Origin of the sequence: Escherichia sp. E1130 (assembly GCF_005781065.1) — a bacterium.
Taxonomy (GTDB): Bacteria; Pseudomonadota; Gammaproteobacteria; order Enterobacterales; family Enterobacteriaceae; genus Escherichia.
The window spans coordinates 1-56,102 of sequence record NZ_VATL01000013.1 but is presented as its reverse complement, the minus strand read 5'-3'; the positions used below and the strand labels follow the sequence as shown (position 1 = coordinate 56,102).

Sequence of the window (56,102 nt, the reverse complement as noted above, 5' to 3'; positions counted from 1 at the left end):
GGGATCGTGGGGAATGCAGGCTCTCGAAAGTGACGAAGGACTGGATTTGATTAATTGGGTTGAGGAACAACTGTCAGATGATTCGACCTTTGATGCTGAGTCAATTGTTCAACGCTTAAGCCAGAATGAAGATTTGTTCGGATTTCAGGGAGATGAAGAATTTCTCTACGATAATAATGTTATCGGTCTCGTCGAACTTATCATTCAAAAAGCAGCCGGGGAAAAAATCACATCGAGTGAACAAATTGATCAACTTGACGGCTATCGGCTCACGTCGATTTTCAGCAAAAAACTCCAGGATCGTTTACAAACAATCGACGACACACATGAGTGGATAATGCTTTTTGAGGGGCCTGCACGCGAAAAAGCAAAAGCATATCTGGTTGAACTTAGTGAGAAATTAAGAGCAGTAAAGACAACAACCTGAATGACAAACAAGGGCGCACAAAATCAATAAACTGCGTCCTTTCAAGGCCCGATAAGCGCAGCGCATCGGGCAATTTAGCATTTGGCATCAGTCAAAAATCAAAGAAACCATTCCGGCTTAACGCCAAATCGGGCTGAAAGTGCCTTAATGTGGGATATCGTCAGGGATCGTTGTCCAGACAAAATCTGACTGACCAGGGATTTAGAGCCGATTTCGTTCTTCAAATCCGCATAGGTCAGATTATGTTGATCAATCAGCGTGCGAAGTAACGCCACGCCAACAGGCATTGCCGCAACGGCTTTGTCGAACTCTGCAAACTCTTGGTTGTTGTTTTCATATTCTGCAATGCGGCTCGCCAGAAAGTCGATAAGTGGATTGGTGTCATCTTCTTCAATCAAATATTCGACCAGTTCCAGTGCTTCACGATAATCATCTTCTGAGTTACTGCCTCCCAGAAAGGGGACTGCATTGACCAGTTCTCTTGTTGCTTTAACAGCGCGTGCAGCATTAGCAGTCATTCTTTGTTCTCTCTGTAGTAACGTGTCAGTTTGTCATACTCGGCGTGATTAGTTATGTGCTTCACAAAGAACCGCTTATTAACAAAGTTTATGTAGGCAATCACCCTTAGGTTGTTCCCTCCTACATCCAGAACGTACCATTTGTTGCGATATTTAAAATTGTCGAGGTTGGGAAACGCCGTTCGCATCTCTTCTGGCGTAGAAAAATCCGTTTCCTTAATAACCCGATACAATGCCTGAAGAGCCAGAGCGTCGTTAGGATATTTACGCGCAGACTCTTCAAATGGCGCTTTAGAAATGATGTGCATTTTTAAGTTTTAACTTCCTTATAGTAAGTAAACAGCCACATCTGCGAGTTCTATCCTTATGTGTTCGGAAACTATAGCTCATCAAACCAAAGTTCACAATATGTAAACACTTGTGCGCAATATAATTACCCCCAAAATCCTCATAGCCACTCTGCAAAAAGTCAGTTCTGGTTCACCCCTCAAGCACCCCCCCTTTATCAAGCAACGCTGCGTCAGCGCCAAATCTTCCGTTTGTGGGTCGCGCCCGACGATGGGTTTGAGGACGAGTTTACGGTTGGGGGTATAAGTAAAACGCGTGAGCGCGGGATAGCTTAACTTGCCAAACCAGCCGTGAACACGCTGCCATTTGGCGTCTTTTACCTGATACAGACTGGTTATCCAGTAACCGGAATCAAACTGCATATCCAGCAATTGCGTGTGGTCATTCCTTTGTAAATCCAGCAAATCATCAATGCCAGTTTCACTTGCGGTATAAAAACCATCGGATTGAAAAACACACGGGCGACCTTGCTGATTAAAGGTCATCAGAATCAAAAACGCGTTAGGTGCCAGACCATTTCCTGAAATACCCCGCCAGATAACCAGATCCTGAATGCCGTTACGATCAAGATCGGCACGGTAAAGTTGCGCATTCCCCGCCATATTTTGCAGCACCCCCACAGGCACCGACCAGGATTTACCGGCGCGATCTTTACCGTTCAATTGCCATTCACTATTATCATTTGGCATCTTCTCAAGCGTCACGCCAGCAACGCCCACTTTCCTAAAATGCCAGTTTTGATCGGTAAAATAAGGCATGGTCAGGAGAGGTTTCAGCACCCGCTTTTTCGCGTATTCGCTGTCACTCATCGGCAGATATTCGGTAAAGCTGGTGGCCTGTGCAGGCAGCACTAAGCTCAATAAAAAAGCGCACATCCCTGTCCTGATGTTCAATTCCCTGAATTCCTTATTGAAAAACTACTCTTCTTCCACCGCTAACTGCGTAAATCCGCCGTTCCCTTCCCAGCCTTCCAGTCGTTGATAAACGGTTTCAACCGCATCTTTAATCGGCTGGGTCATCGGGTAGTAAAAGCCGACGATATCCGGCTGGATGCCGAGGAAAATCACTTCGCCAATGTCTTCTTTCAACTGGTCGATAAGATAGTTCAGCGGCATATTATGGGTCGTCATCATAAACATCTCGGCGATATCATCCGGGTCGATGATGCGGATTTCGCCGGGGTTTAGCCCCATATCAGTAGCGTCAACAATCAGCAGTCGTGTCGGGCGCAGTTCGCGGATGGCGACAATGTCGTTTTCCGGTGCGCTACCGCCATCAATCACCACCCAGTTACCTTTCGGCGCGGCGGCGCACTTTTCCGCCAGCAGCGGACCTGCGCCATCATCGCCCATCATGCTATTGCCAACACAGAGTAAAACGTCAGTCACGCAATCTCCTCACCATCAAATAGATGGCGTTTTCCTGATGAATATCGTGCAGCATACTTAACAGCATTGTACTCCATTCCTTCTGCTGCGAAGTTTGCGCTGCCCGGGCTTTATCGAATGCGTTGGCCAGCATCGGCACATGGTTAATGTCGATGACGATCTCACCATATTTCGGCACGCCTTCCATTTTGCGGCGGGCTTCGCTGCCCGCCTCCAGAGTGGCAATCCATGCCAGATATTCATCCCACGGGCAGGTGAGCGCCGCTTCCAGGCAATCGATAACCCCAAGGTGGTGACCAATCGCCAGGCTGTAATAGACCACCTGCTGCGCCTCTGCGGGCGTGGCATCGTTCTCATCAATAAATTTACGGCTCAGTTGACTGAACACCACCTTTTCACTCATCGGATACGCGCCTCTTCAACAACATGATTCAGATGGCTGACAATCTCGTTCAGACGCGGATCGTTTTCCGCTTCCAGCCAGCGTGCAACCTGTTCTTCGCCCTGCCCTAACTGTGTCAGGAAGTCATCGGCAATCTGGCGACCGTAACGGTAACCTGCCAGGCGGCGTGCTTCGCGATCCACTTTCACGCGCAGCGGCTGCACCATATCGCCATGCAGGATCTCCGCCGGTTGTTCATCCTGCTCACCCGGGCCACGGGCGTGAATTTTCTGCTCCAGCAGGCCGAGTGCCATTGCAAAGCCGTACAGCGTGGCGGCTGGTGTTGGCGGGCAGCCAGGGATATAAACATCCACCGGGACGATTTTATCCGTACCGCCCCACACGCAGTAAAGATCGTGGAAAATGCCGCCGCTGTTGCCGCAGGCACCGTAGGAGATACAGATTTTCGGGTCCGGCGCGGACTGCCACGCACGTAGCGCAGGGGATCGCATTGCACGGGTGACCGCGCCGGTAAACAGTAAAATATCCGCATGACGCGGTGACGGAACGACTTTAATGCCGAAGCGTTCTGCATCGAAAAGTGGCGAAAGCGTGGCGAAAATTTCGATTTCGCAGCCGTTGCAGCCGCCGCAGTCCACGCGGTAAACGTAGGCAGAACGTTTGATTTTTTTCAGTAACGACGCCTTCATGCTGGCGATGGACTCATCCACCGTCATCGGGACCGGAATGCCGTTGGCGTCACGGGGGCCTAATAAATTGCTCATCAGATGGCCTCTTTCATATGGCGAGTCAGTTCAATACGGTCGGACGGCACCAGGCATTTCTGGCGCTTACATTCCGGGCAAGTCTCAAAGCTTTCGCGGTGGTTTTCCGCGCGGCTGTCGCCGTTGTGCTTAAGCAGCGCAATGGCGTAGTCGATCTCTTTCTGGACGGCGAAAGGACGATTGCAGACGCGGCAGTTGCACAGCGCGAAGCGGGACTGTTGCAGGAAATCTTCTTTCTTCCACACCGCCAGTTCGTACTCTTGCGACAGTTTGATCGCCGCCGTCGGGCAGACTTCTTCGCAGCGTCCACAGAAGATGCAGCGGCCAAGATTGAACTCCCAGGCCAGCTCACCGGTGGCGAGGTCAGTTTCAACCGTTAAGGCGTTTGACGGGCAGGCATTGACGCAGGCCGCGCAGCCGATGCACTGCTGCGGGTTCTGCTCTGGCTTACCACGGAAGTTTTTATCAACCGCAATCGGCTCCAGCGGATAAGACGAGGTCGCCGTGCCGGTTTTGATAACTTTTTTGATAAAGGTAAACATGGCGATTCCTTATTTCAGCGGCGAGTTTTTACGCTCAATGCTGTAGCGCTCGAGTTCTTTATACGGCACCACTTTGCTCTTCTTCTTACGCACATCGACCACGGTCATGCGGTCGGTACAGGAGTAGCAAGGGTCCAGGCTACCGATAATCAGCGGCGCATCGGAAACAGTGTTGCCACGCAGCATGTAGCGCAGGGTCGGCCAGTTCGCGTAGGTCGCGGCACGGCAGCGCCAGCGGTACAGCTTCTGGTTGTCACCGGTCATGCTCCAGTGGATATCATCGCCGCGCGGCGCTTCGGCAAAGCCCAGCGCGAAACGGTGCGGAATGTAGGTAAAGCCTTCCACCATCAGCGGGCCGCCCGGTAGGTTATCCAGACCGTAGTCGATCATGTTCAGCGCGGTATAGACTTCGTTGATACGCACCTTCAGACGGGAAATAACGTCGCAGCCCTGCTCGCTGTGGACTTCCATTGGCAGCAGGCCATAACCAACAAACGGGTGATCGGCACGGGTATCGCGGGCGTGACCGCTGGCGCGGACCATCGGGCCAACGTTACTGAAATCGCGGGCAATTTCCGGGTCCAGACGACCAATGCCAACGGTGCGCTGTTCCATGTTCGGAGTGCTCAGCAGCACATCCACCAGCTCCTGCACTTCACGACGCATCTGCTGTGCCAGTTGACGGGTCTGGATCATGTCATCTTTCAGCAGATCGCGACGAATCCCGCCGATCAGGTTCAGGCCGTAAGTTTTACGCGCACCGGTAAGGATCTCCGCCATTTTCATTGAGGTTTCACGCACGCGGAAGAACTGCATAAAACCGGAGTCAAAGCCAGTGAAGTGGCAGGCCAGGCCGAGGTTCAGCAGGTGCGAGTGCAGGCGTTCCACCTCCAGCAGAATGGCGCGGATCATCTGCGCGCGTTCTGGCACCTGAATACCCATCGCGTTTTCCACTGACGTGGTGTAGGCGGTGCTGTGGGCGAAGCCGCAGATCCCGCACACACGGTCAGAGAGGAAGGTCACTTCGTTGTAACCCATGCGGGTTTCCGCCAGTTTTTCCATGCCGCGATGGACATAGAACAGGCGGTAGTCGGCGTCGATAATGTTTTCGCCATCGACGAACAGACGGAAGTGACCCGGTTCGTCAGAAGTGACGTGCAGCGGACCAATCGGCACGACATTGTTTTTCTTGTCGCCCAGTTCGTTGATGAACTCGTAGGTTTCAGCATCAGTAGTCGGTGCCGGACGCTGACGATAATCCATGCTGTCTTTACGCAGCGGATAAAGTTCATCCGGCCAGTCATCCGGCAGCACCAGACGACGTTCATCCGGCAAACCAACCGGAATCAAACCGTACATATCGCGCACTTCGCGCTCGCCCCACACCGCCGCCGGAACGCGTGGCGTCACGGACGGATACTCCGGTTTGTTGGCGTCAACTTCGACGCGAACCGTAATCCAACATTTGGTGCCTTTCTCCATCGACAGCACGTAGTAAACGGCGTAATGACCGTTCAGTTTGCGTTCGTCGTTACCAAACAGCACCGACAGCCAGCCGCCCTGTTTGTAGTAGAGGAACTCCACCACTTCCGGCAGATAGTTCACCTTCACGGTGATAGTCAGCTGATCTTTGGTCTGCCAGGCGTGGTCCAGCACGACGCCCGGAAATGCCTCATTCAGCGCGGCGAGATAATGTTGACCTAATTTTTCTTCAGACATGCTCAAACTCTCTTTAATCACGCCGCCAGCAAGGAGACGAACGCTAAAAATGCAAAACCAAAACCAGCCCAGGTAATGCGCGGAGTAATATCAAGACGCAGACGGGCCATGCTGTTTTCGAATAGCGCGATAACCAGTACGCCGACCACCAGTTTGACGATGGCAATCACCAGCGCCAGCAGCAGCCCACCAGCGGTGAAGGTTTCCATTTGTCCCCACGGAATAAACACCCCGACGAACATCTGCAACACCACCAGCTGTTTCAGGCTGATACCCCATTTCATTACGCCAAAACCGCTACCGCTGTATTCAGAGAGCGGGCCTTCCTGCAACTCCTGCTCGGCTTCCGCCAGGTCGAACGGCAGTTTGCCCATTTCGATAAAAGTGGCGAATGCACAGGCACAAAGCGCCAGCACCAGCGGGATGCTCTGGCTCAGCGGCCAGTGATAAACGGTGTCGGTGATGTTGCTGATATTGGTAGAACCAGCAACCTGCGCGGCGACCCACAGACCAAGCAGCAGCATCGGTTCGACCAGCACGCCAAGCATCGCTTCACGGCTCGCGCCGATAGCGGTAAACGGGCTACCGGTATCCAGACCGGAAATGGCAAAGAAGAAACGCGCGATGGCGAAGAGATACAGTAAGGTGATCAAATCAGCCAGTTGCGGCAGCGGAGAACCAACGGTTACTACCGGCAGCGCAGTAGCGATAGTCAGCATGACACCCACCATCACATACGGCGTCAGGCGGAACACCCAGCCGGAGGCATCCGGGCCAACGCTCTGGCGGCCCAGCAGTTTGATAATGTCGCGATACTCCTGCAACACGCCCGGCCCGCGACGGTTATGCAGACGGGCGCGCGCCACGCGGGTTATACCGGAGAGCAGCGGCGCAACGGCAAATAACACCAGCGCCTGAATTAACGGATATAAAACACTCATTCTCAGGCTCCTCGTGAAACAATAATCACCACCAGTACCGCCAGTTCAACCAGCGCCATCCGGCGGAACAGCAACGCACTACCTTCGCACTGCCAGCCCGGCACCAGCGACACCGGATTCAGCCATTTGCGCAGTTTCAGCACTGGCGCAAACGCCTGTTTAACCGGCATGGCAAAACCGTGAGCGGTAATCACCATTGATTTTTCGTGGTCGTAGCCGCACACCCAGGCCGCGCCACGGGAACGTGACGGCAAACGGTCGCCTTTGCAAATCGCCATGATGATGAATGGCAGCAGCGGGCAGGCAATCAGCAGCAGTGTGATCATCGGTTGAGAAACGGTGGTGTTGGCGGGTTCCAGCGGCAGAGGTACAGCAGCCGACAGCATCGGCAGCAGCCACGGCGCAGCAACACCGCCAATTACGCAGCAAATCGCCAGTGCCACCACGCTGACGCTCATCAGGAGCGGCGCACAGGTGGCGTTTTCGGCTTCTTTGGTACGCGGCGCACCGAGGAACGTGACGCCATAGACTTTCGCCATACACATCACCGCCAGCGCACCGGTAATTGCCAGACCCACAGCGAGCAGCGGCCCCAGCAGACGGGCAACAAACGCGCCGCTATTGCTCAATTTGAAGAAGGATTGATAGATAACCCATTCCCCGGCAAAACCGTTCAGCGGCGGCAGCGCAGCCATTGCCATCAGCCCGACTAACATAGCGATGGAGATAACCGGCATTTTCTTGCCAATACCACCGAGTTTTTCGATATCGCGATGACCGGTACGGAACCAGACGCTCCCCGCCCCGAGGAACAGTACGCTTTTGAACAGGCTGTGGTTAAGCAGATGGTACAGACCACCGACCAGGCCAAGAGCAATCAGCGCCGGTTGTTCAAGCGCGATACCCGTTACGCCAGCGCCCAGCCCCAGCAGGATAATGCCGATATTTTCCAGGGTGTGGTAAGCCAGCAGACGCTGGATGTTGTGCTCCATCAACGCATACAGACCGCCGACGAACGCGGTGATCATGCCGAGCACCAGCAGCGCGATCCCCCACCACAGCGGCGCGTTACCACCCAGCAGCGACAGGGTTAAAATGCCCAGCAGGCCAATTTTCATCACCACCGTAGAAAACAGCGCGGCAGCTGGCGCAGAGGCGTTAGCATGTGCCTGCGGCACCCATCCGTGCAGAGGAATAATCCCGGCCAACAGGCCAAAGCCAATCACACCGAGCAGCCAGATATCGGAACCGAGCGGCAGTTGCTGCACGCGCAGATCCAGCAGGCGCAGATCCAGCGTGCCGTAACGCTGCCAGACCAGCCAGCAGGCAATCGCCAGCAGCAAAGTACCAAGACGCCCCAGCGCAAACCACAGTTTGCCCTCTTTACTGTTGCTGGTGAGGAACACCGCGCACAGGGCCATGATTTCTGCCATCACGACTAACATGCCCAGGTTGCTGGCGATGACGGCACAGACGGCCGCAGCCATCAACATATTGATCTGCAAGCCGTTGCACTTCACCTGCGCGTGGCGATGCCAGTCAATGTTGTAGAGGCTGACAAACAGACCGCACAGGCCGAGCGTAATCAGCCAAATCGCGTTAAGCGGAGAGATTTGCACATCGTAGCTTATCAGTGACAGCGCACCGCTCACGCCAACCGCGCCAGTCAGCACGGTGAAACCTGCCGCTGCGGTGTACAGGCTACCAACCGCGCCGCCAATTCCGGCAATCCAGCCGCTTAGTGCCTTATGAAAAGAAAAGAGAAATGCCAGAACAGCGGCGGCGGCAAACCACGCCACGCCGCTATTGATCAGGGAAATTGCGCTCATTTAGCCTCTCCACTTTGAGCCTGCTGAAACAAGGTGAGATCGCCAAAGTCCGTGTTAAAGGTCAGCTCACGCTTACGTTTGCTAACGCGGGCGATATCGGTGTTATCCACCAGGTGCAGGGCTTTGGTCGGGCACATCCGCACGCAGGCCGGACCTTGTTCATCAAAGCTACAAAGGTCACATTTGACGGCGATCGCGCGAATACCTGGCACCCAGTCAAGCAGCGTGCTGACACGCGCCGGAGCAGGCGGTGCCGGTGGCGCTTTCGGGGTATTGGCATTTGCAGGAATATCCAGCGGACGGCTGCCGGAAAATTCGATTGCGCCGAACGGACAGGCAATGCCGCACAGTTTGCAGCTTACGCACAGGCTTTCATTCAGCTGCACGGCCCCATCAACACGAGTGATAGCATTAACCGGGCAGACCACCGCACAGGGCGCATCTTCACAGTGGTGACAGAGCTGCGGCGCAGATTCTTTTTCATTTAGCATCACTCTCAGGCGCGGCATTGATTGCAGGCCGTGCTGGCGATGCGTCTCTGAACAGGCGGCCTCACAGGTGTGGCAGCCGATACAGAGCGTGGAGTCAGCAATTACAAAACGATTCACCGGGCATTCCTCAGGTGATTGTCATTTTTGACGAAAACATGCCGATGAAATGTCATTTTCGACACTCATCGACACGCCCATCCCCAAACAGGCATGATGCCTGCAAACCGGACAAAGCCTCAGCTCATGCTGCTGAGCTTTGTCCCTTTACCAGTTGGCTTAAATTCACCGGCGTATTGTTCTCAATGGCGGTGTATAAGTTGTCGTAAACACCAGCGATTTTTTCGAGATAGTGTTCCAGAACCTGTTCGCGATTGCGGATGTTGACCTTGCCATCAATCATGCCGTCAATGCTTAACTGAGCCTGTGCAATCAGCTGCTTGTCTTCGCCGTCTTTCGTTTCGACGTAGTACTCGATGGTGTGGCTGTTAAAACCATCCGCCAGGGTGACGTAAATGCGAAAATGTTCAAAAAGTACGAAACAGAGTTCTTTATCTGGCGCGCAACTCATGGCGTGGTGCAGACGCGCTTTTGATAACGTGATCCCCTGAACCAGCGAATTGCAGTAGATATGCCACTGGTCCTGTAGGCGACGATGCCGCTGTGCGATGTAATCGGCTTTCTCGCTTATTTCCCAAATAGTCATTGTCAGGTTACCCGTTTAACAGAGATGCCAGCCTTAAGCATTTTTTGTGCCAATTTTTAATTCATTGTTATTTATATACTTTTCATAAGGCAGCCGACTTTCGACGCCATGACGACGTGTCATTTCGACATCATCGACATTGTTCACATCAGGGATAATCAACACTGGCATAATTATTGCTTGTCACGGGCAACAGTTAATGGGAGGCGATATGCACGAAATAACCCTCTGCCAGCGGGCACTGGAATTGATCGAACAGCAGGCCATACAACACGGCGCAAAACGCGTAACTGCGGTCTGGCTCAAAATTGGCGCATTTTCTTGTGTCGAAACCAGCTCTCTTGCCTTTTGTTTTGATCTGGTTTGCCGCGGCAGCGTGGCAGAAGGTTGTAAACTGCACCTCGAAGAACAAGAGGCCGAGTGCTGGTGTGAAACATGCCAGCAGTATGTAACGCTACTGACCCAGCGCGTCCGCCGCTGCCCACAGTGTCATGGCGACATGCTGCGCATTGTGGCAGACGACGGTTTACAGATTCGGCGGATAGAAATAGACCAGGAGTGAGCGATGTGTACAACATGCGGTTGCGGTGAAGGCAACCTGTATATCGAGGGTGATGAACATAACCCTCATTCCGCGTTTCGTAGCGCGCCATTTGCCCCGGCGGCACGGCCGAAGATGAAAATCACCGGCATTAAAGCGCCTGAATTTACCCCGAGCCAGACCGAAGAAGGCGACCTGCATTATGGTCACGGCGAAGCTGGCACTCATGCACCGGGTATGAGCCAGCGTCGGATGCTGGAAGTCGAAATTGACGTGCTGGACAAAAACAACCGTCTGGCTGAACGCAACCGCGCGCGCTTTGCTGCCCGCAATCAGTTGGTACTCAACCTGGTTTCCAGCCCTGGTTCCGGTAAAACCACCCTGCTGACGGAAACTTTAATGCGCCTGAAAGATAGCGTTCCGTGTGCGGTGATTGAAGGCGACCAGCAAACCGTGAACGATGCAGCCCGCATTCGCGCTACCGGCACACCAGCTATTCAGGTGAATACCGGTAAAGGCTGCCATCTCGATGCACAGATGATCGCTGATGCCGCACCGCGCCTGCCACTGGACGATAACGGTATTCTGTTTATCGAAAACGTCGGTAACCTCGTATGCCCGGCGAGCTTCGATCTCGGAGAAAAACACAAAGTCGCGGTACTTTCCGTCACTGAAGGCGAAGACAAACCGCTGAAATATCCACATATGTTTGCCGCCGCCTCACTGATGCTGCTCAACAAAGTTGACTTGCTGCCGTATCTCAACTTTGACGTTGAGAAGTGCATCGCCTGCGCCCGCGAAGTCAATCCAGAAATTGAAATCATCCTTATTTCCGCCACCAGCGGCGAAGGGATGGGCCAGTGGCTGAACTGGCTGGAGGCACAGCGATGTGCATAGGCGTTCCTGGCCAGATTCGCACCATTGACGGCAACCTGGCGAAAGTCGACGTCTGCGGCATTCAGCGCGATGTTGATTTAACGCTAGTCGGCAGCTGCGATGAAAACGGTCAGCCACGCGTGGGCCAGTGGGTACTGGTTCACGTTGGCTTTGCCATGAGCGTAATTAATGAAGCCGAAGCGCGTGACACTCTCGACGCCTTACAAAATATGTTTGATGTTGAGCCGGATGTCGGTGCGCTGTTGTATGGCGAGGAAAAATAATGCGTTTTGTTGATGAATATCGCGCGCCGGAACAGGTGATGCAGTTAATTGAGCATCTGCGCGAACGTGCTTCACATCTTTCATACACCGCCGAACGCCCTCTGCGGATTATGGAAGTGTGCGGCGGTCATACCCACGCCATCTTTAAATTCGGCCTCGACCAGTTACTGCCGGAAAACGTTGAGTTTATCCACGGACCTGGTTGCCCGGTGTGCGTTCTGCCGATGGGCAGAATCGACACCTGCGTGGAGATTGCCAGCCATCCGGAAGTCATCTTCTGTACCTTTGGCGACGCCATGCGCGTACCGGGGAAACAGGGGTCGTTGTTGCAGGCAAAAGCACGCGGTGCTGATGTGCGCATCGTCTACTCGCCAATGGATGCGTTGAAACTGGCGCAGGAGAACCCAACTCGTAAAGTGGTGTTCTTCGGCTTAGGGTTTGAAACCACCATGCCGACCACTGCCATCACTCTGCAACAGGCAAAAGCCCGCGATGTGCAGAATTTTTACTTCTTCTGCCAGCACATTACGCTGATCCCCACGCTGCGCAGTTTGCTGGAACAGCCGGACAATGGCATCGACGCGTTCCTCGCGCCGGGCCACGTCAGTATGGTAATTGGCACCGACGCCTATAATTTTATCGCCAGCGATTTTCATCGTCCTCTGGTGGTCGCTGGTTTCGAACCTCTTGATCTACTGCAAGGCGTGGTGATGCTGGTAGAGCAGAAAATAGCGGCCCACAGCAAGGTAGAGAATCAGTACCGGCGAGTGGTGCCAGATGCGGGTAATTTGCTGGCACAACAGGCGATTGCTGACGTCTTCTGCGTCAATGGCGACAGCGAATGGCGCGGCTTAGGCGTGATTGAATCGTCTGGTGTGCACCTGACGCCGGATTATCAACGATTCGATGCCGAAGCACATTTCCGCCCAGCACCGCAGCAGGTTTGCGATGACCCGCGCGCACGTTGTGGTGAAGTATTGACCGGCAAATGTAAGCCGCATCAATGCCCGCTGTTTGGTAACACCTGTAATCCTCAAACCGCGTTCGGCGCACTTATGGTTTCCTCCGAAGGAGCATGTGCCGCATGGTATCAGTATCGTCAGCAGGAGAGTGAAGTGTGAACAATATCCAACTCGCCCACGGCAGCGGCGGCCAGGCGATGCAGCAATTAATCAACAGCCTGTTTATGGAAGCCTTTGCCAATCCGTGGCTGGCAGAACAGGAAGATCAGGCACGTCTTGACCTGGCGCAATTAATGGCAGAAGGCGATCGTCTTGCCTTCTCCACTGACAGCTACGTCATCGACCCGCTGTTCTTCCCTGGCGGTAATATCGGCAAGCTGGCGATTTGCGGCACGGCCAATGACGTTGCGGTCAGCGGCGCTATTCCGCGCTATCTCTCCTGTGGATTTATCCTCGAAGAAGGATTGCCGATGGAGACGCTGAAAGCCGTGGTTACCAGCATGGCAGAAACCGCCCGCGCGGCAGGCATCGCCATCGTCACTGGCGATACTAAAGTGGTACAGCGTGGGGCGGCAGATAAACTGTTTATCAACACCGCAGGCATGGGCGCAATTCCGGCGAATATTCACTGGGGAGCACAGACGCTAACCGCAGGCGATGTGTTGCTGGTTAGCGGTACGCTCGGCGACCACGGGGCGACTATCCTTAACCTGCGCGAGCAGCTGGGGCTGGACGGCGAACTGGTCAGCGACTGCGCGGTACTGACGCCACTGATTCAGACGCTGCGCGACATTCCCGGCGTGAAAGCGCTGCGCGATGCTACCCGTGGTGGAGTGAACGCGGTAGTTCATGAGTTCGCGGCAGCCTGCGGTTGCGGTATTGAACTTTCAGAAGCAGCGCTGCCGGTTAAACCTGCCGTGCGTGGCGTTTGCGAGCTGCTGGGTCTTGATGCCCTTAACTTTGCCAACGAAGGTAAGCTGGTGATTGCTGTAGAGCGTAACGCGGCAGAGCAAGTGCTGGCGGCGCTGCGTTCCCACCCACTGGGACAAGATGCAGCATTAATTGGCGAAGTGGTTGAGCGTAAAGGTGTTCGTCTCGCTGGACTTTATGGCGTGAAACGAACTCTCGACCTACCACACGCCGAACCGCTACCTCGTATATGCTAATAAAAATCTAGCCCCTGGAATTTGTCATTTACCTTTTGCACCGCTTAGCGGTGCTTTCCTGGAAGAACAACATGTCGTATACACCGATGAGTGATCTCGGGCAACAAGGGTTGTTCGACATCACTCGGACACTATTGCAGCAGCCCGATCTGGCCTCGCTGTGTGAGGCTCTTTCGCAACTGGTAAAGCGTTCTGCGCTCGCCGACAACGCAGCTATTGTGTTGTGGCAAGCGCAGACTCAACGTGCGACTTATTACGCGTCGCGTGACAAAGACAATCCCATTAAATACGAAGACGAAACCATTCTGGCACATGGTCCGGTGCGCAGCATTTTATCGCGCCCTGACACACTGCACTGCAGCTACGAAGAATTTTGTGACACCTGGCCGCAACTGGCTACGAGTGGGCTATACCCCAAATTTGGTCACTATTGCCTGATGCCGCAGGCCGCGGAAGGACATATTTTTGGCGGTTGTGAATTTATTCGTTATGACGATCGCCCGTGGAGCGAAAAAGAGTTCAATCGACTGCAAACATTTACGCAGATTGTTTCTGTTGTCAGCGAGCAAATTCAGAGCCGCGTCATCAACAATGTCGACTACGAACTGTTATGCCGGGAACGGGATAACTTCCGCATCCTGGTTGCCATCACCAACGCGGTACTGTCTCGCCTGGACATGGACGAGCTGGTCAGCGAAGTGGCTAAAGAAATCCACTACTACTTCGATATCGACGATATCAGCATCGTCTTACGTAGCCACCGCAAAAACAAACTCAACGTTTACTCTACTCACTATCTCGATAAACAGCATCCCACTCACGAACAGAGTGAAGTTGATGAGGCCGGAACCCTCACCGAGCGCGTATTTAAAAGCAAAGAGATGCTGCTGCTTAATCTCCACGAGCGAGACAATTTAGCCCCCTACGAACGCATGTTGTTCGACACCTGGGGCAACCAGATCCAGACGCTGTGCCTGCTACCGTTGATGTCTGGCAACACCATGCTGGGCGTGCTGAAACTGGCGCAGTGCGAAGAGAAAACCTTTACCACCACTAACCTGAGTTTGCTGCGCCAGATTGCTGAACGTGTGGCGATTGCCGTGGATAACGCCCTCGCCTATCAGGAAATCCACCGACTGAAAGAGCGCCTGGTTGACGAAAACCTTGCTCTGACCGAACAGCTCAATAATGTGGATAGCGAATTTGGCGAGATTATTGGTCGCAGCGAAGCCATGTATAGCGTGCTCAAGCAGGTTGAGATGGTAGCGCAAAGCGACAGTACCGTACTCATTCTCGGTGAAACGGGGACGGGTAAGGAACTGATTGCCCGCGCGATCCACAATCTTAGCAACCGCAATGGTCGGCGAATGGTGAAGATGAACTGCGCCGCCATGCCTGCGGGATTACTGGAAAGTGACCTGTTTGGTCATGAGCGTGGTGCCTTTACTGGTGCCAGCGCTCAGCGCATTGGTCGTTTTGAACTGGCGGATAAAAGCTCGCTGTTCCTCGATGAAGTGGGCGATATGCCGCTGGAGTTACAGCCGAAGTTGCTGCGCGTATTGCAGGAACAGGAGTTTGAACGCCTCGGCAGCAATAAAATCATTCAGACGGACGTGCGTTTAATCGCCGCGACTAACCGCGATCTGAAAAAAATGGTCGCCGACCGCGAGTTCCGTAGCGATCTCTACTACCGCCTGAACGTCTTCCCGATTCATCTGCCGCCGCTGCGCGAGCGCCCGGAAGATATTCCGCTGCTGGCTAAAGCCTTTACATTTAAAATTGCCCGCCGCCTGGGTCGTAACATTGACAGCATTCCTGCCGAGACTCTACGCGCATTGAGCAATATGGAATGGCCAGGTAACGTGCGCGAACTGGAAAACGTCATTGAGCGCGCGGTGTTGCTGACTCGCGGTAACGTTCTACAACTCTCTTTACCCGATATCCCTCTGTCAGAACCTGAAACACCACCGGCCGCGACGGTCGTCGCCCAGGAAGGCGAAGATGAATATCAACTGATTGTCCGCGTATTAAAAGAGACTAATGGCGTGGTTGCCGGGCCAAAAGGCGCTGCACAACGTCTGGGATTAAAACGCACCACTCTGCTGTCACGGATGAAGCGGCTGGGGATAGATAAAGCGGCATTGGTTTAACAGATGTGGTTATACTCGATCAACATTCAATGAAAGGAGGCAGTATGGCAGTTTCAGCAAGAAATCAATTAACCGGAACAGTTAGCGCAGTCGCAATGGGCGCGGTGAATGATGAAGTAGAACTGACGCTGGCAGGTGGCGCAAAGCTGGTAGCGGTTGTTACCCACAGTAGCCAGCAAGCCCTGGGGCTGGCAAAAGGGAAAGAAGCGATTGCCCTGATTAAAGCCCCGTGGGTAACACTGGCAACGGAAGACTGTGGACTGAAATTCTCTGCTCGCAACCAGTTTGCTGGCAGCGTTTCGAAAATCACCGAAGGCGCAGTGAATGCCACTGTCCATATCAAAACAGATGCGGGTTTTGAAGTTGTGGCAGTGGTAACCAATGAAAGCCAGGATGAAATGAAACTCACCACAGGATCGCGCGTTATTGCATTGATCAAGGCATCAGCAATCCTGATTGCGACCAAAACGTAAGCGCCGTATTTGCCGGAGAGAATAAATTCCTCCGGCAAATTTATTTCTTCCGGCGATATTTTTCCGGCAGTTCTGGTACTGGACGTTTATCATCAATCAGATGACGCACGGTTAAGATCGGATGACGCCACAGCATTCTCGGCCCCGCCCACCGCATAATCTGCTTCATCTCTTCACGCTTCGCAGGCTGGTAACAGTGCACCGGACACTGTTTACAGGCCGGTTTCTCTTCGCCAAACACACATTTATCCAGTCGTTTTTGCGCGTAAGCAAACAGCGCATCGTAATGCTCCGGCTCCGCTGACGCCTGCGGGCATTTCGCTTGATAAAGATCGATCATTTTTTTAATCGTCAGTTTTTCACGAGAGATACGCTTGCCGGACATGCTGCCTCCATACTCTTAAGGTGCATTTATATTACAACTTAATTTTAAAGGGGACTATGGCTCTGAAGGAGGAGGTTTCTTCAACCGATGTAATTTTGCGATCTTGTTTCATAGTCATCACGCAAAAGCTGCAAAGCAGCATTTTTCGCGGAACCGGCATCAAGAACTCACCTTTCGCGTCTTCCCCTGAAATGATTAACTCCGGTATCATGTGCGCCTTATGTGATTACAACGAAAATAAAAACCATCACACTACATTTAACATCAGGGAACCGGATCTAATTCCATGAGTGTAATAGAAAATTTCGATGCCCATACGCCTATGATGCAGCAGTATCTCAAGCTGAAAGCCCAGCATCCTGAGATCCTGCTGTTCTACCGGATGGGTGACTTTTACGAGCTATTTTATGACGACGCAAAACGGGCGTCGCAGCTGCTGGATATTTCGCTGACCAAACGCGGCGCGTCTGCGGGCGAGCCGATCCCGATGGCGGGTATCCCCTACCATGCAGTGGAAAACTATCTCGCCAAACTGGTGAATCAGGGCGAGTCCGTCGCTATATGCGAACAGATTGGCGATCCTGCAACCAGCAAAGGGCCGGTTGAGCGCAAGGTTGTCCGTATCGTCACGCCGGGGACTATCAGTGATGAAGCCCTGTTGCAAGAGCGCCAGGATAACCTGCTGGCGGCTATCTGGCAGGACAGCAAAGGTTTTGGCTATGCGACGCTGGATATCAGCTCCGGGCGTTTTCGTCTGAGCGAACCGGCTGACCGCGAAACGATGGCGGCAGAGCTGCAACGCACCAATCCGGCAGAGCTGCTGTATGCAGAAGATTTCGCCGAGATGTCGCTGATTGAAGGTCGTCGCGGCCTGCGTCGTCGCCCGCTGTGGGAGTTTGAAATCGACACCGCGCGCCAGCAGTTGAACCTGCAATTTGGCACTCGTGATCTGATTGGTTTCGGTGTAGAGAATGCACCACGCGGGCTTTGTGCTGCCGGTTGCCTGTTGCAGTATGCGAAAGATACCCAACGTACGACTCTGCCGCATATTCGTTCTATCACCATGGAACGTGAGCAGGACAGCATCATTATGGATGCCGCGACACGCCGTAATCTGGAAATCACCCAGAATCTGGCGGGCGGTGCGGAAAATACTCTGGCTTCTGTGCTTGATTGCACCGTCACGCCGATGGGTAGCCGTATGCTGAAACGCTGGCTGCATATGCCAGTGCGCGATACCCGCGTGTTACTTGAGCGCCAGCAAACTATTGGCGCATTGCAGGATTTTACCGCCGAGCTGCAGCCTGTGCTGCGTCAGGTGGGCGACCTGGAACGTATTCTGGCACGCCTGGCGTTGCGTACTGCTCGCCCGCGCGATCTGGCTCGTATGCGCCACGCCTTCCAGCAACTGCCGGAACTGCGCGCGCAGTTAGAAACTGTCGATAGTGCACCGGTGCAGGCGCTACGTGAGAAGATGGGCGAGTTTGCCGAGCTGCGCGATCTGCTGGAGCGCGCAATCATCGACACGCCGCCGGTCTTGGTACGCGACGGTGGTGTTATCGCACCAGGCTATAACGAAGAACTGGATGAGTGGCGGGCGCTGGCTGACGGCGCGACCGATTATCTGGAGCGTCTGGAAATCCGCGAGCGTGAACGTACCGGCCTGGACACGCTGAAAGTCGGCTTTAACGCGGTTCATGGTTATTACATTCAGATCAGCCGTGGGCAAAGCCATCTGGCGCCAATCAACTATATGCGCCGCCAGACGCTGAAAAACGCTGAACGTTACATTATTCCAGAGCTGAAAGAGTACGAAGACAAAGTCCTCACTTCAAAAGGCAAAGCACTAGCACTGGAAAAACAGCTTTATGAAGAGTTGTTCGACCTGCTGTTGCCGCATCTGGAAGCGCTGCAACAGAGCGCGAGCGCGCTGGCAGAACTCGACGTGCTGGTGAACCTGGCAGAACGGGCCTATACCCTGAACTACACCTGCCCGACCTTTATTGATAAACCTGGCATTCGCATTACCGAAGGCCGCCATCCGGTGGTTGAACAGGTACTGAATGAGCCGTTTATCGCTAACCCGCTGAATCTGTCGCCACAGCGTCGCATGTTAATCATTACCGGTCCGAACATGGGCGGTAAAAGTACCTATATGCGCCAGACCGCACTGATTGCGCTGATGGCCTATATCGGCAGCTATGTACCGGCACAAAAAGTCGAGATTGGCCCGATTGACCGTATCTTTACCCGTGTGGGCGCGGCGGACGATCTGGCATCCGGGCGTTCAACCTTTATGGTGGAGATGACCGAAACCGCTAATATTCTGCATAACGCCACCGAGTACAGTCTGGTGTTGATGGATGAGATTGGACGCGGGACGTCCACTTACGATGGTCTGTCACTGGCATGGGCGTGCGCGGAAAATCTGGCGAATAAGATTAAGGCATTGACGCTGTTTGCCACCCACTACTTCGAGCTGACTCAACTACCGGAGAAAATGGAAGGCGTCGCTAACGTGCACCTCGATGCGCTGGAGCACGGCGACACCATCGCCTTTATGCACAGCGTGCAGGACGGCGCGGCGAGCAAAAGCTACGGCCTGGCGGTTGCTGCGCTAGCAGGCGTGCCGAAAGATGTGATCAAACGCGCGCGGCAAAAACTGCGTGAGCTGGAGAGCATTTCGCCGAATGCCGCCGCTACGCAGGTGGATGGTACGCAAATGTCTTTGCTGTCAGTACCAGAAGAAACTTCGCCAGCGGTCGAAGCGCTGGAAAATCTCGACCCGGATTCACTGACCCCACGTCAGGCGCTGGAGTGGATTTATCGGTTGAAGAGTTTGGTGTAAAAATAATTCCCGATAGTAAAAGACTATCGGGAATATTAACAACAACTAAAGAATCAAATAAACATACCTTGTATAATAGTAGTTCTTATTTTACAGGGTATAACCATGCCATCTACACGCTATCAAAAAATCAATGCCCATCACTATCGCCATATATGGGCCGTTGGTGATATTCATGGGGATTATCAATTATTACAATCCCGTTTACATCAATTATCTTTTTGTCCCGAAACTGACTTGCTTATTTCCGTCGGCGATAACATTGATCGTGGGCCGGAGAGTCTTAATATGCTGCGCCTGTTAAACCAGCCCTGGTTTACCACCGTAAAAGGCAACCACGAAGCGATGGCGCTTGATGCGTTCGCTACAGGTGATGGTAATATGTGGTTAGCCAGCGGCGGTGACTGGTTTTTCGATTTAAATGATACGGAACAACAAGAGGCAATAGACCTGTTACTGAAATTCCATCACCTTCCGCATATTATTGAAATTACCAACGACATAATAAAATATGTCATCGCACATGCAGATTATCCGGGGAATGAATATCTCTTTGACAAAGAAATAGCGAAAAGCGAATTACTCTGGCCTGTTGATCGTGTGCAGAAATCGCTTAATGGCGAGTTAGAAGAAATAAACGGCGCTGACTATTTTATATTTGGACATGTGATGTTTGATAACATTCAGACGTTCGCTAACCAGATTTACATTGATACCGGATCGCCGAAAAGCGGACGCCTGTCGTTTTATAAAATTAAATAACGTAGCCGGGTAAAGTAAATCCTCTACCCGGCATTTTTTATTAACGCTTATCTGTCGCCAGCAGCGGCGGAATGCTCGGCACCATCGGCGCGTCATCAATATCTTTTTGCGTCATACGAAACGCTTCCGGGTAATGTTCGCGGCTGGTGCGACGTAGCGGTTCGGTATCGCGCCAGGTATAAAGGCAATGCTGGCACTGGTAGACCGTCCAGACATCTTTCACCGGCGATTTCGCCATCACTTCAATCTGTTCATCGGCACAACGTGGACAAATCATCTTGTTCTCCTTATTTACGTGCGGCCAGCATAGCGGTCAGTTTTTCAGCCCAGGCTTTAGTTTCCGGCAAATCCACCACCGGCTGGCTGTAGTGACCACGGTTGTCCGGGGCGACAGGCGTGGTGGCGTCGATAATCAGCTTGTCGGTGATCCCCGCCGGACTTGAGCCTGGGTCGAGTTCCAGCACTGACATATTTGGCAACTGCACCAGGTCGCCCGCCGGGTTCACTTTCGACGAGAGCGCCCACATCACCTGCGGCAGGTTGAACGGATCAACGTCTTCATCGACCATAATCACCATCTTCACATAGCCCAGACCGTGCGGCGTGGTCATCGCACGCAGGCCCACCGCGCGGGCAAAGCCGCCGTAGCGTTTTTTGGTGGAGATTATCGCCAGCAGGCCGTGGGTGTACATGGCGTTCACCGCCTGCACTTCCGGGAACTCGGCTTTCAGTTGCTGATACAGCGGCACACAGGTGGCTGGCCCCATCAGGTAGTCGATTTCGGTCCACGGCATACCGAGATAGAGCGATTCGAAAATCGGTTTCGTGCGGTAAGAGACTTTATCGATGCGCACCACGGACATGTTGCGCCCGCCGGAGTAGTGGCCGGTAAACTCACCGAACGGCCCTTCAATCTCGCGTTTGCGGCTTTCGATAACCCCTTCGAGGATTACTTCCGAGCCCCACGGCACATCAAAACCGGTCAGCGGGGCGGTAGCGATCGGGTATGGGCTTTCGCGCAGTGCGCCCGCCATTTCGTACTCAGACTGATCGTATTTCAGCGGTGTAGCGCCCATCAGCGTGATGATCGGATCGTTACCAAGGGTGATGGCTATCGGCAAATCTTCGCCACGCTCTTCCGCTTTATGCAGATGCAGGGCGATATCGTGCATTGGCACCGGTTGCAGGCCGAGCTTACGCTTGCCCTTCACTTCCATACGGTAGATGCCGACATTCTGCTTGCCGAAGTTATCCGGGTCGAGCGGATCGCGGGAAACCACGCAGGCTTTATCGAGATAGAAACCGCCATCGCCATCGTTCAGGCGAAACAGCGGCAGAATATCGAACAGGTTAATCTCTTCGCCATCGACAGTGTTCTGCGCCCAGGCTGGATTGGCGCGGCGCTCCGGGGCAATCGGGAAGTTATCCCAGCGGCGGATAAACTCATCAATCTGTTTTTTAACCGGCGTGTTCGGCGGCAGGCCGAGGGAAATCGCGTGGTTCTGCCAGGACCCAATGGTGTTCATCGCCACGCGGGCATCGGTAAAGCCGCGAATATTATCAAACCACAGCGCGGGTGCGCCGTCGCCGATACGCCCGGTGGCGTTGGCAGCAGCGGCCAGATCTGGCTCGGCGTTAACCTCTTCACTGATTTTCAGCAATTGCCCCTGGTCGTCAAGTGCCTGTAAAAAGCTGCGTAAATCATCAAAAGCCATTATTCATTCTCCAGAGAAAAACTCCCGGACTGCGGCAATCCTTGCCAGCGCCTGGCTTGAGGATGTTCGAGGCCAAACTGATCCATCACGCGGGCAACCACGTGGTGGACAATGTCATCTACCGTTTCGGGATGGTTATAGAAGGCAGGCATGGGCGGTATCATCGCCACGCCCATACGGGAAAGCGCGAGCATATTTTCAAGGTGGATAGTACTGAGCGGCATTTCACGCGGCACCAGCACCAGCTTGCGCCCTTCTTTGAGAACAACATCAGCTGCGCGCCCCACCAGCCCATCGGCATAGCCAGCACGAATACCAGCCAGCGTCTTCATGCTGCACGGAATAACGATCATGCCATCGGTACGAAAGGAACCTGAGGAGATAGTCGCCGCCTGATCCGCCGGGTTATGGCAATAGTCTGCCAGGGCCGCGACATCGTGGACGCTGTAGGGCGTTTCCAGTTCAATGGTGGTTTTCGCCCACTTCGACATCACAAGATGTGTTTCAACACCGGGCATCTTCTTTAGTGCTTGCAGTAATGCCACACCAAGAGGCGCACCTGTAGCCCCAGTCATCCCGACGATCAGTCTCATTTTTTACTCCCTTAATTGTTCGTACACGAACGTTATTATTAACATACCCTTCTATTCACGTAGCGGCAAGTGCGGAAAAGTAACAACATCTTCTTCGTCACTAAAAAACCGCTATGATAACGGCAGAGAATTAGCCCGGAGTTTACATGGCGTTACGAAATAAAGCGTTCCATCAGTTACGACAGCTTTTTCAGCAGCACACGTCTCGCTGGCAGCATGAGTTACCTGATCTGACCAAACCGCAGTATGCGGTGATGCGCGCTATTGCTGAACACCCCGGTATAGAGCAGGTTGCGCTGATAGAAGCAGCTGTCAGCACGAAGGCAACGCTGGCGGAAATGTTGGCAAGAATGGAAAATCGTGGCCTGGTCAGACGAGAGCATGACACCGTCGATAAGCGACGGCGCTTTGTCTGGCTGACTGCGGAAGGAGAAAAGGTACTTGCAGCGGCGATCCCCATTGGTGACGGCGTGGATGAAGAATTTTTGGGGCGTTTGAGTGGAGAAGAGCAGGAGCTGTTTATGCAGCTGGTGCGAAAAATGATGAACACATAACGCTGTCGCATCTTATCCAGGCGACAAAACACACCAACTCCCTATACAAAAGAAAAAGGCCAGCCTCATATGAGACTGGCCTTTCTGACAGATGCTTGCTTATTCGCGGAACAGCGCTTCGATATTCAGCCCCTGAGTCTGCAAAATCTCACGCAGACGGCGCAGGCCTTCAACCTGAATCTGGCGAACACGTTCACGGGTGAGGCCAATTTCACGACCTACATCTTCCAGTGTTGCCGCTTCGTACCCCAGCAAACCGAATCGACGTGCCAGCACTTCACGCTGCTTGGCGTTCAGTTCGAACAGCCATTTGACGATACTTTGTTTCATATCGTCATCTTGCGTGGTGTCTTCCGGACCGTTCTCTTTTTCATCGGCCAGGATATCCAGCAACGCTTTTTCGGAATCACCACCCAATGGGGTGTCTACCGAGGTAATGCGCTCGTTAAGACGAAGCATACGGCTGACGTCATCAACTGGCTTATCCAGTTGCTCTGCGATCTCTTCCGCACTCGGTTCGTGGTCCAGCTTATGGGACAACTCACGTGCGGTTCGCAGGTAAACGTTCAGCTCCTTTACGATGTGAATCGGCAAACGAATAGTACGGGTTTGGTTCATGATGGCCCGTTCGATCGTCTGGCGAATCCACCAGGTTGCGTAAGTTGAGAAGCGGAAACCACGTTCCGGGTCAAACTTCTCAACCGCGCGGATCAGCCCCAGGTTGCCCTCTTCGATAAGGTCCAGCAGCGCCAGACCACGATTGCCATAACGGCGGGCAATTTTTACCACCAGACGCAAGTTACTCTCGATCATCCGGCGGCGAGAGGCGACATCACCACGCAGTGCGCGACGCGCAAAATAAACTTCTTCTTCGGCCGTTAACAGTGGCGAATAACCAATCTCACCAAGATAAAGCTGAGTCGCGTCCAGCACACGCTGTGTTGCGCCCTGCGATAACAGCTCCTCTTCGGCCAAATCGTTATCACTGGGTTCCTCTTCAACTAAGGCCTTTTCGTCAAAAACCTCAACTCCATTCTCATCAAATTCCGCGTCTTCATTTAAATCATGAACTTTCAGCGTATTCTGACTCATAAGGTGGCTCCTACCCGTGATCCCTTGACGGAACATTCAAGCAAAAGCCTGGTTCCGCCGATTTATCGCTGCGGCAAATAACGCAGCGGGTTTACGGATTTCCCCTTGTAACGAATTTCAAAATGCAAGCGTGTTGAACTGGTTCCGGTGCTACCCATGGTCGCTATTTTTTGCCCCGCCTTAACTTCTTGTTGTTCCCGGACCAGCATTGTGTCGTTATGGGCGTAGGCACTCAGGTAATCATCATTATGTTTGATGATAATCAGATTACCGTAGCCGCGCAGCGCATTACCGGCATAAACAACGCGGCCATCTGCGGTCGCGATAATTGCCTGTCCTTTGCTACCTGCGATATCAATCCCCTTGTTGCCTCCCTCAGAAGCGCCAAAGGTTTCAATCACTTTGCCCTCAGTCGGCCAGCGCCAGGTGGAGATCGGCGTACTGGTTGTTGTACTGCTGACAGTTGGCTCGGTTGTGCTTGCTGTTGGTACCGTTACAGGCGCTGTGACCGTGGTCGCAGTTGGCTTGTTGTTCGGCAACATTTTGTTAGCACTCTGTTCACCCGAAGATTCAGAATACGTAATTGTCGGTTGCGACGCAACAGCAACGGTGGAATTTTGTGCAGGCTTGATCACAACTCCTTGCTCTGCTGCGTCGGCCTGGGTAATGGCATTTCCGCCAGTGATTGGCGTACCGGAAGCATTCCCCACCTGTAAGGTCTGACCTACGTTCAGAGCGTAAGGCGCCTGAATATTGTTGCGTTGGGCAAGGTCACGGAAGTCGTTACCGGTAATCCAGGCGATATAGAAAAGCGTGTCGCCTTTTTTCACGGTGTAAGTACTGCCGCTATAACTGCCTTTCGGAATATTTCCGTACTGACGGTTATAGACGATGCGTCCGTTTTCCATTTGCACCGGTTGCTGGGCAACAGGCTGTACCGGTTGGATTTGCGGCTGTTGAGCCGATTGAATTTGTGGCTGTTGTACCGGCTGAATTTGCGGTTGCTGCGTTGTAGACGTCGTCCCCATCTTCGGTGGCGGCGTAATCAACATACCAGAATTGGTATTTGCAGGTGCATTGCCATTGACGGAGCTGACAGGTGCCGGTGGATTTGAAGTGTCAGAACAGCCAGCCAACCATAGCGAAACCAGTGACAAAGCCGCAATACGGCGAACGGTGAATTTTGGGCTTCCCGCGCTCATTTATCCCCCAGGAAAAAAATTGGTTAATAACCAGTGACATAATTACCGTGCAAGGCACTCTACTGAACACTGGAAAAGATGTTCACGATACGCTGACCTGCTGCAAAATAACCAGGAAAATTCCAGGTATTTTCCTCACGCGCTAAGCCAGCTCCCCCTTTACTAAGGGAACAAAGCGCACAGCCTCCACGGTGTCGATAATAAATTCGCCTCCCCGACGACGCACCCGCTTTAAATACTGGTGCTCTTCCCCTACGGGTAAGACGAGAATGCCGCCTTCGTCCAGTTGCGTCATTAACGCTGTCGGAATTTCGGGCGGTGCAGCCGTTACAATGATAGCGTCAAACGGCGCACGTGCTTGCCAACCTTGCCATCCATCGCCGTGACGGGTTGAAACATTGTGTAAATCAAGATTTTTCAGACGCCTGCGCGCCTGCCACTGCAACCCTTTAATCCGCTCGACCGAGCATACATGCTGGACAAGATGTGCCAGAATTGCTGTTTGATATCCTGAACCAGTGCCGATCTCCAGCACTCGCGACTGCGGCGTCAGTTCAAGTAATTCAGTCATTCGCGCCACCATATACGGCTGCGAAATTGTCTGCCCCTGACCTATCGGCAATGCGATATTGTCCCAGGCTTTTTGTTCAAACGCTTCATCGATGAATTTTTCACGCGGCACGGCAGCAAGTGCATTAAGCACCTGCTCATCCTGAATACCTTGCGCACGTAATTGATCCAGAAGTGCTTGTACGCGTCTGCTTACCATTGCGTGCCAACTCCCACGCTGTTTAACCAGTCTGAAACCACATCTTGCGCGTTGTGCGCGGTTAAATCCACATGCAGCGGCGTGATGGAGACGTAGCCTTCATCTACCGCAGCAAAATCGGTCCCCGGACCGGCATCACACTTACCGCCCGGCGGGCCAATCCAGTACAGCGTATTACCGCGCGGATCCTGCTGCGGAATCACTTGATCTGCCGGATGTCGTGTACCGCAGCGAGTCACACGGATACCTTTAATCTGATCCAGCGGTAAATCAGGTACGTTGATATTGAGAATACGTCCGGTACGCAGCGGCTCTTTACACAGTGCACGCAAAATGGAACAGGTGACCGCTGCAGCAGTGTCGTAATGTTTATGCCCGTCAAGTGAAACGGCCAGTGCCGGAAAGCCTAAATGACGGCCTTCCATCGCGGCGGCTACCGTGCCGGAATAAATAACATCATCACCCAGATTCGGCCCGGCGTTAATACCCGAAACCACAATATCCGGGCGCGGACGCATCAGAGCATTCACGCCAAGATAGACACAATCGGTCGGGGTTCCCATTTGCACGGCGATATCACCATTTTCAAAAGTAAACGTGCGCAGGGAGGATTCCAGCGTTAGAGAATTTGAAGCGCCGCTGCGATTACGATCGGGGGCGACCACCTGAACGTCAGCAAACTCACGCAGAGCTTTCGCCAGCGTTTGTATACCGGGCGCATGTACCCCGTCATCATTACTCAGCAATATGCGCATAATCACCTGTTGTGTTGATAAGTTCCCTGACAACGCTGGTTGCAAAGCTTCCTGCCGGAAGCCAGAAACGGATTTCGACGGTGACGTCATCCCACCAGTTCCAGCTTAATTCTTGCGGATATAACAGCATCGCTCTGCGCGCCGCCTCAACTTTTTCGCGCAGCAGTAAGGCTTGTAATTCCGTTTCTTCGGCGACAGCTGCTTGTTCGAATGCCAGCGCCTCACGCTGGGTTCCCCATTCGCCGCTACCCGGCATTGCAGCGGTAATTAACAGCTCTTTATCGTTCACGCGACGCTGTAATTCCGCCAGTTCTTCATTCGTGGCAACAAACCAGCTGCCGCGCCCGGCTAATTGTAGCGCATCACCGTCAACAACCTGATTAACTTCTGCTTTTTTGAGACGCTCAGCAACAATCTGATTAAACAACGCACTACGAGCTGCCGACAACCAAAAACTACGCTTATTGCGATCGCGCACCGGAGTATTGGTTTGCGCCCAGCGCAACGCCCCCTGCAAGTTACTACCGCCAATACCAAAACGTTGCGTGCCAAAGTAATTCGGTACACCTTTCACGCAAATATCGATCAGTCGCTGTTCAACGTCATCACGATTGCTCACTTCTCGCAGCACCAGGGTAAAAGCGTTGCCTTTCAGCGCCCCTAAACGCAGTTTGCGCTTGTGGCGTGCATACTCCAGCACCTGGCAGCCTTCCAGTTGAAACGCACTTAGATCAGGCATCTCTTTGCCCGGTACCCGAGCGCATAACCACTGTTCCGTAACGGCGTGTTTGTCTTTCTGCCCGGCGAAACTGACTTCGCGAGCATGAATTTTCAGGAATTTCGCCAGTGCGTCGGCCACAAAACGGGTATTGCAGCCGTTTTTGAGGATCCGCACCAGGATATGCTCACCTTCACCATCAGGCTCAAAGCCTAAATCTTCCACCACTACAAAATCTTCCGGGTTAGCTTTCAGCAGCCCGGTTCCTTGCGGTTTGCCGTGGAGGTAAGTGAGATTATCAAATTCAATCATTTTGTTGCCTTAATGAGTAGCGCCACCGCTTCACAGGCAATCCCTTCCCCACGTCCGGTAAATCCGAGTTTTTCCGTAGTAGTGGCTTTCACGTTAACATCATCCATATGGCAGCCGAGATCTTCGGCAATAAACACGCGCATTTGTGGAATGTGCGGCAGCATCTTCGGTGCCTGAGCGATGATAGTGACATCGACGTTGCCGAGGGTATAGCCCTTCGCCTGAATGCGTCGCCAGGCTTCGCGTAGCAGCTCGCGGCTGTCAGCGCCTTTAAATGCCGGATCGGTATCCGGGAATAGCTTGCCGATATCCCCCAGCGCCGCTGCACCAAGTAATGCATCGGTCAGCGCGTGCAGCGCCACGTCGCCATCAGAATGTGCCAGCAGCCCTTTTTCATAAGGGATGCGCACGCCACCAATGATAATTGGGCCTTCGCCGCCAAAGGCGTGAACATCAAAACCGTGTCCAATTCGCATTATGTATTCTCCTGATGGATGGTTCGGGTGAGGTAAAACTCGGCAAGCGCCAAATCTTCCGGGCGCGTGACTTTAATGTTATCCGCTCGGCCTTCGACAAGCTGTGGATGAAAACCGCAGTATTCCAGCGCTGAGGCTTCGTCGGTAATGGTAGCGCCTTCATTTAAAGCGCGTGTCAGGCAGTCATGTAACAGCTCACGAGGGAAAAATTGCGGCGTAAGCGCGTGCCATAAGCCGTTGCGATCAACGGTGTGAGCAATGGCATTTTTGCCTGGCTCGGCGCGTTTCATCGTATCGCGCACCGGCGCGGCGAGGATCCCTCCCGTGCGGCTGGTTTCGCTCAACGCCAACAGGCGCGCGAGGTCATCCTGATGCAGACAAGGGCGAGCGGCGTCATGCACTAACACCCACTGCGCATCGCCAGCGGCATTCAGACCTGCCAGCACGGAATTAGCACGCTCTTCACCACCAGCAACAACGGTGATTTGCGGATGATTCGCCAGAGGAAGTTGAGCAAAGCGGTTATCGCCAGGGCTTATTGCAATGACGACACGCGTCACCCGGGGATGCGCCAGCAGCGCATACACCGAGTGTTCAAGAATGGTTTTATTACCGATTGAGAGATATTGCTTAGGACATTCCGTTTGCATTCGGCGGCCAAATCCGGCCGCCGGAACCACGGCGCAAACATCCAAATGAGTGGTTGCCATGTTAATTCCTGGGCTGATTTATCGATTGTTTTGCCCCGCAGACTGCGCGCGCTTCGACGCGTCAGGCACCAGACGATAAAAAGTTTCGCCCGGCCTGGTCATGCTGAGTTCATTACGCGCACGCTCTTCGAGCGCCTCCTGGCCGCCATTGAGATCGTCAATTTCGGCAAAAAGCTGATCGTTTCGCGCTTTAAGTTTCGCGTTTGTAGCTTGCTGTGCCGCCACATCATCATTGACGCGGGTATAGTCATGTATACCGTTCTTACCGAACCACAGCGAATACTGTAGCCAGACCAGAATAGCCAGCAACAGCAGCGTTAGTTTACCCATCCTGCCCCCTGAAAAACGGCATCCTCATCCCATGCATCCGAAGACGACTCTACATCCTCTGTTGGGGATACCGCGACAACGCGGGCAAATGTACCACATTTGTCCACTGTTACGTATACCCAGGGCGCGCAGAACATAATCTCATTATTGGTTACGGTTTGAATTATGGACAGAATGAACAGGAAAGAACAGATTAGCCCAACAACCACATAAACAGTGCACCAAACATAATGCCAACGGTGATAAAAGTGAAAACAATACTGTAGCGTAATTTCCCGTCCATCAAGGAATGCAGCGCAATACCTACCACCACCGCAACAGGCATCAGCGCCAGAAAGAAAGGCCAGGTGTAGATAAAGAAAAACAGCGTGTTAGAGCCATAAATCAACATCGGAATCGCCAGTGCACACAGCCAGGACACAAAACCGACCACGGCCCCTGGTAGCGACCATGTGGTTTCTTCATCCTCGGTAAGGCTATCACTATTTGTTAGTGTAATGTTATGGCTATTACGCATATCAGATCCTGTTACTTTGACGAACCGGGCATGAAAACCCGGTGGTGTCTCAGGATCTGATAATATCGTTCTGTCTCAGTAGATCTAATAATTGCTGAACCAAATTTGTTACTAATTGTTCACCATTGAGATGAATTTCTGCCGATTCAGGCGCTTCGTAAACGGAATCTATTCCGGTAAAGTTACGCAGTTCACCAGCGCGTGCTTTTTTATATAAGCCTTTTGGATCGCGAGACTCACAAATCGCCAGCGGCGTATCGACAAACACTTCGATAAACCGCCCTTCTCCTACACGTTCGCGAACCATCTGCCGTTCGCCACGGTGTGGTGAGATAAACGCCGTCAGCACCACCAGTCCGGCTTCGACCATTAAATTCGCCACCTCACCGACCCGACGGATATTTTCTTTGCGATCGGCATCGCTAAAACCGAGATCGCTGCATAAACCGTGGCGGACATTGTCGCCATCCAGTAAATATGTACTGACGCCAAGTTTATGTAACGCCTCCTCCAGCGCCCCCGCGACCGTTGATTTACCGGAACCAGAGAGGCCGGTAAACCACAGCACAACACCTCGATGACCGTGGTGGTGCTCGCGTTGTTGTGCAGTAACCGGATGGCTATGCCAGACGACGTTTTCGTCATGCAGCGCCATCATTTACCTCCCAGTAAATCGCGCGCTCCCCAGTGCGGGAAGTGGCGGCGTACTAACGCATTCAGCTCCAGCTCGAATGCGCTAAATTCCGACGGCGCAACGGCGGCCTCGTTTTTCGGCTCATGCACCATACCGGCACCAACAGTCACGTTGCTCAGGCGATCGATAAAAATCAGCCCACCCGTCACCGGATTTTGTTGATAACGATCTAACACCAACGGCTCGTCAAAGGTGAGATCCACGAGGCCGATCCCATTCAGTGGCAGGTTTTCAACTTCACGCTGGGTAAGGTTATTAATATCAACCTGATAGTGAATACCATCAACGCGGGCGCGCGTCTTCTTACCGGCGATTTTGATGTCGTAACTCTGCCCAGGGGAAAGCGGTTGCTCCGCCATCCATACCACATCAACTGACGCGCTCTGCACTGCCGGTAACGCTTCATCTGCTGTCAGCAGCAGATCGCCACGGCTGATATCGATCTCGTCCGTCAGCACCAGGGTGATCGCTTCTCCAGCAAAAGCTTCTCCGCGATCGCCATCAAAAGTGACGATCCGCGCGATGCTTGACTCCACACCAGAGGGCAGCACTTTGACACGTTGCCCGACTTGCACGCTGCCGGAAGCCAGCGTTCCGGCGTAGCCACGAAAATCGAGATTAGGGCGGTTAACGTACTGAACCGGGAAGCGCATCGGCTGGGCATCAACCACTCGCTGAATCTCCACGGTTTCCAGCACTTCAAGTAATGTTGGGCCGCTGTACCACGGCATTCTTTCACTTTGCGAAGCTACATTGTCGCCTTCCAGCGCAGAGAGCGGCACAAAGCGAATATCCAGATTGCCCGGCAATTGTTCGGCAAAAGTCAGGTAGTCTTCACGAATGCGGGTGAATGTCTCTTCACTGTAATCCACCAGATCCATTTTGTTGATCGCTACAACCAGATGTTTGATCCCCAACAGCGTGGAGATAAAACTGTGACGACGGGTTTGATCGAGCACGCCTTTACGGGCGTCGATCAATAAGATCGCCAGCTCACACGTTGACGCGCCGGTCGCCATATTGCGGGTGTACTGCTCATGCCCAGGGGTATCGGCGATAATAAATTTACGCTTCTCGGTGGAGAAATAGCGATAAGCCACATCGATAGTGATGCCCTGTTCGCGTTCCGCTTGCAGGCCGTCCACCAGCAGCGCCAGATCCAGTTTTTCGCCCTGGGTGCCGTGACGTTTACTGTCGTTATGCAGCGATGAGAGCTGATCTTCGTAGATTTGGCGGGTATCGTGCAGCAGGCGACCAATCAGGGTACTTTTGCCGTCATCGACGCTACCACAGGTCAGAAAACGCAGCAGGCTTTTATGTTGTTGCGCAATCATCCAGGCTTCGACGCCGCCTTCATTGGCGATTTGTTGTGCAAGTGCGGTGTTCATCTTAAAAATACCCCTGACGTTTTTTCAGCTCCATAGAGCCTGCCTGGTCGCGGTCAATCACGCGCCCCTGACGTTCACTGGTGGTGGAAACCAGCATCTCTTCGATGATCTCCGGCAGCGTTTGTGCATTCGACTCAACCGCACCGGTCAGCGGCCAGCAGCCCAGCGTGCGGAAGCGCACCATCCGTTTTTTAATCACTTCGCCCGGTTGCAGGTCGATACGGTTGTCATCAATCATCATCAACATACCGTCGCGTTCCAGAACCGGACGTTCAGCGGCGAGATACAGTGGAACAATGTCGATATTTTCCAGCCAGATGTATTGCCAGATATCCTGCTCGGTCCAGTTAGAGAGCGGGAAGACGCGGATGCTTTCGCCTTTGTTGATCTGCCCGTTATAGTTGTGCCACAACTCCGGACGCTGGTTTTTCGGATCCCAGCGATGAAATCGGTCACGGAAAGAGTAGATTCGTTCTTTGGCGCGGGACTTCTCTTCATCGCGACGTGCGCCACCGAAGGCGGCATCAAAACCGTATTTGTTCAGAGCCTGTTTCAAACCTTCGGTTTTCATAATGTCGGTATGTTTGGCGCTGCCGTGCACGAACGGGTTAATCCCCATCGCCACGCCTTCCGGGTTTTTATGTACCAGCAACTCGCAGCCGTAAGCTTTCGCCGTACGATCGCGGAACTCATACATCTCGCGGAATTTCCAGCCGGTATCGACATGCAGCAGTGGGAACGGCAGCGTACCAGGATAAAACGCCTTGCGCGCCAGATGCAGCATGACGCTGGAATCTTTGCCGATGGAGTAAAGCATCACCGGATTTGAGAATTCTGCCGCCACCTCGCGAATGATGTGGATGCTTTCCGCCTCCAGCTGTCGTAGGTGGGTAAGTCGTTTTTGATCCATAACCGTTCCTTTGCAATACCGCTATTTTCTTGCCATCAGATGTTTCGACTATAGGGAGCGCAGGAGAACGAATGAAATTACCAATTGGAATGAGTAGTTCCTTAACGGAATAACGCTTTGGCAAAGCAAATATCAAAAAGTGCTTAAGCTACCGAATTTCGGGCGTTTAGGAAGATTTGAAATTGTTTTAGCGCAGCGGCAGTTTCATACTATGGCGGTAAAAATTTTGCATGGTATTTAAGGACTCACTATGTTTTCCGCATTGCGCCACCGTACCGCTGCCCTGGCGCTCGGCGTATGCTTTATTCTCCCCGTTTACGCCTCATCACCTAAACCTGGTGATTTTGCCAATACACAGGCGCGACATATTGCCACTTTCTTTCCGGGACGAATGACCGGAACACCCGCAGAAATGTTATCTGCCGATTATATTCGGCAACAGTTTCAGCAAATGGGTTACCGCAGTGATATTCGAACATTTAATAGCCGATATATTTATACCGCACGCGATAACCGCAAAAACTGGCACAACGTGACGGGAAGTTCGGTGATTGCCGCTCATGAAGGCAAAGCGCCGCAGCAGATCATCATTATGGCGCATCTGGATACCTATGCCCCGCAGAGCGACGCAGATGCAGATGCCAATCTCGGCGGGCTGACGTTACAAGGAATGGATGATAATGCCGCAGGTTTAGGTGTCATGCTGGAGCTGGCTGAACGCCTGAAAGATATTCCGACTGAGTATGGGATTCGTTTTATTGCCACCAGTGGTGAAGAGGAAGGGAAATTAGGTGCTGAGAATTTACTCAAGCGCATGAGTGATACCGAAAAGAAAAATACTTTATTGGTGATTAACCTCGATAATCTGATTGTTGGCGATAAGCTGTATTTCAACAGTGGCGTAAAAACACCTGAAGCAGTAAGGAAATTAACGCGCGACCGGGCGCTGGCAATTGCCCGCAGTCATGGAATTGCCGCCACCACAAATCCAGGTTTGAATAAAAACTATCCGAAAGGCACTGGGTGTTGTAATGACGCAGAAATATTCGACAAAGCGGGCATTGCTGTACTTTCGGTGGAAGCGACAAACTGGAATCTTGGGAATAAGGATGGTTATCAGCAACGAGCAAAAACAGCCGCATTCCCTGCGGGAAATAGCTGGCATGACGTAAGACTGGATAATCAACAGCATATAGATAAGGCACTTCCTGGAAGAATAGAACGCCGCTGCCGTGATGTTATGCGGATAATGTTACCGTTGGTGAAGGAGCTGGCGAAGGCGTCTTGATGGGGTTGAAATGATTACTCCCGTGCCTGCAGGAAATCAATGCCACCTGGAACAGAGAATAAAAAAGGGGTGCAGGAGGCCAAACTATAACAATTCAATACGCGGGGTTTTACCCCCGCGTGGTGGCTACTTCTTCGATTCGTAAGCGAGAACTGCCTTAAACTCCATACCACGTTCTCTGATACTCAACTCACACAACGAGTCGCCTACCATCAGCGTGAATCCCAGTACTGTACAACACAGTACGATGATTGCCACAAGGGCATATTTTGTCAGCATGTCTTGCCTCCCTGCAAAGAAGAGACTAACATCCGAATTGCTTAGGTTCGAACGTAGGCCTCAGGTTGATAGAAATATCGCCTGGGGCTTTTGTCCATCTGGAACCTCGCGAATGCTTAACGCCAGACAGCCTCAAGCACCCAATGCCATTCTATACCTGTTAATTCTCCCTGCGACGCTCACGTTTAAATGCCGGAATGCTGCTCGCAAAATAAAAACGCCCCCATCGTTTCCGACAGGGGCGCTTATTAACGGTACCGATTTATTACCCTTCGTGAAGCCCACATTCCCTTTTTAAGCCAAAGAAACGCGTTTCTTCTTCCGCCATGCCAGGTTCCCATTTACGGGTTGTATGGGTATCTCCTACAGATAAATATCCTTCATCCCATAATGGGTGATATTTCAGGCCATGTTTTTGCAGGTACTGATAAATAGTTCGGTTATCCCAGTCGATAATCGGCAGCACTTTAAATACGCCACGCTGAATTGCCAGTACCGGTAAATTGGCGCGGCTTCCGGATTGCTCGCGGCGCAGGCCAGCAAACCACGTTTGCGCATTCAGTTCTTTCAGCGCCCGGTTCATCGGTTCAACTTTGTTGATGTCATTGTATTTTTCAATGCCTTCAACGCCCTGCTCCCACAGTTTACCGTAGCGCGCGTCCTGCCAGGCGGCGCTTTCGGTAGCACGGTACACTTTCAGGTTGAGCTTGAGTTTGTCCGTTAACTCGTCAATAAAGCGGTAAGTTTCCGGGAACAGATAACCGGTATCGGTGAGAATCACCGGAATGTCCGGGTGAATCTGATTCACCAGATGCAGGCTCACCGCCGCCTGAATGCCGAAGCTGGAAGAAAGCACATATTCACCGGGCAGATTATCCAGCGCCCATGCAACGCGGCCTTCAGCGTCCAGTTTTTCCAGTTCGGCGTTAGTTTGGGCCAGCGCCAGAATCCGGTCTACCTTTGGCAGTTCGTTCAGGGTGTTTAGATCGAGTTTGGACATAAGTTCCTCACTGTTTGCCTTGCCTGATGCGACGCTGGCGCGTCTTATCAGGCCTACAAGACCGGGCTGATGGTTAATCCCACAAATCGCGCGCCGGGTCGAGCACCGGGCGAATGATGCCCGCACGCACCGTAAAGTCGCCGAAGCCTTCACCCGCTTCACGCTCTTTCGCCCAGCGCCCTATCAGTTCATCAAGCGACGCCAGGATTTCCGGCTCGGAGATGTTTTCTTTATACATCCGTGGGATACGTGTCCCCATGCGGTTGCCGCCAAGATGCAGGTTGTAGCGACCCGGCGCTTTACCCACCAGACCCACTTCCGCCAGCATCGCGCGACCACAACCATTCGGGCAGCCTGTTACACGCATCACGATATGCTCATCGCTAATGCCATGTTTCGCCATTAAATTATCGATGTTATCGATAAACGACGGCAGGAAACGCTCCGCTTCCGCCATCGCCAGCGGGCAAGTCGGGAATGACACGCAAGCCATTGAGTTTTCACGCTGCGGCGTGACGGCATTCATCAACCCGCTCTCTTTGGCGATCTTCTCGATCTTCGCTTTCTCGCTTTCCGGTACACCGGCGATGATCAGATTCTGGTTCGCCGTAATGCGGAAATCGCCTTTGTGGATCTTCGCGATCTCCAGCAAGCCGGTTTTCAGCGGACGCCCAGGATAATCAAGGATGCGACCATTTTCGATAAACAGCGTCAGATGCCAGTTATCATCAATGCCCTTAACCCAGCCAATACGATCACCGCGTCCGGTAAACTCATACGGACGGATCGGTTCAAATTTGATCCCCGCGCGACGTTCCACTTCCGCTTTAAACGTCTCAACACCCACGCGCTCCAGCGTGTATTTGGTTTTGGCATTTTTACGATCGGTTCGGTTACCCCAGTCACGCTGAGTTGTCACGACGGCTTCCGCCACCGCCAGCGTATGCTCCAGCGGCAGATAGCCAAACTCGCTCGCCGTGCGGGCGTAGGTTTTCTTGTTACCGTGCTCCATGGAAAGCCCACCGCCCACCAACAGGTTAAAGCCCACCAGCTTGCCGTTTTCAGCGATCGCCACGAAGTTCATGTCGTTGGCATGCAGATCGATATCGTTCTGCGGCGGGATCACTACCGTGGTTTTAAACTTACGCGGCAGGTAGGTCTGACCAAGGATCGGCTCTTCATCAGTAGTGGCGACTTTTTCCTGATCGAGCCAGATCTCCGCGTAAGCTCGAGTACGCGGCAGCAGATGTTCAGAAATTTTCTTCGCCCATTCATACGCTTCCGCATGCAGCTGCGACTCGAACGGGTTCGAGGTGCACAGCACGTTACGATTCATGTCGTTGGCGGTGGCTAACGCATCCAGACCGACCGAGTGCAGCATCTGGTGTGCAGGTTTGACGTTCTTTTTCAGAATACCGTGGAACTGAAACGTCTGACGGTTGGTCAGGCGGATGCTACCGTAAATGGTGTTTTCCACCGCAAATTTGTCGATCGCCTGCCACTGTTTGGTGGTGATAACACCGCCAGGCAAACGGCAGCGCAGCATCATGGCGTGGCGCGGTTCCAGCTTCTGCTCAGCACGTTCAGCGCGGATGTCACGGTCATCCTGCTGATACATACCGTGGAAACGGATCAGCAGGAAGTTATCGCCCTTAAACCCACCGGTCAGGCCGTCATTTAAATCTTCAGCAATCGTGCCGCGCAGATAGTTGCTTTCAAGCTTCATGCGCTCGGCGTCTGCCAGTTTACCTTCGACCACTAAAGGCCCTGGATGTTTTTCGCTCATTAGTAGACATCTCGCTGATAACGGCGCTCTACGCGCAGCTCACTTAAAAATTCATCCGCCGCTTCGGTGTCCATGCCACCAAATTCGGCAATCACTTCCAGAAGTGCCTGTTCAACGTCTTTCGCCATGCGATTAGCGTCGCCGCAGACATAAATGTGGGCACCGTCATTGATCCAGCGCCACAGCTCCGCGCCCTGTTCGCGCAGTTTGTCTTGTACGTAAATTTTTTCTTTTTGATCGCGCGACCAGGCGAGATCGATGCGCGTCAGCACGCCGTCTTTCACGTAACGCTGCCATTCCACCTGGTAGAGGAAATCTTCCGTAAAGTGCGGGTTGCCAAAGAACAGCCAGTTTTTACCCGGCGCTTCGTCGGCGGCACGTTGCTGCATAAAGGCGCGGAACGGCGCAATACCGGTACCTGGGCCAATCATAATCACCGGGGTTTCCGGGTTAGCGGGCAGGCGGAAGTTGTCGTTATGTTCGATAAAGACGCGAACTTCGCCCTCTTCTTCCACGCGCTCTGCGAGGAAACTAGAAGCACCACCGGCACGGGTGCGGCCTTCCACGTCGTAACGCACCACGCCAACGGTGACGTGTACTTCGTTCTCGACTTCCGCCTGCGAGGAGGCGATGGAATAGAGGCGCGGGGTCAGCGGGCGCAGCAGATTAATCAGCGCTTCGGCATCCAGTTGTGCCGGAGAGAAACGCACCATGTCGACAATCGGCGTGGTCGCGGCGTAATGCTGCAACTTCGCTTTATCGCCCACCAGCGGCAGCAGCGTTTCGCTGCGCGTTAAGGTAGCGTAGTTCTCAACGATATTGGCGGTGTTGACGGTCAGTTCGAAGTGCCACTGTAGCGCCTCATTCAACGGCAGGGTTTTGCCCTCAACGGTGACAGGTTCATCGCCTTTCAGCCACAGCAGTTCGACAAGTTCTTTCACCAGTGCCGGATCGTTCTGATACCAGACACCCAGCGCGTCACCCGGCTGATAACGCAGGCCAGAGTCGCCTAAGTCAATTTCGATATGACGAACGTCTTTTTCAGAGTTACGCCCGGTAATTTTCTGGTTAACCGAAAGGCTAGCCACCAGCGGCGCGTCTTTGCTGTACGGGCTGGTGTGGATTTCATTTAGTGCGCCAGTAGCGACGGAATGTGAAGGTGCTGCGACAGGCGCGCGCGATTTAAGCGCATCAACCACGCGGGCGCGCCACTCGCTGGCAGCGGCCTGGTATTCAACGTCGGCATCGACACGATCGAGCAGGCGTTCACCGCCCAGTTCCGCCAGCTTGCTGTCGAAATCTTTCCCGGACTGGCAGAAAAATTCATAAGAGCTATCGCCAAGGCTAAACACGGCAAACGCGGTGTTTTCCAGCTTCGGCGCTTTTTTGGAGAACAGAAACTTATGCAGCGCGACGGCTTCTTCCGGCGGTTCCCCTTCCCCTTGTGTTGACGTCACCACGATAAGCAGTTTTTCGCTGGCGATTTGTTTGAATTTATAGTCGCCCGCGTTCACCAGCTTAACGTTCAGTTTTACCGCTAATAAGTCATCGCGTAACGCTTCGGCGACCCGACGCGCATTGCCGGTTTGCGAAGCGGAGATAATAGTAATACCCGGCATTTCTGCGGCGGGCGCTGGCGTCGCTGCAAGCGTAGCAGGCTGCTGATTGAGCACGCCCCAGAAATAGCCAGAAACCCAGGCAAGCTGGGTGGGCGTTAAATCGGTCGTGGCCGCCTGGAGGCGTGCCAGTTGCTCCGGGTTCAGCGGAAGCAAAGCGGAAGGTGGGACCTGTGTCGTCATGCGTCGTTATGTTCCAGTAAGCAAAGCTGTTTATCGGCCCTGTCAGCGCCCATAAAACAGAAGAGAAGGTAAGGTTAACGGCGCGAAGGGGGTGGATTAAAGACGGGATAGCGATAACTAATAACCAAATCGACTAACCTGTTTTAGCAATAGTCTTTAACAACAAAATAGATTTATTAACTCAATGAAAAATAAATAAATATCGACCGCAATTAAGTTAAATCGGTCATTTTGCGCAACAAACCCGTTTTTAGTAATGCGAAAAAACAGGCTTTCCGGTACTCTACGGCGGTTTTATCGTCCTGTAGAGAAATTATGATGTCCACCACGTTATTTAAAGATTTCACCTTCGAAGCCGCTCACCGTCTGCCGCACGTCCCACAGGGACATAAGTGCGGGCGCTTACACGGGCATTCTTTTATGGTGCGCCTGGAAATCACAGGGGAAGTCGATCCACATACGGGCTGGATTATCGATTTCGCTGAACTGAAAGCGGCGTTTAAACCAACCTACGATCGCCTCGACCACTATTACCTCAATGATATACCCGGTCTGGAAAACCCAACCAGCGAAGTTTTAGCAAAATGGATTTGGGATCAAGTTAAACCCGTTGTGCCGCTATTAAGTGCGGTGATGGTGAAAGAAACCTGCACTGCGGGCTGTATCTATCGCGGCGAATGATAAGAGTGTGTCGGCGGTCAATTTCCCTTAAGTAACACTATGTTAGGGTGTTGCGCTCAGGATATCTGGAGCACACCATGGAAGATGACTGCGACATTATTATCATCGGTGCGGGTATAGCAGGCACCGCTTGTGCTTTACGCTGCGCGCGGGCAGGTTTGTCCGTTCTGTTACTGGAACGCGCTGAAATTCCCGGCAGTAAAAACCTTTCCGGCGGGCGTTTATATACCCATGCGCTCGCTGAACTCCTCCCGCAATTTCATCTGACCGCGCCCCTTGAGCGTCGCATCACCCACGAAAGCCTTTCTTTATTAACACCAGATGGCGCCACAACATTTTCCAGCTTACTGCCCAACGGCGAGTCATGGAGCGTGTTACGCCCGCGATTCGATCCGTGGCTGGTTGCCGAAGCCGAAAAAGAAGGTGTCGAGTGTATCCCTGGTGCGACGGTAGATGCGCTGTATGAAGAAAACGGCAGAGTGTGTGGCGTTATCTGTGGTGACGATATTCTCCGCACCCGTTATGTCGTCCTGGCAGAAGGTGCCAATAGCCTCCTGGCGGAACGCCACGGATTAGTTACCCGCCCTGCTGGCGAATCAATGGCGTTAGGAATCAAAGAAGTGCTGGCGCTGGAAACATCCGCTATTGAAGAACGTTTTCATCTGGAGAATAACGAAGGCGCAGCGTTGCTGTTCAGCGGCGAAATCTGTGATGACTTGCCCGGCGGCGCATTTCTTTATACTAATCAACAAACGCTCTCGTTAGGGATTGTTTGCCCGCTCTCTTCCCTTACGCAAAGTCGTGTTCCGGCAAGCGAGCTGCTGGCCCGCTTTAAAACGCATCCAGCAGTGCGCCCGCTTATCAAAAACACGGAATCGCTGGAGTATGGCGCGCATCTGGTGCCAGAAGGTGGCCTGCACAGTATGCCGGTGCAATACGCCGGTAACGGCTGGCTACTGGTGGGCGATGCGTTACGCAGTTGCGTCAATACCGGAATTTCCGTACGCGGCATGGATATGGCGCTGACTGGCGCACAGGCGGCGGCACAAACGCTGATAAGCGCCTGCCAGCACCGCGAGCCGCAAAATCTGTTTCCGCTTTATCATCAAAACATAGAACGCAGTCAGCTGTGGGATGTTCTACAACGTTATCAGTATGTTCCGGCGCTTTTGCAACGCCCGGGATGGTACCGTGCGTGGCCTGCGTTAATGCAGGATATTTCCCGTGATTTATGGGATCAGGGGGATAAACCTGTTCCGCCGCTGCGCCAGTTACTCTGGCGTCATATACGTCGTCATGGCCTGTGGCATCTGGCGGGCGATGTTATCAGGAGTCTGCGATGTCTGTAGCCCGTAATCTCTGGCGCGTTGCTGATGCGCCGCACATTGTTCCGGCTGACTCCGTTGAGCGTCAGACGGCAGAACGATTGATTAACGCCTGTCCGGCAGGTCTTTTTTCGCTCACGCCGGAAGGGGACTTGCGTGTTGATTATCGCGGTTGCCTTGAGTGCGGAACCTGCCGTTTGCTGTGCGACGAAAAAACACTACAACAGTGGCGCTATCCGCCTTCCGGATTCGGCATCACCTACCGCTTTGGATAAATAATAAGGATAATTTATGTCCCTCTTACACCTGCTCCGCCAGAATCCGGTGATTGCTACCGTTAAAGATAATGCCAGCCTGCAACTGGCAATCGATTCTGAATGCCAGTTTATTTCCGTGTTGTACGGCAATATCTGCACCATCAGCCATATCGTTAAAAAGATTAAGAACGCCGGGAAATATGCCTTTATTCATGTCGATTTGCTGGAAGGTGCATCGAACAAAGAAGTGGTGATTCAGTTTCTGAAACTGGTGACCGAAGCGGACGGCATTATCAGCACGAAAGCATCGATGCTGAAAGCGGCAAGAGCGGAAGGTTTTTTCTGTATTCATCGCCTGTTTATTGTCGATTCGATTTCGTTTCACAACATTGATAAGCAGGTTGCGCAATCGAACCCAGATTGTATTGAGATCCTGCCAGGCTGTATGCCCAAAGTGCTGGGCTGGGTGACGGAGAAAATACGCCAACCGCTGATTGCTGGTGGGTTGGTGTGCGATGAAGAAGATGCGCGTAATGCGATTAACGCGGGTGTGGTGGCGCTTTCCACCACGAATACCGGGGTCTGGACGTTAGCAAAAAAATTGCTTTGACGGGATAATCGTAACGAATTGAATTTGTGTGATTTGTAGGCTGCACGCCAAATCCGGCATTCAGCGCCTGATGCGACGATTGACGCGTCTTATCAGGCCTACAAGTCCCGAGCCTGGCCCCCGTCCACGCCGCATCCGGCTGTACGTTATTGGCAATCTGCGTGAATGTTTGTCACCAGTGCCTCCAGCACGGCTTTCCAGTCATCTACCACACCAACATCTGCCTGCGAAAATACCGCCGCGCTGGCGTCATGATTAATCGCCACCACAAACTTACTATTACGTACGCCCGCCATTAACGCTGCCGCACCGGATGCGCCCGCCACAATGCAAACATCTGGCGCCAACAAATGCCCGGAAATGCCAATGACCTTTTCGGCTTCAAAGCCACCGTTCATCACTCGCGCCCGACTGTAGCCCACTTCTGCCCCCAGCTTTTCAGCCAGCGTAGCGATGTCATGGCTATCTGCCTCGCCGCCCTGCCCCACTACCAGCACCCGTCTGGCCTCAGCTAATGGATCGCGGATAACATTTTTAAGATCCTCTGTGCTAACCAGCCAGTCGGGAAGCGCCCCGGGAACAATGTTCAGTTGCTGCATACCAGAGGGCAACGTGGCGTTTTTCGCTGCTCCCACCTGACGTGCCAGCGAAAGACATAGCGGGCGTTTTTCTGTTTGCAACGTCGCCGTTAGCGCATTTCCCCAGTGGGATTTGCGCACGCTTACGGTTGGAATATCTAACGAAGTCACCTGGCAGATGCTTGCACCATGTAAACGCCAGGCCAGCCGGGTCGACAGTTCATCACCAAACGTTCCCGGCGGAAAGAGAACAACGTCCACAGGCGTTCGCTGCCACTGTTCTACCAGCGCATCCAGCACCTGTTCCGCGACCATCGGCTGCGGCTCGATTTGCCAGTGCGTTAGTGTGCTGCCGCTGAAATCCTGCTCCGCCAGCCAGCCCGCTATTGCGGCATGTTCCTGATTTATTGTCACAATTGCGATATTCATGGCTGCATCCTTTGGCGTAAATAGTCCTGCCATAGCTTTTGCGCTTTTTCTGCTACCGTTTGCCCATCAATCAGCGTCGCTCTGCGTCGTTGCTCTGGCCTTGCCAGTTGCAGGCACTGCATCGCTGGCGATTCAGCAGCAACAGTTTTGCGGATAATTTCCGCTTTCCCCGCCGTCATACGCTGGCGCATTCCCGGTACTGGCAAGGCCACTTCGCCACACTGGCGCACAGCAATCACCGCGGGCAAGCGGACACGACAACAGCGCAGCCCATTTTCAGTACGCTGTTCGAGGGTGATAAACGGCGCGTCGAGAGTGAAACGCTCCACCTGGGTGAAACAGGGCCAGCCCAGCATTTCCGCCAGCAAAAATGGCGTTTGCCCATTCTGTCCTTCGCTGCTTTGGCAGCCGGTAATTAGCAGATCCAGCGGATTCTGGCGCTGCCATTCGGCAATATGCCAGGCGACAAATTCCGGCGCAAAGCGCAGATCTGCCGCCGTCTCCAGCAATACAACTTTCTCAAACCCAAGAGCCATGAGATAGCGCAGCCAGTGCAACGCCCGTTCATCGCCTATGCTCAACGCGGTTAAAGTCATCGGCGTGCCATTTTTTCTCTGCGCCAACAGCAGCGCGGCAGCGGCCTGTTCATCAGCACCGAGTAAACTTCGCAGTAGCGAAACATCCGGTCCGCTATTACCCTGAGCCGCCGCCAGCCACTCTTTTTCCGCCAGCATCCCGGCATCCGGTTCGGCTTTAAACGCTAACAGTATGTTCATTCGCACCTCCTACATTTCCCGCCGCCACCAGCGGGAGGGCTTTAGTTTCTGGTGCCCATAGCCAGGTCACGACAAAACCCACTAACAACACTGCCGCCAGGATCAATAAAGTAACTTGCATCCCCCACTGCGCCAGAATCCACGGCAGCAGGCCCGTACTTACCGCCGCGCCAAGTCGACTCATGGCGGTGGCAAAACCGACGCCCAGCGAGCGAATGTCAGTAGGAAAACTTTCCGCAGGCAAAATGCCCACCAGATTACTGACCGCCGAAATGGTGGTGCTGAAGAGAACAAAAAGCAGCAGCGTTAATGAACTGCCGGAAGGCAAACAGGCCATCACTACCAGCGTTGCCGCCAGCAGCAAAAAACTTCCCAGCAAAAATTTGCGATGTGCCAGCAGGTGCGTCAGAACTAATCCCAGCAGCGCGCCCACAATTAACAACGCATTAAGCATCAGGCTGGCGGTCAGCGCATCTTCCAGACCAATAGTTTGGGCAATGGTCGGCAGCCAGGTATAAATCACAAACCATGGGATTACGAGGCAGACAAAGAAGACGCTGTTAAACGCCGTGCGCCGCCAGTAGCGCGAAGAGAACAAGGTTTTGATGTGTTTATGGGTCGCCGTTGCCACTTCATCGCCCAGTAAAACATGGGGACCAAAATAGCGATGCACGATAGCGTGAGCTTCTGCAAAACGCCCCTGTCGCAGTAGCCAGCGTGGCGATTCTGGCGTTCCCCAGCGTAATAACGTAATCAACAACGCGGGCAGAGCTGCCGATGCCAGCAGCCAGCGCCAGGCTTCAGGGCTTTCTGAAATAAAGTGATGTCCGGCAATACTTGCCAGCACATAGCCTACGGTCCACACCACGCTGAACGCGCCCAGCAAAATACCGCGGTGGCGGCGCGGGGAAAATTCAGCCAGCAAGGTGTGACCGACTGAGTAATCGCCTCCCAGACCAATGCCAATCAAAATGCGCAGTCCAATAAGATGCTCTGGCGTGGTGGCAAAAAATTGTAAAAACGAAGCAAGCGTAATCAGCAAAAAGCTGAAGGTGAAGATTTTTTGTCGCCCAATATGGTCGGAGATCCAGCCCAGAACCAGGCTGCCGATAAACAGGCCAAGTAACGCCGAGCCGCCAATCATACCCGCCATAAACGGCGTCAGTTGCATGGCTGGAGTAAGCTGAATAATGGCGTAACCAATGACGCCGAGGACATAACCGTCGGTCAGGTGCGCACCGAAAGTGAGCGCAGCAATGCGGCAGTGAAAACGGTTAAGTGGTAAATCATCCATTCGCACCGGTGAAGTGTTCATCTTTACCCCTTCATTGTCCGGTAATAAGAACGGCTTCCCGGTTGAGAAGCCGAAAAGGCAACGCCCCGACATCACGGGACGCTGCCTGACACATTATTTTTCAATCGGATAGATAGTACCCGTATTCATAATGCCGTTAGGATCGAACTGCTTTTTCAGCCCTTCCAGCAACGCCCACGCGCTGCCGTGTTCCAGTTTGCTCCAGTGAACGCGATGTTTACCGATACCGTGGTGGTGCACCATCGAACCGCCGAGGCGAATGGTTTCTTCGCAGATGATTTTGTTGAGCGGATTGTGGTACTTGTCGATTTCCTCTTCCGGCTTACAGTCAACGACGTTGTAGTCGTAGACGAAGTACATGTTGGTGCCGTTCTGGTAGCTATGAGAGGAGTGACCGCCCAGCATGGTGATGTCGTCGGCGTGCGGGAACTCGGTACGAATACGGTTAATAACGCTTTCGTAGATTTCGTGGATGCAGCTCCAGCAGCCGGAGACTTCAGTGGTAAAGCCCATGTTGCCGGTTTTGAGGATCTGTACACGTTCGGCAGCCACTTTATCTGGTCCCCAGTTCAGGTGATTAAACCAGGTTTCAATCAGTTTGCTGTCTACACGCTGGCATTGCGGGTAGCGGGCAACGATTTCCGCAATCCCTTCGCCCGTCGCCTTCGCAATGCGAGGGTTACCTTCAGCCATAAAGATCAGCACACATTTTCCGTCGGCAAAATGGGTGAAGTGTTGGGTGCCATCTTCGGCGTCATACAAACGAGCGATCGACGGACGATAACCTTCCACCATGATTTCACGCAGGATGTTGAAGCCGGTTTTCATGTCTTCCAGGATATAGCCGTAGAAGAGGTTGTTTTCTGGGGTGAATTTAAAGATTTTCACTGTTACTTCAGTGATATAGCACAATGCACCTTCGTTGCCGATGATGATGTGACGAATGTCCGGGCCAGCCGCGCGGCGTGGCACGTTTTTAATGCGTGTCACGGTGCCATCAGCCAATACTGCTTCCAGACCAACGACCATATCTTCGATTGCGCCGTAGAGTGTGGAGAACTGCCCGATACTGCGGGTTGCTACCAGGCCGCCCATCTGCGCCAGCGGTTTTGATTGCGGAGAATGCCCTGTGGTGTAACCTTTTTCACGCAACGCGTTTTCCAGCACCTCCAGCGGAACGCCACATTGCGCCGTGGCCTGCATATTCTCAATATCAATATTAATGATTTGATTCATGGCGGAGCCGTCGAGCACCACCGAGTTTTCCACAACGGTTTCCAGTCCCCCCTCGGTGGCGGAAGCGCCGGTACGCGGCACACCATTAATTTTGTGCGCATTCATAAAATTCAACACACGGGAGACTTGTTCTGTGGAACCGAGTTTTACGACCGCTGCCGGAATCGGCAAAGTATAAATGCCATGAATATCCGGAAATTTACGAAAACGGTCAATACTGTTCTTCTTTAATACTGTTTCATCGGTAATTACGCGATCTGCACCAACAATTTCCTTTAGCTGGTCGACAATCGCTGCGCGAGATAAAGACATAGTAATTCCTTCCTGATAATAAAAATGGAATAATCATTAATAAGAGAAAACAGAAACCACCGTTATGGATTAGCGCACTAAATAACCGCCATCAACCACTAATAAATGTCCGTTGACATAATTTGAAGCCGGACTTGCGAGGAATACGGCTGCGCCCATTAAATCCTGAGTATCGCCCCAACGGTTTGCCGGAATATGATCAAGAACGCGCTGGTTAGTTTCTGGATTACTACGGGTCGCCAGAGTGATATCGGTAGCGTAATATCCCGGAGCAATACCATTCACCTGAATATTATATTGACCTAATTCATCGCAATAGGCTTTGGTGAATCCGGCAAGAGCATGTTTAGTGGCAGAATAAGCAGGTGACCATTGTCCACCTAAGTAAGAGAACAATGAACAGATATTAATGATTTTACCGCTTTTCTGCGGGATCATAATTTTTGCCGCTTCATAACTTAACTCGAATGCGGCGGTCAGGTTCACATCAATCATTGGATCCCAGTCGGCACGACCGAAGTCCAACACTTTATTCAGCTTACAAATACCGGCATTGTTCACCAGAATATCAACGGTACCGAAGCGCTCACAGCAGGCAGCGATAATCTTCTGCGGTGCGCCTTCTGCGGTGATATCCACCTGCATAAAGTCCACTTCAACACCCTGTTTTTCAATCATTTCCTTTGTTTCGCCGTTATCTTTGACAAAACTTGGAATAAAAATATTTGCGCCAGCTTTGGCCAACGCCATTGCAAATGCCTGACCTAAACCGCTATTCCCGCCGGTAACAATTGCTGTTTTACCTTTCAGGGAGAAAAAATCCATTGAGAACGCATTGAGAGATTCGATTGACATAGTTAGCTCCAATTTCCGTAAGGCAAAAAAAAAGAAAGGTAACTTCCCCCGCGAGAGGGAAGTTACCTTTCTCATTATCTCTGGTAACTGGAGATAATTTTTAGCATAAGGGCATAACTGCTAATGTGATCGTAATCACAGTGTGCTGTTCGTATTATCAAATAGTTTTAAAAAGCAGAAGCGTGATTACTCTCACACAACACCTCTGCTTTCCATGTTATTTCTTATCGCAATTACTAGAGACCTGAGAAAAGTAATCCACCTGAAAGGGCGGCTTACTTTTCTCTTTTTTTTGTCTATTACAAATGGGAATACGATATGCAACACAACTCATATCGCCGTTGGATAACCCTCGCGATAATTAGTTTTAGCGGCGGCGTAAGTTTTGATCTGGCTTATTTACGTTATATTTATCAAATTCCCATGGCGAAATTTATGGGATTCAGCAATACCGAGATAGGTTTAATAATGAGTACATTTGGTATTGCGGCCATTATTCTTTATGCCCCCAGCGGCGTTATTGCCGATAAATTTTCACACCGCAAAATGATTACTTCCGCGATGATCATTACCGGGTTGCTGGGCCTGATAATGGCAACCTATCCACCACTCTGGGTAATGCTCTGTATTCAGGTCGCCTTTGCCATAACCACTATTTTAATGCTGTGGTCAGTGTCGATTAAAGCCGCCTCATTGCTGGGCGATCATAGCGAGCAAGGGAAAATTATGGGCTGGATGGAAGGGCTGCGCGGTGTCGGTGTAATGTCGCTGGCGGTGTTTACCATGTGGGTCTTTTCTCGCTTTGCACCGGATGACAGCGCCAGCCTGAAAACGGTCATTATTATCTACAGTGTGGTTTACATCTTATTGGGGATTCTGTGCTGGTTTTTTGTTAGCGATAACAACAACCTGCGCAGTGCCAATAACGAAGAAAAACAGTCATTCCAGCTTAGCGACATCCTGGCCGTTTTGCGCATCAGCACCACCTGGTATTGCAGCATGGTGATTTTTGGCGTCTTCACCATCTACGCCATTCTGAGTTACTCCACCAACTATCTGACCGAGATGTACGGCATGTCGCTGGTGGCGGCGAGCTACATGGGGATTGTGATCAACAAAATCTTCCGCGCACTGTGTGGTCCACTTGGCGGCATCATCACCACCTACAGCAAAGTGAAATCCCCTACCCGCGTGATCCAAATCCTTTCCATCATCGGCCTGCTGGCACTGACTGCCCTACTCGTTACCAACTCTAACCCGCAATCGGTCGCGATGGGGATTGGCCTGATTTTACTACTGGGATTCACCTGTTACGCCTCACGCGGGCTGTACTGGGCCTGCCCCGGCGAAGCGAGAACACCGTCTTACATTATGGGTACCACGGTAGGTATTTGTTCGGTGATTGGATTCCTGCCGGATGTCTTCGTTTACCCGATTATCGGTCACTGGCAGGACACCCTGCCCGCTGCAGAAGCCTACCGCAACATGTGGCTGATGGGCATGGCGGCCCTCGGCATGGTGATCGTCTTTACCTTTTTGCTGTTCCAAAAAATTCGTACTGCTGATATCGCCCCCGCAACGGCTAACAGCAAGTAAGCCAGAAAAATTACAGGAGAAAAATCATGTCGAAGAAATACATCATAGGGATTGATGGCGGAAGTCAGAGCACAAAAGTAGTGATGTACGATCTGGAAGGTAATGTAGTTTGCGAAGGTAAAGGCTTATTACAGCCGATGCACACGCCGGATGCCGATACCGCAGAACATCCTGACGACGATTTATGGGCATCATTATGTTTTGCCGGTCACGATTTAATGAGCCAGTTTGCCGGGAATAAAGAAGATATTGTCGGCATTGGTCTGGGCTCCATCCGTTGCTGCCGCGCGTTGTTGAAAGCCGATGGCACGCCTGCTGCTCCGTTGATTAGCTGGCAGGATGCACGCGTTACACGCCCTTACGAACATACGAATCCTGACGTGGCGTATGTCACCTCTTTTTCGGGTTATCTGACGCACCGTTTAACGGGGGAATTAAAAGATAATATCGCCAACTATTTTGGTCAGTGGCCGGTGGATTATAAGAGCTGGGCATGGAGTGAAGATGCTGCGGTAATGGAGAAGTTTAATATCCCCCGCCAGATGCTTTTTGATGTGCAAATGCCAGGCACTGTTCTTGGGCATATCACACCGCAAGCCGCGCTGGCGACGCATTTCCCGGCAGGACTGCCGGTTGTTTGTACCACCAGTGATAAACCGGTAGAAGCTCTGGGAGCCGGGTTACTGGATGATGAAACGGCAGTAATTTCTCTTGGCACTTACATCGCATTGATGATGAACGGTAAAGCACTGCCGAAAGATCCGCTGGCGTACTGGCCGATTATGTCTTCTATTCCGCAAACGTTGCTTTATGAAGGTTACGGTATCCGAAAAGGCATGTGGACGGTGAGCTGGCTGCGCGACATGTTAGGCGAGTCGTTAATTCAGGATGCCAAAGCACAAGATCTTTCACCGGAAGATTTGCTCAACAAAAAAGCTTCTTGTGTGCCACCTGGCTGTAATGGTCTGATGACAGTGCTGGACTGGCTGACCAATCCGTGGGAACCCTACAAGCGTGGGATTATGATCGGCTTTGATTCCAGCATGGATTACGCATGGATATATCGCTCGATACTGGAAAGCGTGGCGCTAACGCTGAAGAACAATTACGACAATATGTGTAATGAAATGAATCACTTTGCGAAGCATGTGATCATTACTGGCGGTGGTTCGAACAGCGATCTGTTTATGCAGATTTTTGCCGATGTATTCAATCTTCCGGCGCGCCGTAATGCCATTAACGGTTGTGCAAGCCTGGGGGCGGCGATCAACACGGCTGTAGGGCTTGGTCTGTATCCAGATTACGCAACGGCTGTCGACAAAATGGTTCGCGTGAAAGATGTCTTTATGCCGATTGAGAGCAATGCCAAACGCTACGATGCGATGAATAAAGGTATTTTCAAAGATTTAACCAAACATACTGATGTGATCCTGAAAAAATCGTATGAAGTGATGCATGGTGAGCTGGGGAATGCGGATTCAATCCAGAGCTGGTCGAATGCGTAAATGAGGAAGACCGGGCGGGAAACTGCCCGGCCTGAACATACCTGAATGGTTATCCCCGGCTGACGCGGGGAGCTCATAGTCGAAGTCTTCATGACTTCCTTGATATTCGGTTTATCCCCGCTGGCGCGGGGAACTCTCTAAACATAACCTATTATTAATTAATGATTTTTAAGCCAGTCACAATCTACCAACTTTACAGAATCACACAAACAACATATCCATTATGTTAAAGAGCACTTAATCCATTGATTGAAAAGATAAATATATAAAATAACTCTATACAAACTAAAATCTACCAAACTCCGACGTAATAATTTTCACTCCAGCGAAAAATTAACGCCACAGAATTTGTAGAGAATGACAATGATTAGCCCGGAATGGGGAAAATGGATGAGTGTTCAGAGGAGACAAAAAATATAAATGAGTGGGAGTCTTTACAAACCCCACCCATTTACAACGCTTATAAATGTTTAATCAGGCAATATTTAAATATTTATGTGTTTGCATCGACAAACGCCAGTTACGCGCAATGCAAGTTTCAATGCACAAACGCGTAGCATCTTCCTTCTGGCTAATTGGCTGAAGTGCAATGACTCGCGGTTTATCATCGGTCAGCGTCGCCAGCAATTCATCCAGTGCTTCGATATCCCGTACGCGTCCAACTGGGTGTTTGATTTCGTTAGCTCGCTCCAGGGCTTGCGACAATACTTCATAACCGCCACGCATATTCAGTTTTGGCGACACGGTGACCCAGGTATTCGGCGTACAACGCACTTCATGAGTGCCGCTGGTTTCAATCTGGCAGCTAAAACCGTTCTTTTCGAGCAGGTCAGTAAGCGGCAGCAAGTCATGAATGCAAGGCTCACCACCGGTAATCACCACGTGACGCGCGGTGTATCCCTGACGACCGATGACTGCGAGCAAGTCTTCACTGCTTGCTGCTCCCCACTTATCACTCTCTTTCGTTTTCCCCAGAATGCTGAAAAGGGAAACTTCCCGATCCTCAAGCTTTTCCCATGTGTGTTTGGTGTCGCACCAGGCACAGCCGACCGGGCATCCCTGTAAACGAATAAAAATGGCGGGGACGCCGGTAAAGTAACCCTCACCTTGCAGGGTCTGGAACATCTCGTTAATCGGGTACTGCATAGCATTCTCTGAGAAGTGGATAATTGTTAATTATTGCAGATCCTGCCGCAATATTCATGCTTTATTAACATTCTGTTACAGGCGGGTTTAAGGTAAAAAGTGAATCAGATCATTAAGAATAAAATGAAGCGGCGTATTATGTTTTAAGGAATTAAATAAAAGGGATTTAAACATGTTTAGAATATTCATCGTATTTATATTTATTTTCAATTTATCAGGTTGCGGTTATAACGATATTCAAACCTATGATGAACAGGTCAATGCCTCCTGGTCAGAAGTATTGAATCAGTATCAACGCCGTGCAGATCTTATTCCTAATCTTGTCGCCAGCATTAAAGGTTATTCCAGCCATGAAAAAGAGGTACTGGAGGCCGTTACGTTAGCTCGTAGTCAAGCTAATCGTGCCAGCAGCGATCTTCAGCAAGCTCCGGGAGATGAGCAAAAATTACAAGCCTGGCAACAAGCTCAGGCGCAGGTAACTCGCACTCTCGGGCAGTTAACGATTATTAGTGAACGTTATCCAGAATTAAAGGCTCAGGAACTCTATCAAAATTTAATGGTACAACTCGAAGGAAGCGAAAATCGAATTGCTGTCGCGCGAGGAAGATATATTAAAGCCATTGAACAATATAATGTCACTATCCGCAAATTTCCCGCAGTGTTAACCGCAAAGGTCATGGATTACACACCAAAGAAAAATTATTTGCCGGATGATGTCGCCGCAGTAAGCAAAGCCCCAACAATAGATTTTAGCCAGAATGCTAATGCTCATTAGGCGAGTTAATTATATGAAAAATTTTATCTTACTTCTTGTTCTGGTCTGTTCATCTGCGTTTGCAGTGCAAGTTCCAGTACCTGAATTACCTAAATATATGAATGATTTAACAGGGACATTAACCAGAGGGGAAGTAAGTACGCTGACCAGCCAGATTAAAGCCCTGACGCAAAAAGAACAGACGCAGCTTGTGGTATTGGTGGTTGAAACCACAGGCGAAGAAACCATCGAGCAATATGCAACACGTGTGTTCGAGAGTTGGCAGCCCGGCCATAAAGGTCGTGATGACGGTATTTTACTGGTAGTTGCCTGGCAAGATCATACAGTTCATATTGAAATCGGTTACGGGCTTGAGGGTATTCTTACTGATGCACAGTCCGGGCAAATTATTCGCAACAGTATTATTCCAGCGTTTAAAAAAGGCGACCTTACTGGCGGCTTGCAACAGGGTATCAGTGATATTGAAACCCGACTATCAGGAAATGATTTAGTCAATAACACATCGCCCGATCACCCTTTGCCCTTTAGCGGTTGGTGGGCTTTGATAGTCTGGGCGATAGTACTGACCTTTATTTCCGCCAGAGGATATGTCAAAACGCTGGGAGTGATTTGCTTTGCTGCCATAGTACTGGCTTTTGTACTTCCCATCGCTGGATATAGCGGGAGCTGGGGAGTTCTTGCCACATTATTATGTTTCGCCACACCATTCCTGACCGTAGCTATCGCTTTCACACCTTTCGGCAGAAAGGTGCGTGATTCAATGCGTAGCGCCAACCGACCATCACGTTACGAAAGAAGCAACTCGGCCTCCTGGCATTCTTCATCATCGTCGTCATCTTCCTCTTCATCGTCTTTCGACAATGACAATTTCAGCGGTGGCGGCGGTTCGTCTGGTGGCGGTGGCGCTTCCGGGCGCTGGTGATCGTAATGCGCTTAATCTTTATTTTACTCGCTTTGTGGTGCCTTCCGGTGCTTGCCCAGCAAATTGCTGTGCCGGAGCTGCGCCACCAGGTGACCGATATTACTGGTACGTTAAGCTCGTCTGAACAACAATCACTGACACAGCAGCTGCAGGATATTACACAAAAAACACGAGCCCAGGTCGCCGTATTAATTGTGCCATCCACCGGGGACGATACCATTGAACAATATGCAACTCGCGTTTTTGATAGCTGGAAACTGGGGGATGAGCGTCGTGACGATGGTATTCTGATCCTGGTCGTCTGGGAAGATCGTAAAGTTCGCATTGAAGTGGGCTACGGGCTGGAAGGGGTGGTTACCGACCTGCAAGCGGCGAAGATTATCCGTGATATATTAATCCCTGCTTTCAAAAGTGATGACCTTATGGGTGGGTTAACACTGGCAAGCGAAAATATTGGCGCACTTCTGCTGAATGGTGAATTACCGGAAAACAGGGGGAATTACTACAGTATCAATCCCCCTATTCCATTATCGCTTGCTGTAATTATATTACTGGCGGTGCTTTCATATTTTATTGTTTTTACCGATCCGTCAAATCTCCCCTGGATAGCACTCACTGGCGCAATTTACGGGATGGTATTCCTCTATGTTGCAGAGCCAGGACCATGGACGAATTTAATCGTTGCCTGCGGTATGTTAACGCCTTTTGCGATCGTAGTGCTGCTTATCTTTTGGCTTATCGTTAGTAAAAAACTACGCGCCAAATATAAGAAACTCGGTAAAGAAAGAGCTTCAAGAAAAGGTTCTTCTTCATCCTCTTCCGGTGGAGGCTCAAGTGGTGGCGGGTTTAGCGGCGGCGGCGGATTTAGCGGAGGTGGTGGTTCATCTGGAGGCGGTGGTTCCTCAGGCCGCTGGTAACTCGACCATAAAAAATGCCAGCCCGAAGGCTGTAATGCCGATCAGTTAAGGATCGGTTGACCGATCCAGTGGCTGTGTAAGAATCCGGAAATGCTCACCCGTTTCCGGATTTTTTTATGCACATTGGACAGGCTCTTGATCTGGTATCCCGTTACGATTCCCTGCGTAACCCACTGACTTCTCTGGGCGACTATCTGGACCCGGAACTGATTTCCCGCTGCCTTGCCGAATCCGGCACCGTCACCCTGCGTAAGCGCCGCCTTCCTCTTGAAATGATGGTCTGGTGTATTGTCGGCATGGCCCTTGAACGTAAAGAACCGCTTCATCAGATCGTTAACCGTCTGGATATCATGTTACCCGGCAATCGTCCCTTCGTTGCCCCCAGCGCCGTGATCCAGGCCCGTCAGCGGCTGGGAAGCGAAGCCGTCCGCCGCGTGTTCACGCAGACAGCGCAGCTCTGGCATAACGCCACGTCGCATCCGCACTGGTGCGGCCTGACCCTGCTGGCCATCGATGGTGTGTTCTGGCGCACACCGGATACGCCGGAAAACGATAGCGCCTTTCCCCGCCAGACACATGGCGGAACCCCGGCACTCTACCCACAGGTTAAAATGGTCTGTCAGATGGAGCTGACCAGCCATCTGCTGACAGCAGCGGCCTTCGGCACGATGAAAAACAGCGAAAATGAGCTCGCGGAGCAACTGATAGAGCAGACCGGCGATAACACCCTGACCTTAATGGATAAAGGTTATTACTCACTGGGGCTGCTGAATGCATGGAGCCGGGCGGGAGAACACCGTCACTGGATGATCCCGCTCAGAAAGGGTGCGCAGTATGAAGAGGTCAGAAAACTGGGTAAAGGCGACCATCTGGTGAAGCTGAAAACCAGTCCTCAGGCGCGAAAAAAGTGGCCGGATCTGGGACAGGAGATGACAGCCCGCCTGCTGACCGTGACGCGCAAGGGAAAAATGTGCCATCTGCTGACGTCGATGACGGACGCCATGCGTTACCCCGGAGGGGAAATGGCGGACCTGTACAGTCATCGATGGGAGATAGAACTGGGATACAGGGAAATGAAACAGACGATGCAACTGAGCAGGCTGACGCTGAGAAGTAAAAAGCCGGAGCTTGTGGAGCAGGAGTTATGGGGCGTGTTACTGGCGTATAATCTGGTGAGATATCAGATGATTAAAATGGCGGGCCATCTGAAAGGATACTGGCCGAATCAGCTGAGCTTCTCAGAATCATGCGGCATGGTCATGAGAATGCTGATGACCCTTCAGGGGGCTTCACCAGGTCGTATTCCGGAGCTGATGCGGGATCTTGAAAGTATGGGACAACTGGTAAGGTTGCCGACAAGAAGGGAAAGGGCCTTCCCCAGGGTGGTAAAGGAAAGGCCCTGGAGATACCCCACAGCCTTGAAAAAATGCCAGTCAGTTGCTTAACTGACTGGCATTACA

At 52.1% G+C, this 56,102-nt stretch carries 60 protein-coding genes and 2 pseudogenes (1 of these 62 running past the window's edge); 22 read left to right on the top strand and 40 right to left on the bottom strand.

Annotated elements, in window-relative coordinates; translation table 11 throughout:
• A protein-coding gene (locus tag FEK66_RS13625) for a hypothetical protein (protein WP_135490247.1) crosses the window boundary here: on the top strand, window positions 1-427 show its 3' portion. The gene continues 2 nt to the left of window position 1, outside the view; only the last 427 of its 429 coding nucleotides appear in the window; only part of the start codon is in view: it crosses the left edge, with 1 base visible at window position 1; its stop codon occupies window positions 425-427.
• Window positions 428-525: 98 nt separating this feature from the next.
• Here FEK66_RS13625 and FEK66_RS13620 read toward each other — a convergent pair whose 3' ends face one another.
• The 13 genes and pseudogenes from FEK66_RS13620 to FEK66_RS25810 form a co-directional block, all read right to left on the bottom strand.
• Window positions 526-945: a helix-turn-helix domain-containing protein gene (locus FEK66_RS13620; RefSeq protein WP_060773280.1), complete on the bottom strand. Its 420-nt coding sequence runs from the start codon at window positions 943-945 to the stop codon at window positions 526-528.
• On the bottom strand, window positions 942-1,253 hold the full coding sequence (locus tag FEK66_RS13615) for a type II toxin-antitoxin system HigB family toxin (RefSeq protein ID WP_000547563.1): 312 nt from the start codon (window positions 1,251-1,253) through the stop codon (window positions 942-944). The genes FEK66_RS13620 and FEK66_RS13615 overlap by 4 nt, the downstream gene beginning before the upstream one ends.
• Window positions 1,254-1,442: 189 nt before the next feature.
• A pseudogene (locus tag FEK66_RS13610) lies at window positions 1,443-2,168 on the bottom strand (hypothetical protein); the annotation flags it as partial.
• Between the two features lie 42 nt (window positions 2,169-2,210).
• Window positions 2,211-2,681: a hydrogenase maturation peptidase HycI gene (hycI, locus tag FEK66_RS13605; RefSeq protein WP_130207626.1), complete on the bottom strand. Its 471-nt coding sequence runs from the start codon at window positions 2,679-2,681 to the stop codon at window positions 2,211-2,213.
• Window positions 2,674-3,084 (bottom strand): formate hydrogenlyase assembly protein HycH, encoded by a 411-nt coding sequence (gene hycH, locus FEK66_RS13600; protein ID WP_001291918.1) that lies wholly within the window; start codon window positions 3,082-3,084, stop codon window positions 2,674-2,676. Before hycH ends, hycI begins: the two co-directional genes overlap by 8 nt.
• Window positions 3,081-3,848 (bottom strand): formate hydrogenlyase subunit HycG, encoded by a 768-nt coding sequence (hycG, locus tag FEK66_RS13595; protein ID WP_000067399.1) that lies wholly within the window; start codon window positions 3,846-3,848, stop codon window positions 3,081-3,083. Before hycG ends, hycH begins: the two co-directional genes overlap by 4 nt.
• The gene (hycF, locus tag FEK66_RS13590) at window positions 3,848-4,390 is read right to left on the bottom strand and encodes a formate hydrogenlyase subunit HycF (protein ID WP_000493785.1); all 543 of its coding nucleotides are present in this window, start codon (window positions 4,388-4,390) and stop codon (window positions 3,848-3,850) included. The genes hycG and hycF overlap by 1 nt, the downstream gene beginning before the upstream one ends.
• 9 nt (window positions 4,391-4,399) lie before the next feature.
• On the bottom strand, window positions 4,400-6,109 hold the full coding sequence (gene hycE / locus FEK66_RS13585) for a formate hydrogenlyase subunit HycE (RefSeq protein WP_001288109.1): 1,710 nt from the start codon (window positions 6,107-6,109) through the stop codon (window positions 4,400-4,402).
• 17 nt (window positions 6,110-6,126) lie between these two features.
• Window positions 6,127-7,050: a formate hydrogenlyase subunit HycD gene (hycD, locus tag FEK66_RS13580; protein ID WP_130207628.1), complete on the bottom strand. Its 924-nt coding sequence runs from the start codon at window positions 7,048-7,050 to the stop codon at window positions 6,127-6,129.
• 2 nt (window positions 7,051-7,052) lie between these two features.
• A complete protein-coding gene (hycC, locus tag FEK66_RS13575; protein WP_130259322.1) occupies window positions 7,053-8,879 on the bottom strand; it encodes a formate hydrogenlyase subunit 3 in 1,827 nt (608 codons plus the stop codon).
• Window positions 8,876-9,487, bottom strand: coding sequence for a formate hydrogenlyase subunit HycB (gene hycB / locus FEK66_RS13570; RefSeq protein WP_001079186.1), 612 nt, complete (start codon window positions 9,485-9,487; stop codon window positions 8,876-8,878). Before hycB ends, hycC begins: the two co-directional genes overlap by 4 nt.
• A gap of 124 nt (window positions 9,488-9,611) precedes the next feature.
• Complete coding sequence (hycA, locus tag FEK66_RS13565; protein ID WP_130207632.1) at window positions 9,612-10,073, bottom strand: formate hydrogenlyase regulator HycA; 462 nt, start codon at window positions 10,071-10,073, stop codon at window positions 9,612-9,614.
• A gap of 33 nt (window positions 10,074-10,106) precedes the next feature.
• Window positions 10,107-10,244, bottom strand: a complete 138-nt coding sequence (locus FEK66_RS25810; RefSeq protein ID WP_205714134.1) for a hypothetical protein — start codon at window positions 10,242-10,244, stop codon at window positions 10,107-10,109.
• A gap of 40 nt (window positions 10,245-10,284) precedes the next feature.
• Here FEK66_RS25810 and hypA point away from each other — a divergent pair, with 40 nt between their 5' ends.
• From hypA to FEK66_RS13530, 7 genes are all read left to right on the top strand, one after another.
• Window positions 10,285-10,635 (top strand): hydrogenase maturation nickel metallochaperone HypA, encoded by a 351-nt coding sequence (gene hypA, locus FEK66_RS13560; protein ID WP_130207634.1) that lies wholly within the window; start codon window positions 10,285-10,287, stop codon window positions 10,633-10,635.
• 3 nt (window positions 10,636-10,638) lie between these two features.
• Window positions 10,639-11,511: a hydrogenase nickel incorporation protein HypB gene (gene hypB, locus FEK66_RS13555; RefSeq protein WP_130259324.1), complete on the top strand. Its 873-nt coding sequence runs from the start codon at window positions 10,639-10,641 to the stop codon at window positions 11,509-11,511.
• A complete protein-coding gene (gene hypC / locus FEK66_RS13550) occupies window positions 11,502-11,774 on the top strand; it encodes a hydrogenase 3 maturation protein HypC (RefSeq protein WP_000334874.1) in 273 nt (90 codons plus the stop codon). The genes hypB and hypC overlap by 10 nt, the downstream gene beginning before the upstream one ends.
• The gene (gene hypD, locus FEK66_RS13545; RefSeq protein ID WP_130207636.1) at window positions 11,774-12,895 is read left to right on the top strand and encodes a hydrogenase formation protein HypD; all 1,122 of its coding nucleotides are present in this window, start codon (window positions 11,774-11,776) and stop codon (window positions 12,893-12,895) included. The genes hypC and hypD overlap by 1 nt, the downstream gene beginning before the upstream one ends.
• A complete protein-coding gene (hypE, locus tag FEK66_RS13540; protein WP_130207638.1) occupies window positions 12,892-13,902 on the top strand; it encodes a hydrogenase maturation carbamoyl dehydratase HypE in 1,011 nt (336 codons plus the stop codon). Before hypD ends, hypE begins: the two co-directional genes overlap by 4 nt.
• Window positions 13,903-13,973: 71 nt before the next feature.
• Entirely contained in the window at window positions 13,974-16,052 is a 2,079-nt protein-coding gene (flhA, locus tag FEK66_RS13535; protein ID WP_130207640.1) for a formate hydrogenlyase transcriptional activator FlhA, read from the top strand.
• 44 nt (window positions 16,053-16,096) lie between these two features.
• Entirely contained in the window at window positions 16,097-16,525 is a 429-nt protein-coding gene (locus FEK66_RS13530) for a TOBE domain-containing protein (protein WP_135494986.1), read from the top strand.
• A gap of 40 nt (window positions 16,526-16,565) precedes the next feature.
• Here the strand turns inward: FEK66_RS13530 and FEK66_RS13525 are convergent, their stop codons facing one another.
• Window positions 16,566-16,910: a nitrous oxide-stimulated promoter family protein gene (locus tag FEK66_RS13525; protein ID WP_130207644.1), complete on the bottom strand. Its 345-nt coding sequence runs from the start codon at window positions 16,908-16,910 to the stop codon at window positions 16,566-16,568.
• A 31-nt stretch (window positions 16,911-16,941) separates the two neighbouring features.
• Entirely contained in the window at window positions 16,942-17,121 is a 180-nt protein-coding gene (locus FEK66_RS26290; RefSeq protein WP_135403790.1) for a hypothetical protein, read from the bottom strand.
• A 75-nt stretch (window positions 17,122-17,196) separates the two neighbouring features.
• Between FEK66_RS26290 and mutS the strand changes: the two genes are divergently transcribed.
• Together mutS and pphB are read left to right on the top strand one after the other, a co-directional pair.
• Window positions 17,197-19,758 carry a DNA mismatch repair protein MutS gene (gene mutS, locus FEK66_RS13515; protein ID WP_135494987.1) on the top strand — a complete coding sequence of 854 codons (2,562 nt, stop codon included), beginning with the start codon at window positions 17,197-17,199 and terminating at the stop codon, window positions 19,756-19,758.
• Between the two features lie 105 nt (window positions 19,759-19,863).
• The gene (pphB, locus tag FEK66_RS13510; RefSeq protein WP_135494988.1) at window positions 19,864-20,520 is read left to right on the top strand and encodes a protein-serine/threonine phosphatase; all 657 of its coding nucleotides are present in this window, start codon (window positions 19,864-19,866) and stop codon (window positions 20,518-20,520) included.
• A gap of 40 nt (window positions 20,521-20,560) precedes the next feature.
• On the opposite strand, the gene FEK66_RS13505 is transcribed toward pphB, so the two are convergent.
• The 3 genes from FEK66_RS13505 to FEK66_RS13495 are packed head-to-tail and all read right to left on the bottom strand — an operon-like array spanning window position 20,561 to window position 22,828.
• Window positions 20,561-20,797, bottom strand: a complete 237-nt coding sequence (locus tag FEK66_RS13505; RefSeq protein WP_130207652.1) for a non-oxidative hydroxyarylic acid decarboxylases subunit D — start codon at window positions 20,795-20,797, stop codon at window positions 20,561-20,563.
• A 10-nt stretch (window positions 20,798-20,807) separates the two neighbouring features.
• On the bottom strand, window positions 20,808-22,235 hold the full coding sequence (locus tag FEK66_RS13500; protein WP_135494989.1) for a non-oxidative hydroxyarylic acid decarboxylases subunit C: 1,428 nt from the start codon (window positions 22,233-22,235) through the stop codon (window positions 20,808-20,810).
• Window positions 22,235-22,828 carry a non-oxidative hydroxyarylic acid decarboxylases subunit B gene (locus FEK66_RS13495; RefSeq protein WP_130221533.1) on the bottom strand — a complete coding sequence of 198 codons (594 nt, stop codon included), beginning with the start codon at window positions 22,826-22,828 and terminating at the stop codon, window positions 22,235-22,237. The genes FEK66_RS13500 and FEK66_RS13495 overlap by 1 nt, the downstream gene beginning before the upstream one ends.
• A 146-nt stretch (window positions 22,829-22,974) precedes the next feature.
• Here FEK66_RS13495 and FEK66_RS13490 point away from each other — a divergent pair, with 146 nt between their 5' ends.
• Window positions 22,975-23,382: a MarR family transcriptional regulator gene (locus FEK66_RS13490; protein WP_130258109.1), complete on the top strand. Its 408-nt coding sequence runs from the start codon at window positions 22,975-22,977 to the stop codon at window positions 23,380-23,382.
• Between the two features lie 99 nt (window positions 23,383-23,481).
• Here the strand turns inward: FEK66_RS13490 and rpoS are convergent, their stop codons facing one another.
• From rpoS to cysD, 12 genes are all read right to left on the bottom strand, one after another.
• The gene (gene rpoS, locus FEK66_RS13485; protein ID WP_000081550.1) at window positions 23,482-24,474 is read right to left on the bottom strand and encodes an RNA polymerase sigma factor RpoS; all 993 of its coding nucleotides are present in this window, start codon (window positions 24,472-24,474) and stop codon (window positions 23,482-23,484) included.
• Window positions 24,475-24,536: 62 nt separating this feature from the next.
• Window positions 24,537-25,625, bottom strand: coding sequence for a murein hydrolase activator NlpD (nlpD, locus tag FEK66_RS13480; RefSeq protein ID WP_240725533.1), 1,089 nt, complete (start codon window positions 25,623-25,625; stop codon window positions 24,537-24,539).
• 193 nt (window positions 25,626-25,818) lie between these two features.
• Window positions 25,819-26,445, bottom strand: coding sequence for a protein-L-isoaspartate O-methyltransferase (pcm, locus tag FEK66_RS13475; protein WP_000254703.1), 627 nt, complete (start codon window positions 26,443-26,445; stop codon window positions 25,819-25,821).
• Window positions 26,439-27,200, bottom strand: a complete 762-nt coding sequence (surE, locus tag FEK66_RS13470; protein ID WP_001516955.1) for a 5'/3'-nucleotidase SurE — start codon at window positions 27,198-27,200, stop codon at window positions 26,439-26,441. The genes pcm and surE overlap by 7 nt, the downstream gene beginning before the upstream one ends.
• A complete protein-coding gene (gene truD / locus FEK66_RS13465; protein ID WP_135494990.1) occupies window positions 27,181-28,230 on the bottom strand; it encodes a tRNA pseudouridine(13) synthase TruD in 1,050 nt (349 codons plus the stop codon). The genes surE and truD overlap by 20 nt, the downstream gene beginning before the upstream one ends.
• A complete protein-coding gene (ispF, locus tag FEK66_RS13460) occupies window positions 28,227-28,706 on the bottom strand; it encodes a 2-C-methyl-D-erythritol 2,4-cyclodiphosphate synthase (protein ID WP_001219242.1) in 480 nt (159 codons plus the stop codon). The genes truD and ispF overlap by 4 nt, the downstream gene beginning before the upstream one ends.
• Window positions 28,706-29,416, bottom strand: a complete 711-nt coding sequence (gene ispD / locus FEK66_RS13455; RefSeq protein WP_135494991.1) for a 2-C-methyl-D-erythritol 4-phosphate cytidylyltransferase — start codon at window positions 29,414-29,416, stop codon at window positions 28,706-28,708. The genes ispF and ispD overlap by 1 nt, the downstream gene beginning before the upstream one ends.
• 18 nt (window positions 29,417-29,434) lie before the next feature.
• Window positions 29,435-29,746: a cell division protein FtsB gene (ftsB, locus tag FEK66_RS13450; RefSeq protein ID WP_000517476.1), complete on the bottom strand. Its 312-nt coding sequence runs from the start codon at window positions 29,744-29,746 to the stop codon at window positions 29,435-29,437.
• A 193-nt stretch (window positions 29,747-29,939) separates the two neighbouring features.
• Window positions 29,940-30,263 (bottom strand): DUF3561 family protein, encoded by a 324-nt coding sequence (locus FEK66_RS13445; protein WP_064528120.1) that lies wholly within the window; start codon window positions 30,261-30,263, stop codon window positions 29,940-29,942.
• Between the two features lie 49 nt (window positions 30,264-30,312).
• Window positions 30,313-30,918 (bottom strand): adenylyl-sulfate kinase, encoded by a 606-nt coding sequence (cysC, locus tag FEK66_RS13440; RefSeq protein ID WP_130259454.1) that lies wholly within the window; start codon window positions 30,916-30,918, stop codon window positions 30,313-30,315.
• Complete coding sequence (gene cysN / locus FEK66_RS13435; RefSeq protein WP_135494992.1) at window positions 30,918-32,345, bottom strand: sulfate adenylyltransferase subunit CysN; 1,428 nt, start codon at window positions 32,343-32,345, stop codon at window positions 30,918-30,920. The genes cysC and cysN overlap by 1 nt, the downstream gene beginning before the upstream one ends.
• A gap of 1 nt (window position 32,346) precedes the next feature.
• Entirely contained in the window at window positions 32,347-33,255 is a 909-nt protein-coding gene (gene cysD / locus FEK66_RS13430; protein WP_000372392.1) for a sulfate adenylyltransferase subunit CysD, read from the bottom strand.
• 250 nt (window positions 33,256-33,505) lie between these two features.
• On the opposite strand from cysD, the gene iap reads away from it, so the two are divergent.
• Window positions 33,506-34,543, top strand: a complete 1,038-nt coding sequence (iap, locus tag FEK66_RS13425) for an alkaline phosphatase isozyme conversion aminopeptidase (protein WP_135494993.1) — start codon at window positions 33,506-33,508, stop codon at window positions 34,541-34,543.
• 126 nt (window positions 34,544-34,669) lie between these two features.
• Here the strand turns inward: iap and FEK66_RS13420 are convergent, their stop codons facing one another.
• From FEK66_RS13420 to cysJ, 4 genes are all read right to left on the bottom strand, one after another.
• Window positions 34,670-34,822 (bottom strand): Hok/Gef family protein, encoded by a 153-nt coding sequence (locus FEK66_RS13420; RefSeq protein ID WP_000956458.1) that lies wholly within the window; start codon window positions 34,820-34,822, stop codon window positions 34,670-34,672.
• A gap of 265 nt (window positions 34,823-35,087) precedes the next feature.
• On the bottom strand, window positions 35,088-35,822 hold the full coding sequence (gene cysH / locus FEK66_RS13410; protein ID WP_135494994.1) for a phosphoadenosine phosphosulfate reductase: 735 nt from the start codon (window positions 35,820-35,822) through the stop codon (window positions 35,088-35,090).
• Window positions 35,823-35,895: 73 nt separating this feature from the next.
• The gene (cysI, locus tag FEK66_RS13405; RefSeq protein ID WP_135492933.1) at window positions 35,896-37,608 is read right to left on the bottom strand and encodes an assimilatory sulfite reductase (NADPH) hemoprotein subunit; all 1,713 of its coding nucleotides are present in this window, start codon (window positions 37,606-37,608) and stop codon (window positions 35,896-35,898) included.
• A complete protein-coding gene (gene cysJ, locus FEK66_RS13400; protein WP_135494995.1) occupies window positions 37,608-39,407 on the bottom strand; it encodes an NADPH-dependent assimilatory sulfite reductase flavoprotein subunit in 1,800 nt (599 codons plus the stop codon). Before cysJ ends, cysI begins: the two co-directional genes overlap by 1 nt.
• A 315-nt stretch (window positions 39,408-39,722) precedes the next feature.
• Between cysJ and queD the strand changes: the two genes are divergently transcribed.
• From queD to FEK66_RS13380, 4 genes are all read left to right on the top strand, one after another.
• Window positions 39,723-40,088 carry a 6-carboxytetrahydropterin synthase QueD gene (gene queD, locus FEK66_RS13395; protein ID WP_016159619.1) on the top strand — a complete coding sequence of 122 codons (366 nt, stop codon included), beginning with the start codon at window positions 39,723-39,725 and terminating at the stop codon, window positions 40,086-40,088.
• Window positions 40,089-40,165: 77 nt separating this feature from the next.
• The gene (locus FEK66_RS13390) at window positions 40,166-41,437 is read left to right on the top strand and encodes an FAD-dependent oxidoreductase (RefSeq protein WP_135494996.1); all 1,272 of its coding nucleotides are present in this window, start codon (window positions 40,166-40,168) and stop codon (window positions 41,435-41,437) included.
• A complete protein-coding gene (locus tag FEK66_RS13385) occupies window positions 41,428-41,688 on the top strand; it encodes a ferredoxin family protein (RefSeq protein ID WP_130207668.1) in 261 nt (86 codons plus the stop codon). Before FEK66_RS13390 ends, FEK66_RS13385 begins: the two co-directional genes overlap by 10 nt.
• Window positions 41,689-41,704: 16 nt before the next feature.
• A complete protein-coding gene (locus FEK66_RS13380; protein ID WP_135494997.1) occupies window positions 41,705-42,280 on the top strand; it encodes a glycerol-3-phosphate responsive antiterminator in 576 nt (191 codons plus the stop codon).
• A 146-nt stretch (window positions 42,281-42,426) separates the two neighbouring features.
• On the opposite strand, the gene FEK66_RS13375 is transcribed toward FEK66_RS13380, so the two are convergent.
• The 5 genes from FEK66_RS13375 to FEK66_RS13355 form a co-directional block, all read right to left on the bottom strand.
• Window positions 42,427-43,287 (bottom strand): electron transfer flavoprotein subunit alpha/FixB family protein, encoded by an 861-nt coding sequence (locus FEK66_RS13375; RefSeq protein WP_135494998.1) that lies wholly within the window; start codon window positions 43,285-43,287, stop codon window positions 42,427-42,429.
• The gene (locus FEK66_RS13370) at window positions 43,284-44,063 is read right to left on the bottom strand and encodes an electron transfer flavoprotein subunit beta/FixA family protein (RefSeq protein ID WP_130259338.1); all 780 of its coding nucleotides are present in this window, start codon (window positions 44,061-44,063) and stop codon (window positions 43,284-43,286) included. The genes FEK66_RS13375 and FEK66_RS13370 overlap by 4 nt, the downstream gene beginning before the upstream one ends.
• Window positions 44,041-45,450 carry an MFS transporter gene (locus FEK66_RS13365; RefSeq protein WP_167854251.1) on the bottom strand — a complete coding sequence of 470 codons (1,410 nt, stop codon included), beginning with the start codon at window positions 45,448-45,450 and terminating at the stop codon, window positions 44,041-44,043. Before FEK66_RS13365 ends, FEK66_RS13370 begins: the two co-directional genes overlap by 23 nt.
• Before the next feature lie 21 nt (window positions 45,451-45,471).
• The gene (locus FEK66_RS13360) at window positions 45,472-46,926 is read right to left on the bottom strand and encodes an FAD-binding oxidoreductase (RefSeq protein WP_000059295.1); all 1,455 of its coding nucleotides are present in this window, start codon (window positions 46,924-46,926) and stop codon (window positions 45,472-45,474) included.
• A gap of 69 nt (window positions 46,927-46,995) precedes the next feature.
• Window positions 46,996-47,781 carry an SDR family oxidoreductase gene (locus FEK66_RS13355; RefSeq protein WP_000021321.1) on the bottom strand — a complete coding sequence of 262 codons (786 nt, stop codon included), beginning with the start codon at window positions 47,779-47,781 and terminating at the stop codon, window positions 46,996-46,998.
• Window positions 47,782-48,099: 318 nt separating this feature from the next.
• Between FEK66_RS13355 and FEK66_RS13350 the strand changes: the two genes are divergently transcribed.
• Together FEK66_RS13350 and FEK66_RS13345 are read left to right on the top strand one after the other, a co-directional pair.
• Complete coding sequence (locus FEK66_RS13350; protein WP_130207674.1) at window positions 48,100-49,377, top strand: MFS transporter; 1,278 nt, start codon at window positions 48,100-48,102, stop codon at window positions 49,375-49,377.
• A 26-nt stretch (window positions 49,378-49,403) separates the two neighbouring features.
• The gene (locus tag FEK66_RS13345) at window positions 49,404-50,882 is read left to right on the top strand and encodes an FGGY-family carbohydrate kinase (protein ID WP_130207675.1); all 1,479 of its coding nucleotides are present in this window, start codon (window positions 49,404-49,406) and stop codon (window positions 50,880-50,882) included.
• A gap of 474 nt (window positions 50,883-51,356) precedes the next feature.
• Here FEK66_RS13345 and queE read toward each other — a convergent pair whose 3' ends face one another.
• On the bottom strand, window positions 51,357-52,028 hold the full coding sequence (queE, locus tag FEK66_RS13340; RefSeq protein WP_135495000.1) for a 7-carboxy-7-deazaguanine synthase QueE: 672 nt from the start codon (window positions 52,026-52,028) through the stop codon (window positions 51,357-51,359).
• 172 nt (window positions 52,029-52,200) lie between these two features.
• On the opposite strand from queE, the gene FEK66_RS13335 reads away from it, so the two are divergent.
• From FEK66_RS13335 to FEK66_RS13320, 4 genes and pseudogenes are all read left to right on the top strand, one after another.
• Window positions 52,201-52,803, top strand: coding sequence for a LemA family protein (locus tag FEK66_RS13335; RefSeq protein ID WP_130207677.1), 603 nt, complete (start codon window positions 52,201-52,203; stop codon window positions 52,801-52,803).
• Window positions 52,804-52,816: 13 nt separating this feature from the next.
• Window positions 52,817-53,488, top strand: a pseudogene (locus FEK66_RS13330) (YgcG family protein); the annotation flags it as partial.
• A 233-nt stretch (window positions 53,489-53,721) separates the two neighbouring features.
• Window positions 53,722-54,642 (top strand): YgcG family protein, encoded by a 921-nt coding sequence (locus FEK66_RS13325; protein WP_130207679.1) that lies wholly within the window; start codon window positions 53,722-53,724, stop codon window positions 54,640-54,642.
• Between the two features lie 116 nt (window positions 54,643-54,758).
• Window positions 54,759-56,087, top strand: a complete 1,329-nt coding sequence (locus FEK66_RS13320) for an IS4 family transposase (protein WP_135495001.1) — start codon at window positions 54,759-54,761, stop codon at window positions 56,085-56,087.
• The last annotated feature ends 15 nt before the right edge of the window (window positions 56,088-56,102 follow it).

Coding starts and splice junctions, on each gene's coding strand:
- FEK66_RS13620 (WP_060773280.1), bottom strand. CDS start 945: ATGACTGCTAATGCTGCACGCGCTGTTAAAGCAACAAGAGAACTGGTC.
- FEK66_RS13615 (WP_000547563.1), bottom strand. CDS start 1,253: ATGCACATCATTTCTAAAGCGCCATTTGAAGAGTCTGCGCGTAAATAT.
- hycH (WP_001291918.1), bottom strand. CDS start 3,084: ATGAGTGAAAAGGTGGTGTTCAGTCAACTGAGCCGTAAATTTATTGAT.
- hycG (WP_000067399.1), bottom strand. CDS start 3,848: ATGAGCAATTTATTAGGCCCCCGTGACGCCAACGGCATTCCGGTCCCG.
- hycF (WP_000493785.1), bottom strand. CDS start 4,390: ATGTTTACCTTTATCAAAAAAGTTATCAAAACCGGCACGGCGACCTCG.
- hycE (WP_001288109.1), bottom strand. CDS start 6,109: ATGTCTGAAGAAAAATTAGGTCAACATTATCTCGCCGCGCTGAATGAG.
- hycD (WP_130207628.1), bottom strand. CDS start 7,050: ATGAGTGTTTTATATCCGTTAATTCAGGCGCTGGTGTTATTTGCCGTT.
- hycC (WP_130259322.1), bottom strand. CDS start 8,879: ATGAGCGCAATTTCCCTGATCAATAGCGGCGTGGCGTGGTTTGCCGCC.
- hycA (WP_130207632.1), bottom strand. CDS start 10,073: ATGACTATTTGGGAAATAAGCGAGAAAGCCGATTACATCGCACAGCGG.
- FEK66_RS25810 (WP_205714134.1), bottom strand. CDS start 10,244: ATGCCAGTGTTGATTATCCCTGATGTGAACAATGTCGATGATGTCGAA.
- hypA (WP_130207634.1), top strand. CDS start 10,285: ATGCACGAAATAACCCTCTGCCAGCGGGCACTGGAATTGATCGAACAG.
- hypB (WP_130259324.1), top strand. CDS start 10,639: ATGTGTACAACATGCGGTTGCGGTGAAGGCAACCTGTATATCGAGGGT.
- hypC (WP_000334874.1), top strand. CDS start 11,502: ATGTGCATAGGCGTTCCTGGCCAGATTCGCACCATTGACGGCAACCTG.
- hypD (WP_130207636.1), top strand. CDS start 11,774: ATGCGTTTTGTTGATGAATATCGCGCGCCGGAACAGGTGATGCAGTTA.
- flhA (WP_130207640.1), top strand. CDS start 13,974: ATGTCGTATACACCGATGAGTGATCTCGGGCAACAAGGGTTGTTCGAC.
- FEK66_RS13530 (WP_135494986.1), top strand. CDS start 16,097: ATGGCAGTTTCAGCAAGAAATCAATTAACCGGAACAGTTAGCGCAGTC.
- FEK66_RS13525 (WP_130207644.1), bottom strand. CDS start 16,910: ATGTCCGGCAAGCGTATCTCTCGTGAAAAACTGACGATTAAAAAAATG.
- FEK66_RS26290 (WP_135403790.1), bottom strand. CDS start 17,121: ATGATACCGGAGTTAATCATTTCAGGGGAAGACGCGAAAGGTGAGTTC.
- mutS (WP_135494987.1), top strand. CDS start 17,197: ATGAGTGTAATAGAAAATTTCGATGCCCATACGCCTATGATGCAGCAG.
- pphB (WP_135494988.1), top strand. CDS start 19,864: ATGCCATCTACACGCTATCAAAAAATCAATGCCCATCACTATCGCCAT.
- FEK66_RS13505 (WP_130207652.1), bottom strand. CDS start 20,797: ATGATTTGTCCACGTTGTGCCGATGAACAGATTGAAGTGATGGCGAAA.
- FEK66_RS13500 (WP_135494989.1), bottom strand. CDS start 22,235: ATGGCTTTTGATGATTTACGCAGCTTTTTACAGGCACTTGACGACCAG.
- FEK66_RS13495 (WP_130221533.1), bottom strand. CDS start 22,828: ATGAGACTGATCGTCGGGATGACTGGGGCTACAGGTGCGCCTCTTGGT.
- FEK66_RS13490 (WP_130258109.1), top strand. CDS start 22,975: ATGGCGTTACGAAATAAAGCGTTCCATCAGTTACGACAGCTTTTTCAG.
- rpoS (WP_000081550.1), bottom strand. CDS start 24,474: ATGAGTCAGAATACGCTGAAAGTTCATGATTTAAATGAAGACGCGGAA.
- pcm (WP_000254703.1), bottom strand. CDS start 26,445: ATGGTAAGCAGACGCGTACAAGCACTTCTGGATCAATTACGTGCGCAA.
- surE (WP_001516955.1), bottom strand. CDS start 27,200: ATGCGCATATTGCTGAGTAATGATGACGGGGTACATGCGCCCGGTATA.
- truD (WP_135494990.1), bottom strand. CDS start 28,230: ATGATTGAATTTGATAATCTCACTTACCTCCACGGCAAACCGCAAGGA.
- ispF (WP_001219242.1), bottom strand. CDS start 28,706: ATGCGAATTGGACACGGTTTTGATGTTCACGCCTTTGGCGGCGAAGGC.
- ispD (WP_135494991.1), bottom strand. CDS start 29,416: ATGGCAACCACTCATTTGGATGTTTGCGCCGTGGTTCCGGCGGCCGGA.
- ftsB (WP_000517476.1), bottom strand. CDS start 29,746: ATGGGTAAACTAACGCTGCTGTTGCTGGCTATTCTGGTCTGGCTACAG.
- FEK66_RS13445 (WP_064528120.1), bottom strand. CDS start 30,263: ATGCGTAATAGCCATAACATTACACTAACAAATAGTGATAGCCTTACC.
- cysC (WP_130259454.1), bottom strand. CDS start 30,918: ATGGCGCTGCATGACGAAAACGTCGTCTGGCATAGCCATCCGGTTACT.
- cysN (WP_135494992.1), bottom strand. CDS start 32,345: ATGAACACCGCACTTGCACAACAAATCGCCAATGAAGGCGGCGTCGAA.
- cysD (WP_000372392.1), bottom strand. CDS start 33,255: ATGGATCAAAAACGACTTACCCACCTACGACAGCTGGAGGCGGAAAGC.
- iap (WP_135494993.1), top strand. CDS start 33,506: ATGTTTTCCGCATTGCGCCACCGTACCGCTGCCCTGGCGCTCGGCGTA.
- FEK66_RS13420 (WP_000956458.1), bottom strand. CDS start 34,822: ATGCTGACAAAATATGCCCTTGTGGCAATCATCGTACTGTGTTGTACA.
- cysH (WP_135494994.1), bottom strand. CDS start 35,822: ATGTCCAAACTCGATCTAAACACCCTGAACGAACTGCCAAAGGTAGAC.
- cysI (WP_135492933.1), bottom strand. CDS start 37,608: ATGAGCGAAAAACATCCAGGGCCTTTAGTGGTCGAAGGTAAACTGGCA.
- cysJ (WP_135494995.1), bottom strand. CDS start 39,407: ATGACGACACAGGTCCCACCTTCCGCTTTGCTTCCGCTGAACCCGGAG.
- queD (WP_016159619.1), top strand. CDS start 39,723: ATGATGTCCACCACGTTATTTAAAGATTTCACCTTCGAAGCCGCTCAC.
- FEK66_RS13390 (WP_135494996.1), top strand. CDS start 40,166: ATGGAAGATGACTGCGACATTATTATCATCGGTGCGGGTATAGCAGGC.
- FEK66_RS13385 (WP_130207668.1), top strand. CDS start 41,428: ATGTCTGTAGCCCGTAATCTCTGGCGCGTTGCTGATGCGCCGCACATT.
- FEK66_RS13380 (WP_135494997.1), top strand. CDS start 41,705: ATGTCCCTCTTACACCTGCTCCGCCAGAATCCGGTGATTGCTACCGTT.
- FEK66_RS13375 (WP_135494998.1), bottom strand. CDS start 43,287: ATGAATATCGCAATTGTGACAATAAATCAGGAACATGCCGCAATAGCG.
- FEK66_RS13370 (WP_130259338.1), bottom strand. CDS start 44,063: ATGAACATACTGTTAGCGTTTAAAGCCGAACCGGATGCCGGGATGCTG.
- FEK66_RS13365 (WP_167854251.1), bottom strand. CDS start 45,450: ATGTCGGGGCGTTGCCTTTTCGGCTTCTCAACCGGGAAGCCGTTCTTA.
- FEK66_RS13360 (WP_000059295.1), bottom strand. CDS start 46,926: ATGTCTTTATCTCGCGCAGCGATTGTCGACCAGCTAAAGGAAATTGTT.
- FEK66_RS13355 (WP_000021321.1), bottom strand. CDS start 47,781: ATGTCAATCGAATCTCTCAATGCGTTCTCAATGGATTTTTTCTCCCTG.
- FEK66_RS13350 (WP_130207674.1), top strand. CDS start 48,100: ATGCAACACAACTCATATCGCCGTTGGATAACCCTCGCGATAATTAGT.
- FEK66_RS13345 (WP_130207675.1), top strand. CDS start 49,404: ATGTCGAAGAAATACATCATAGGGATTGATGGCGGAAGTCAGAGCACA.
- queE (WP_135495000.1), bottom strand. CDS start 52,028: ATGCAGTACCCGATTAACGAGATGTTCCAGACCCTGCAAGGTGAGGGT.
- FEK66_RS13335 (WP_130207677.1), top strand. CDS start 52,201: ATGTTTAGAATATTCATCGTATTTATATTTATTTTCAATTTATCAGGT.
- FEK66_RS13320 (WP_135495001.1), top strand. CDS start 54,759: ATGCACATTGGACAGGCTCTTGATCTGGTATCCCGTTACGATTCCCTG.